This is a genomic window from Frankia sp. Cppng1_Ct_nod (genome assembly GCF_920656135.1).
Lineage (GTDB): Bacteria > Actinomycetota > Actinomycetes > Frankiales > Frankiaceae > Protofrankia > Protofrankia meridionalis.
The window spans coordinates 1-48,957 of record NZ_CAKKTK010000031.1 but is presented as its reverse complement, the minus strand read 5'-3'; the positions used below and the strand labels follow the sequence as shown (position 1 = coordinate 48,957).

The following is a 48,957-nucleotide window of genomic DNA, read 5'->3' as shown; positions in this document are numbered from 1 at the left end:
CATCCGTCCAAGATTGTCAGTTGTGGGGTCGGATCGACGGTTGTACGTCGTCGGGCCGGTTCACTCGGCCAACTCTGCATGATCGGATCCGCATGATCGGATCCTCATGATCAGATCCGCATGGTCAGGGTCTCCACCGCGGCCGCGAGGGAGGCAAGGACGTGATCCACTTCAGCCTCGGTCATGTCCGAATGGACAGGAAGGCATACATGGCGGGCGCACACGTCCTCGGCAACCGGCAGGCTGCCCCGCGCGTAGGGCTCGAAGACCGGCTGCTGGTGTAGCGGAGCCTCGTAGACCTCACCGGACAGCGACACGCCATGACGCTCCTTGAGCTCCTTCTTCAGCCGGGTCCGGTCGATTCCCGGGCGCGGCAGGACCAGGTACTTGTAGAAGTTGCTACGTCCGCCAGTTTTTACCAAAATCGGGTCAAGACCGTCAATATCGTCGAGTCCCGCGTTATAACGAGCGGCCACCCCGGACCGGACGTCGAGAAACCCGGCCAACCGCCGGAGGTGCACCAGCCCTGTGACGGCATGGAGTTCACTCAAGCGCCAGGCGTAACCCTGCTTGATATGGACGTTACCGAGGAAACCGGCCTTCCCCTGATCGCGAAATATCAGCGCCTCATCACGCAACCGCTCGTCAGCAGTGAGGATCATCCCACCCTCGCCGCTGGTCACGACCTTCGTGGGATAGAAGGAAAATGCCCCGGCCACCCCGAACGATCCCGCGTACCGGCCATCATGGCTCGAACCGTGCGCATGGGCGGCATCCTCGACAAGGAGGACGCCACGTTCGTCACACAGCGTTCGGATGTCATCGATCTCGGGAGTGATCAGACCACCGATGTGGACCAGGACAACAGCCCGGGTACGGGGGGTGAGCGCCGCGGCCACAGTAGCCGCACTGAGCGCGAACGTCTTCGAGTCCACATCCGCAAGGACAAGGTTCGCCCCGGCCCGCAACACGGCGAATCCGGTGGCCGCGAACGTGTTCGTGGGGACGACGACGTCCGAGCCCGCTACGTCCAGACCACGGAGGATGATCTCAAGAGCCGCAGTACCGCTGCTGACCGCGACGGCGAAAGGGAGTCCGTGGGCCGCGGCAAAGCTGGCCTCGAACTCCCTTGTATGCGCACCGAGCGTCAACGCTCCGCTGGCCAGGATCTCCGACGTGAGCGACGCAATCTCCGCGCGGTCGGCTTCCGGGAAGACGATCCGCGCCGCTGGAACCTGCACCTACACACCCCCTTCGGGCGCCCCACATCCTGTTCGCTACCGCCTCCGACTGGACACGACGGAAAGCGACGCTACCGGCTCACCTGCCCACAAGTGGTCGGTATCATCATGGTCTGTCCACGACATCCATGATCCTCCCCTCCAGGCGTGCGCCGGAGGGTCACCGGCCAACGTTGGAATGGCCGCCGAGGTTCCGGTTAACGTGGCGGTTGTAGTCATGATGCAACATAGCCCATTGCCACCCGGCAGCTACCGGCTGCCGCGGGGGGAGTCACCCGGCTGGCGCCACGAACCTGCATCCCGGTCACGGCCGGAATCACAATTACACAACTGCAGATCAACGCCCTGGTAGTGGGCAAGTTTCCACTCAACGTAGATCAGGCCACGTCCTCGGCGTGACGACAGCGTAAACGGTAGCTCCGCGGACACCGCCTCAGTGTGTCGGAAAGCCCCGGCAAACGCCGTGGGACCGCGGATTCGATGAGTTCGGCGTTCGGGGAACCATCCCCAGGTTCGTTGCCCGAGCCCACGCGTAGACCCTCGCTCCGAGGGCTACCCCACAGCCTGCGGGTGGGCGCCGGACCCACCGGATCGGGGCTCGCGGGCAGCCCCAGCGGCCGAACAGGCTGATTCGGCTACCAAGAAAAACCCCCTGATCAGCATAAACGTCCCGGCGGAGGGTAAACGCCATCTGACGTACGGGGGGAACGCAGATCACGCCACCACTTCGCCGGGACGCAGATCAAGGGTACCGAGAAGAGGACTGCGCGGGCAGCGGGTGCCGATGGGGACTTTAGTCCCTATCTCAAGATCGGAGATTCTATCGCACAATAGGATATAAGGGTGCCACATAGCGAGAAGGTCACACGGCGTCGCTGTGACCAGCGATCCGTGGCAGTCCGCGGTTGGCCCACGCCTCGCCGCCCACCCGCCTCGTTACACCTGACGAGGGAGTCCCACCTGGCTACGGCGAACACGGCCCGGGGATACGCCCACCCGGGGCGCCCCTCAGGAGCGGTATCGGGTCAGGCAGCAGTCCCGGAAGGAGTTGCATCGTGACACGAGACAAGATCGTCCGAGACCTTGCCGGCGTGGTGGGACTCGTCGACAGGGTGGAGCCGTTCATCGAGATCCAGGACACGGCTACCGGCGACGAAGCCGCCCACGAGATGTGCAGCGCGGGTGTCCGGTACGCACGCGTCGTCCATCTGGAGGATGACCTCATCCGCTCCTCGATCGTCACCACGGACGACCTGGACAAGGTCTCCGACCCAACCCGTCCGCTGATCGGCCAGATCGACGCCCTCCCGCCCGAGGTCTTCCTCGACTGGCGCGACTTCCTCACCGAAGCCGTCAACGAGTCGCTGCACAGCGCACCAGTAGGTATGATCATCACCGTCGAGGATGAAGGCCGGCCGCTCGGCGTCCTGGCCGCCACCACCGTCGCGGCATTCATCGACACCGCACGCGGATAAGCGGTGGCTGCCCCTGGTCAGCTACCGGCGGCAGCCAGCTACCGCAAACGGGCCGCCATCAATCCGGTCCGACCTCATGGAAGGTCAGCTCGGACGTCGTGTCGTCATACAGCACCCAGTGCGACGGTTTACCCCGAGCTGCACCGATGTTGACGAACAGACGCCGTCCACCGCGCGAAGCCACCTCGACCGGGATCGGGTGCCCAGGCGTCACCGCCCAACGCCGCGCAGCGGGGACACCGGTGGATTCCGGTTCATCCGAATCCGAATCATCCGCTCTGTCCCGGTTGAACCAGTCATGTGCGGCAATGTCTAGAAGTAGAACCTGGTGAGAATGGCCGACCATCAGCATCGGGACGTCCGGTAGCTCCTCCAGGCGTGGGTAGACCACCATCGACGGTGCACGGCGGTCCGGCCACTCCTCCCAGCCGATCTGGTGTCCGTGCATCGCGGTAGCTGCTCCGATCATCCGGGTCTCCGGTGCAGCCAGCAGGATAGTCAGATCACCAACGATCTGATCATTCTTGAGCAGATCCCGGATCCGCCATTCCTGATTACCCAGGACGAGATCGACGACCGCCAGCTCGTGCCACAGCTTCGGGTCCGGATCCACCACGTCCTCGAGGTCCCATCGCCTGGAACGATCATGGCGACGCCATGACACCTTGGCCTCGAGGTAGTCGCCGAGACAGATGACCTGGTCCGGGCGGTGACGCTCCACATCCGCCAGCACCCGCCGCCACGCCTTTCGCCTGCCATGCAGATCCGCCACGACCGCATATCGCATGGGACCACCATCCGTCACCCACCACAGACACGCCATTCTCCGGTTTCCATGCCCCACCGCGACCCGCTCCACGAATATCCGTGAGCACAAATCGGAGAAACCGACCAGAAACCTGGACTCGGACCGCTCCGACCGCCTCCATCACACCAGTCACACCAGGTGAGCACATCAAACAATCATCGCCATCAGGACCGGCCCAGCCAGCCGGACGAGGAGGTTCCGGTCAAACTGGATTACGACAGTGTCCAGGACCGCGGAACCGGAATGGCAGAGCTGACATGGCAGACAGATCATGAACGATGAAACTCCTGGTTGGTTCCGGGCCGCGCTCGAGCAGCGACCCCAGCGGCACTCGACGGAGATCGACGGATGCCGGATCAGCTACCGCTGCTGGGGCGAGCCGAACCGGCCGGGGATCATCCTCGTACATGGGGGCGCCGGGCATGCCGGTTGGTGGGACCACATCGCACCGCTGATCGACAGTGAGTACCGGGTCGTTGCCATCGACATGTCAGGACACGGCGACAGCGAACGCCGTGACGAGTACAGCCTCTCCGGCTGGGCCACGGAGATCGTCGGCGTTGCGGAGCATGCCGGCCTTACCGGAACACCGATCGTCATCGGTCACAGCATGGGCGGCTGGGCGTCCATCATGGCCGCTGCCCGATACCCGGATCTGATTGGTGGAATCGTCATCCTCGACGCTCCGGTCGCGGACGACACCCCTGAGGAACGGGCTGCCCGCGAACGTACCGCCTTCGGACCCCTACGGGTCTATCCGACCGTGACCGAAGCCCTGGCCCGGTTCCGGACCGTGCCGGACCAGCCGAACATGCTGCCCTACGTCGTCAATCACGTGGCCCGGAGCTCCATGGGCGCCGTCGAAGGAGGCTGGACCTGGAAGTTCGACCCGGCAATCTTTCGCGGACGCCGGCCGTCCGCACAGATTCTCAAGGAGGTGCGCTGCCGGGTCGCGCTGTTCCGCGCCGAGCACGGCCTGATAACCCCCGACATCGGCACCGAAATGTACGAACTGCTCGGACGGGTCGCGCCCGTTATCGAGATCCCCCTCGCCGGGCACCACCTCATGCTGGACCAGCCGCTGCTGCTCGTCACCGGCATCCGGACGCTGCTCGCCGACTGGCAGCATTCCCTGCCCCAGAGCCGTCCGACGGCACAGCTCGGCAGCGCATCAAGCTCAGCAGCGCATCAAGCTCAGTAGCGCATCAAGCTCAGTAGCGCATCAAGCTCAGCAGCGCGGACAGGCACAGCCGGTCGGGCGCCCGGGTTCCCACGGCCGGACCCGGGCTTCCTACCGAGGATGCCGCGATGGTTCGGAATCTTCGGTGACCTGCGCCGGGATCAGGCCCAATTCCTCTTCCTCCTCGACCTCCTCCAGGAGCGCGCCCACCACCGCGGGCTCACGGCGCCCGGCTCCCACCGGACTGCCTGCCCCTGCCATCACGGACGCGACCAGAGCAATCACCAGTGCCACGATCGAGAAAGCGAACACGGCGGCGAGGCCATCAGCGAACGGCCCCGAGATCAGCCTCGGGAAAAAGGCACGTCCGGTCACGTAGGCGCCTCCGTCCGGCAGAGCCGCCAGCGTCTGGTGCCCGAGCAGCTGCTGCATCGGGTTGTAACCGAGAAACGCCGAGAAAAGGACGCCGATCGGCGGGAGCATGGACACCGTCTGTGCGGTCGACGCCGGCACGCCCTGGTCCGCCAGGCCGTTGAACATGGCTGCCGGCAGGGTGCGGGACAGCCCGATCACCATCAACGTGAAGACAAGTCCGATCGAGAGCACGATGGCGGAGTTCTGAAAGGTTGCAGTCATGCCCGCGCCGACTCCCCGTTTGTTCGCCGGCAGGCCATTCATGACGTCGGCACGGTTCGGCGAGGAGAACAAACCGATACCAACACCGTTGAGAAGCAGGATCAGCGCGAACAACGGGTAGGAAAAATTGACCGGGATCGCCACGAAAAGGCCGAAACTGACGATGATGACGATGAGACCACCCACCGTGAACATACGTGCCCCGAACCGGTCGGACAGTATCCCGGACAAGGGCGCAGCCACGAGGAATCCGACGGTCAGTGGAATCATGTAGATACTCGCCCACAACGGGGTCTCGGAGAAGCTGTAACCGTGCTGCGGCAGCCAGATTCCCTGTAGCCAGATCAGCAGGACGAACTGGAGTCCACCTCGGCCGAGCGACACCAACAGGCTCGCGATGTTTCCGGCGGAGAACGAGCGAATCTGGAACAGCCCCAGGCTGAACAGTGGTTCGGCGACATTCAGTTCAATGATCACGAACGCGGCGAGCACCACCAGACCACCGATCATGGCGGTCAGCACCCAGGGGTTGGTCCAGCCCATGGTGTGGCCGCCGTAGGGCTGGATACCATAGGTGATTCCGACGAGCAGCGCGATCAGTCCACCGGCGAACGTGATATTGCCCCACCAGTCCATCGAGTTGTGCTGCCGCACCCCGTTGTCCTGAAGCCTGGTATAGGCCCAGAAGGTTCCGAACACACCGAAGGGAACCGACACCAAAAAAACGTAGTGCCAGTTGACGGGGCCGAGCAGACCACCGAGGAGAAGTCCGAAGAAAGAACCGGAAATTCCGGCGACCGAGTTGATGCCCAGCGCCAATCCGCGCTGGCGGGCCGGAAACGCGTCGGTAAGGATCGCCGTGGAGTTCGCGAACAGGAATGCCCCGCCCACACCCTGCACGACTCGCCACCCGATGAGCCACAGAGCCGCCGCGCTGCCCTGCATCCAGGTGGCTGCCAGCAGGATGGAGGATACCGTGAAGAGCGCGAATCCCATGTTGTACATACGAACGCGTCCGTAAATGTCACCGAGACGGCCGAACGTCACCACCAGAACCGCTGTGACGACGAGGAAGCCCATCATCATCCACAACAGGTAGCTGGTGTTCCCCGGGCTCAGCGGATTGATGTTGATCCCACGAAAGATATCCGGTAATGCGATCAGGACGATCGACGAGTTGATCGTGGCCATGAGGATGCCCAACGTGGTGTTGGACAGCGCGATCCACTTGTAGTGGGGGTTCGCTGCGGGAGGCTCGGCCACCGCCTTCGGCGCATCTTCCGCCTCTGGAATGCCCGAAATCTGTTGATTTACACCATCCGCACTCCGCACCCTGCACCCCTCCATGAACGCCGCCACGACACCCGACGGAAACTTGCTTAGTAAGACTAAACAAGTAACGCCGGGATGGAAGTGGCGGTAGATGTGAGATTTCCCCTCGACATCCACAAGGAGTAACCATGAGAGCAACAATGGCAACCGGATTCGCCCGGAAAGGAAAGAATGCTGGGAAGACCACTTGATAAGCGATATGTCCGGAAAGGTAAATATCTTCGGCCACAGACACGAAAACGGGCTCCCGCCGAAAATTTCGCGGAAGCCCGCCCAGTCTTTTTTCGATCTTTCGGAATTCCCTACCCCGTCAGGTCAGCCGCAGCAGCCACCACCACAACAGGCTCCGCCGGCCGGAGCGGACGCCGACGGAGCGGAAAACGCGGCTGTCGAGGAACCACCACGAGTGACGGCGACCGCGGTGAACACCCGGCTGGTGTCAGCGTGACCGCCAGGGCAAGGGGTGGTGACAGCAGCGGGTTCGGTGATCGCTCGTCGCACCTCGAAACTGGTGTCGCACGTGCGGCAACGGTATTCATAGGCAGGCACGATTCCAGCTTACGCGGATGAGCCGAACCGGACCGGTTGACCGGTCGCCTCAAGGACCGACAGCCAGAGGTCACCGGCCGGGTCAACCTGGCTGCGGTGACTGATGGCGAGCGGGATCGGGACATGGACGAACCGGCGACGCCACCGTCCGACCACCATCTCGGTACGGCCCGACATCGCCGCATGCACCGCGGCATGCGACAGGCGGATGCAGTAGACGCTGTCGTAGGGGTTGGCCGGAACGCTGCGGATGACGTAACTCGGGTCGATGTACTTGAGGTTCAGTTCCATCCCCACCGCGGCGAAGTGGTCCGTGATCCGCCTGGTGAGAAGTTGGCCGACGTCGCGGAGCTTGATATTGCCTGAGGCGTCGCTGCCCTGCGGCTGCTCGCCCTGCTGTTCCTCCGCGAGGAGCTCCTGGCCTGCGCCTTCCGCCACGACGACGACGGCATGCCCCCGCTCCTCGACCCGCCTGCGCAGAAAGTGCAGCAGCCCGCCATCGCCCTCGAGCATGAAGGGCACTTCGGGGATGAGCACCACGTCCGCATCACTGTTTGCCAGGGATGCATAGCACGCGAGGAAACCCGAGTGACGGCCCATGAGCTTCACCACCCCAATACCGTTGGGCGAGGACGTCGCCTCCACGTGCGCCGCGCGTATCGACTCGGCCGCTTTCCCGAACGCGGTCTGAAAGCCGAAGCTCTGGTCGATGTAGGGAACGTCGTTGTCAATCGTCTTCGGCACACCGACGACGGCGATCTTGGCCCCGCGTTCACCCGCGACGCGGGCAATCTCGAGCGCGCCACGCAGGGAGCCGTCACCACCGACGACGAACAGGATGGTGATACTCATCCGTTCCAGGCAGTCGACGATCTCTTCCGGATCCTGCTGCCCACGAGACGTCCCGAGGATCGTCCCTCCATTCTCGTTGATATTACCGACGAGCTCCGGGGTGAGATCCAGGACGCTGTGGCCGTACTGAGCGATGAACCCCTGATAGCCGTTACGGAAGCCGAAGATCCGGGTGACGCCGTAGTGAGAGGTGAGTTCCAGCACCAAACCACGGATGACGTCGTTCAGGCCGGGACAAAGCCCCCCACAGGTGACAATTCCGACCCGCGTCTTCGACGGATCAAAAAAGATCCTCCGCCGTGGCCCGGCAGGCTCGAATCCAGGGAGGGCATCGATCGGCATGTCTCGTTGGACGACCATCGACAACGTGTCGTCGAGAAGGACCCGGTCGTCCTCGTCGACGTAGTGCTGGGTCGTACGTTTGTCATCGATCAGCGGCGCCAACGGCGACGTGATCCGGCAGGACCCCAGCGCCCTCACTGAAAGCTCTGGAACATCGGCCATCAGTAACACGCCCTGAGACCCTCGGAGCGCCCGGTGGCGCGAGGAGAGCCGTGCTCGCGGTGCCGGAGGCCGACTGGGATGCCGGCCCGGTCACTGACCTGAAACAGAGATTTCCGGGTGGGACACACCACGATTGTCAAATCTCCCTTCTCGCCCACTCGCGTCAAAGCGTACCGGCCAGGCCACGACGACCGACGACAAAGATCGTGAACCCGTCGACGTCGGACGGCGGGCGAAACCTTTAATTAACCGGGTAGACATGCCGGGGGGTGGCATGCGATCCATCCGCCCGTGTCAGCCGGTACCGGGACGTGCAGCAAGCGGCAGGTTGCGCTCGTTGTTCCGGCCATCGGCAGACCGCGACGGCGAAGTGCCCCGCCAGTGACAGAAGTGAGATCAATCATCTGTACGCCACCGGCCGGGCCGGTGGCCGGGATGCGCCAGGCGAGGCCGGCGATGGCTACCGTGAGGATCCCTGACCCGGCGCTGGACGAACACACCGCGGATCTACTCGGCCACAAGGCCGCGATGTTCATGCCGAGTGGGACGATGGCGAGCCTCGAGGTGCTGTGTGCTGAGCAGCACGGTCGCAAGCCGCCAGCCGTTCGGCGAGAAGCAACGCGAGGTCGTCATGCAGGTTCCCACCGACGTGACCGTGCAGATGGACGACAAGGCGGTCCAGCGCGGCGTCGAGGGTGGCCGCCGCCAGATCGGCGAGATGGTCATCGAGACGGAAGAAGACCCGATTGCTGTCTCGGGCCTCGATCAGACCATCGGTGAACAGCAGTAACCGGTCGCCGGGATCCCACTGGCTGGCGGTGGCTGTGAAGTTCTCGGCAATACCCAACGGGGGGCTGGGCTCGGTGACCGCCACCGGGCGGCCGGAGCTACCGGACAGCAGAATCGGTGGCGGATGCCCCGCCGAGATCAACCGCAGCGAGCCGTCCGAACAGACATCGACGAACAGGGCCGTGACGAAGTCCTCGGCGCCGGCCTCCCTGGACACCGCCCGGGTGCAGGCACCGGCAACCCGCTCGATCTCCGGATAGCTGACAGCGGCCTCCCGAAACGCACCGAGGACGACCGTGGTCAACCGGACAGCCGGCAGCCCCTTCCCCTTCACATCCCCGATGATCATTCGGGTATTACCTGCAGTCGCCACCACCTCGTAGAGATCCCCGCCGACAAGAGTCTCAGCCGCCGCCGACAGATAGCGAGCCGCGAACGCGATCCCGTCCACTGTGCCAGGAACAACAGGCAGAAGTGCACGCTGTGCCACATCCGCAACGGCCCGGACACGGCCCAGCTCCCGCTCGCGGCGCAGTCTCACGACCGCGACATAGACGGCAACCGCGGCCTGCGCCGCGACAAGAACACAGGCGGCGGCATGCTGGCCGGAACCAAAGCGGTGGTCCCATGTCCCTGACACCACCGCCGCGACAACCGCGACAAGCCCGACCAGCACGGTCACGGCCGGAGCACCGGTTGCGGACGCGACCAGCGGGGCCAACCCGAAGAAGCCGGTCAGGCTGATCCCGGGGATGACAGCGTCAGCGACGACCAGCAGGCCGAGCAAACCCGCCGGACCCCAGTCAGCCGCCACAGCTGCGCTTCCACGTGTCCGCATTGTCCCCATCATGCCCACAACCCACAGACAAGGAAACGTCGACTTCCACGATGTGGCCACCGACAGGCCTCAACGCATGACGTATCCAACCAGAAACGCAACGCAAGCACGAGACGCGGTCGCGGGCAGGCCACCCAGCGTGATGCCAGACGGCATGGTGGACGTCATGCACGCCGTCACCTGTCAGGACCTGCGGTCGAGCTTCCATTCCGCTGGCGGGATCCGGCCAAGGTCGCCGACCTAACGACCTGGCTCTGTCAGGAGCAGCACCGTACTCTCCTCTGCCGAGAGGTTCCCCTGGAGAACTACCGATCTGCTTTCTTCTGGTGCACACTCGTATCTGCACGCGCCAGGTACCTTCAGGAAAGGAAGCAGAAGATGCCGATAAGCGCCAACCTTGACACGCAACTGGACAAGTCCTGGGAGAACAAAAGCCTCAGCGAGGTTCTCGGCGCGCCCGTGAGCGCCCTTGCCGGGGTGACGGACGAGGACGGAAAACTACTCAACCAGGCTTTTAACATCAAAACTGTATCGGACCTGGGTAAGAACAAGTACTTCCGTGCGGCCTACGCCCTGACCATGCTTTCCGACACCGGCGGGAAGTAGCCAGCCCCGCACGACGCGCCCTGGTGGACCACGCGCCCCGATCATCGGCGCGTGGTCCACGGCGCCGCCCGCGCAACCGCGGGCAGAGGCGACCGTCAGGTCCGTCCACGACCAGCCGGTAGACAGGCGGACGCCGAGCCGGGGCTGTCCAAGCTGGCCCGGCCGGTCCGGCTCTGGTCCCGGAAACCGCTGCGGTGTCAGAGGTCGAGTGCTTCGGCAACCGCACCCAGGGCGGCAAGATGCTCGTCGACGGAGGAGAACCCGGCCCCCATCGTGTTGAACGCGACATGGGTGGCACCGGCCGCATGCCATGCCGCTGTCGCCTCGAGCGTGGCGTCCACTCCCCCGGCGCCGAAGTTGATCCTGCTTTCCATCCCGATGTTCGACGGGTCGCGTCCGGCCGACCCGGCCGCCCCGTGGATGACAGCCAGTGCCTCATCCAGCTTCGGTCCGGGTTGTACCTGCGGGAACCATCCGTCGGCGAGCGCGCCTGTTCGCCGGTACGCCGGGGTCGAATGCGCGCCGAACCACAGCGGGATCGGACGCTGCACGGGCAGTGGCGCAATACCCGCACCAGTGATCGTCTCGTGTTTTCCGACGTGTGTGACGGACCGGGTCGTCCAGAGCTTGCGGAGCACCTCCACCTGCTCGGCGAGCCGGGCGCCGCGGTTGGTGAATTCCTTACCGAGTGCCTCGTATTCCACCGCGTTCCAACCGAGTCCGACACCGAGCCGTAGCCTGCCCCCGGTGAGCAGGTCCACCTCGGCCGCCTGCTTGGCGACAAGGGCGGTCTGGCGTTGCGGAAGAATAACGATTCCGGTTACCAGCTCCAGTGTGGTGAATGCCGCGAGATAACCGAAGAGCACAAAAGGTTCATGGAAAGGCGTGTCGATGTTGTAGGGACCGCGCCAACCGGTGTGCACGGACGGATCCGCTCCGAGAACATGATCATAGATCAGTAGATGATCATAACCCAACGCCTCGACCCCGGTCGCATACGAACGCACGACACCGGGATCCGGGCCGATCTCACTCTGCGGGAAGACAACACCGATGCGCATGGATCGTGTCTACCACCGCGCCCAGCCCGCGCTTCGCAGGATCCACCGTATGGGAGCAACCATCCGACCGCAAACCGCCTGGGCACCACCCGTAGCCGGGTGGGGCCCCCTACGGCCTGCGGCACCGGAGGCTCACCCGCGCCGGTCCCGGTCCCGATCCCGCACCGCGCCCGCCCTCGACCACCCCGCTCTTCACCCTACAAGGGGAAGACACCCCCAAGACATGCCCAACACAACACTAACGGTGCGCAGTAGACACAGATACATCAACTGTGCACCATCGGTGGCAATGCAGACGAAGAAGGCGAGCCCGACGGACAGGCGACGGATGCCCGCGGCGACCAGGGCGTACCCCACCACACGCACAGCGGACGATGTCTCACAGATCGTGGCCACGTCCCGGCCTGACCCGAGCCGATGACGGTCGCCGCGGCCAGCCCCGCACCCACCGTGGATGACTGTCCGGCTACCGGAACAGCGGCAGAAAAACGGTGGCCGAATCCTCAGATACGGGTGAAGATCTTGGCGTCAGCGTGGAAGCGCTCGTGCTCTTCCACGCTGATGGTCGGCCGCGATGAGCGCGCCGCCGCCAGCAGATCCTCGGTGGTCACCGGCAGCCGGTCTCCCTTGTCCACCGCGCGGTGGAACGCGGCCGCCACAGCGCGCTGCACCGTGGCGGCAAGGTCCGCCGGGGTGAAAAGTTCCGTGGCGGCCACCACCGGCTCGACGTCAACCTGCTTGTTGTCGATCCGTTCGAGGAAGCGGTCGAGCAGCAGACGGCGTCCGGCCACGTCCGGCGGCCCGACCGGGAAAACGAGGTCGAAACGACCAGGACGGATGAACGCCGGGTCCAGTGCCGAGATCGAGTTCGTCGCACAGATCAGTAGCCGGCCCGGTGCGCCGCGGAACTGTGGGATGGCCTTGAGTAGTTCGTTCACCACGGACTGGCTTTCCGGCCCGACAACTTCCCTGGACTGCGCAATCTCGTCGACCTCGTCGATGAAGACCACGACCCGCTCGACCTGCATGAGCTCGGTGATGGCGGTCCGCAGCTCGGCAGCGAGGCTGCCGCCGCCGGTCGCGACCAGTCGGGATGGCAACAGCTCCACGAACGGCCATTCGAGACGCGCGGCCACCGCCCGCGCGAACGACGTCTTTCCAGTACCCGGTGGACCGAACAGAAGCATGGTCGTCGGGGTGACCACGCCGTACGTCTCGGCCAACTCGTGCTCCTTGATGGGCAGCAACAGGCGCTGCTCCACCAACGTCTTACCCTCGGCCATACCGGCGAGGCTGTGCCATTCAGCGGCGGTGAGCAGGGTGCCACCCCAGCGTTCCACCGTCGTGACATCAACCGGCCGCAACGGTTCGTACTTCTCGTAGAGGGTGAGGCCGGTCTTGGTAAATCCCCGGTTACGGAACGCCAGTTCACCGAACTGACCTGGAGCGAGCAGTGTCGTGATGCGGCGATGACCGGCGTGAATCAGCTGGTTCTCCAGCGCTTGGAGCAGCGCGGACCCGATCCCCCGGTATCGCCACGCAGGCGAGATCGCCAGCGCGAGTACTCGAGCATATCCCCGTTCGTATTTCGCGATAGCAACACCAACGAGCTGGTCGGCTGTGACAGCGACAACCGCGGGAGTGTCCTCACGAAGCGCGAGAACCGTGTCGGTCAGATCGAAGGACGGCCCTTCCGACTCACCTCTTAGTTCCTCGAGCAGATGTACGGTCGCGGCGTGGTCGGTGGTGTCATAGGACCGCACATGCCAGTTCGTCATAGCCGGCTCCCTTCACTCGTGTCACTCGTGCGCAAGTACGGGTCAGTTACCTGTCGCAAGTCGTTTCCACTCGTGCAACCTCTCGTCGCGGCCAAAGTCGCGGCTGAAGGAGCCGTTTACCACCCCGGCTGGGTGCCGGATCGACCTGCCGGCGCGGGCCATCCATCCGCGGAGGGGAGCGCCAGATGGCCCGCGCCGGGGTCTCACCCGTGAGTTGCGACTGTTGTCAGCAACCGCCGGGGAGCTTTTTCTACCGCATGGTTCTCGGTCGGATTCCCTGAGGCTTCCGGAGCCGCGAGAAATACATGATCGAGTTTCCTTCGGCCGGCTGCCTGGTGTCATACCTCCGGCGCCGTTCCGCGGCCGAGATCGTCGACCTGCGACGCGGAGATCCACGCGGTGTTCTGTGTCCACGGTTCTCGGTCGGACTCTCGCCGGCGCGGGGGATGCCGCCAAGCCCGCTCCAGCCGAGGCCCGACCATTTCATTGCGGTAACACTTATCAGGTTCCAGCCGCGCAGGTCCGCGGCTCCGCGGCACAACCGCGTCAACGCACCAAGGCCTCGACGAAACATTCCCCGGGGTATCCAACCCCGTACTCGCGGACGGCCGACGGTCGTTGTCGCCATCCCACGAAGACTGATCATCAGGCCATGCCCTCGCGAGGCCGGGGGATCGTGTGCTCCCGTGCCAGGGGCGCGGCGGACAGCAGGTCCTGGCCAGCTCGGGCAAGTTCATCCGGCAACTCGGTCAGCCCCAGCCGACGACCGGCATCGGCGCGGACGACCATCAGATGCGCCAGGAGCGTCCGGGCCTCGTCGATCTCTCCTTGCGGTGCTCCGTCCGCTATCAACCGCGCAAGCGACGTCATGACATCGCTCTCCGAGGTCACAGCTTCGGCATATCCACGCGCGGCGTTCCACAGTCGGGCCGCCGCGTGCTGCCAGTCCGCCATCGCGCGGGCCATCGGCACCGGGAGAACAGTGCGCTGCAACGTAGGTGCGGTCACTGGGGCACCCGGGGAGCGGGCGCGATGACCAGCTGACGGCGCAGCGCGCGGCGCTCGTCCTCGTCCAGACCACCCCAGACCCCGGCATCCTGACCGGTCTCGAGCGCCCAGTTCAGACACTCCCGGATCACCAGACAGCGGCGGCAGACGGCCTTGGCCTCCTCCAACTGCCGCAGGGCCGGGCCGGTTGTACCGACCGGGAAGAACAGCTCCGGGTCCTCGTCCCGGCAGGCGCTGCGCTGGCGCCATACTTCCAAATCCTCGGCTGACTGCGGCTCCTGCGTCCGAACATGACTCCACATGTATGCGGTGTTCATGTCTTCGAACCGGCCGCGCAACTCTCCATCGGCGTCCAGTACAAGAACTCTTCTGCCCATCCGACACCGTCCCAAGGTCGCGTCGACATGAAGACTAAATCGAGCAGAAGCGTACGGCCGGCCCAAGTGGATGTCTACTCACAATGTTTCGGAACCAGGATCCTGGGAATAGCACCGACAACGGTGCGGGGCGCTCCGGAATATAGCCCGGAGGCTAACGGCGGGACGCCTTAATTCGTCCGGAGTGCTGGGAATCAGGGTTCGGAGTGACATCCGACCGGCAGTTCGACACTGCACACGATCACTGTCCGGATACTCCGCGTACGGTCAAGTCCACGTTGCCTCGAGGTTCCGGCCCGGGCGGCATACGGGTCGACGAATACCGGCGGGGGCGGAATCCGCCAAAAATCAAGGTGCCCAGCCGCGGACCGACCGGGAACAACGACTCACCACAGGTGACCGCCAGTCCTTAGACTCCAGTCGGGGGGTTGGCTACGTTCCGAGTACATGCCTTGACATGACGGCCAAATGGGAGAAGGTCAGATGCCTCCTCGAAGGGTTACCATCGGTCCGTTGCAGCATGCACGCCAGATCCGCGGCCTGTCTCTGGCGCGGGCAGCGGAGGAGATCAGGAGTCTCGCCGAGGACATCGGTAGACCATGGGAAGCACTCACGGCACAGCGTCTCTCGGAGTACGAGGGCGGTAAGCGCCCGAGCTGGGAACACTGTGATCTACTATCCCGCTATTACTGCACGAATGTCGTTGCCCTAGGTTGGGCGTGCGACTACACCGGGCCCGAAACCGGGGCTCTGGCACTCCTGTCCAATTCAGTTGACGATGGGGAGGCTCGATGGGCAGACGCCGATCTCGACCTTCTATGGAGACCTGACGGGTTGACCGTCGGGTTCGAGGAGGTGACCGCCAACATGGAACGGCGGAAGTTTCTCAGCGTGTCCGGCGTGGCGCTGACCTCGGTCGCACATCACTGGCTCATGACCGATTCAGCCGGGCTTGCCACCGCACTCGAAGGAAAGCGCGTGAGCGACTCGCTCGTCGCGGGTTTCGAGCGCCGGGTGGACACGCTTCGCCGAATGGATGACGTTCTCGGAGGAGATGACATATACGAGCTGTCCATGGCGGAGCTTCGGGTCGCCGTGCGCGTCCTGCGGACCGCCCTGTATGGCCACGCACACGAGGCGAGGCTGTACGCCGTCGCAGCCGAGCTCGCCCGGCTGGCAGGCTGGGCTGCGTTCGACAGCGGCTACCACGGCGGTGCGCAGCGCCTGTGGATGGTCGCGCTGCGGGCTGCCGGCGAAGCCGGGCAACCGGCGCTGGGAGCCAACATCCTGCGCTGCATGGCTGAACAGGCCGCGTGGTACGGCGATCCGAATGATGCCGTCACCATGCTCCGATCGGCCCAGGCCGGTGCACGCAACGCGATGACCGCCACCGAGAAAGCGGCGATCTCCGGTGCACTCGCACTCGCGTACGGTCGCGCCGGCGAAAGCACCACAGCAGCCAGAACGGCTGAGGACGCGGTTCATCTCATCAGCCAGTCCCAGCCTGCGGAGGATCCGCCGCACATTTACTGGTGTGTACCGCCCTGCATTTCCCTGTTCGCAGGTGAGGCTCTGTTGTCCAGCGGTGACGGCGCCGCGGCCATTCCTTATCTGGATGATGCCGCGGACGGTCTGGCCGGTGACTTTCCACGTGCGCGGGTGGAAGCCATGACCAGACTCGGCGTGGCCCATGTCCGCACCGGCGATGCCGATGCCGCTCTTCAGCTCGGGCATCAAGCCGTCGAACAGGCAGCTCTTCTCGACTCCGGAATGGCCGGAAGGGACGTGGCCACCCTCTGCCGTGAAGTCGAACGTACCGGGTGTGCCGGTGCCGCCGATCTTACGGACCATGCACGTGTCACTCTGACCGCAATCAGCTCGGCCTGACTGCGGCGCGCTTACCGGTCTCCGCGAGCGGAGACCGATCTCCTGCTCCAGCACGGCGACACCGTGCCACAGGCATCCGAGGCAGTCAGGGCGGTACCACCGCCCTGACTGCCTCTTTTTGATTTTTGGTGGAATGTCCGGATTGATCGGATAAAGCCGATCCCCGCCGGCTCCTGCGAACCTATGATGCTCGCCACATTATCTAATCCATCCGAGCTGGACTGGAGCGATGCACGCAGAGGGCGATCCGCGGCAGATCCCCGGAAACCGAGAGATAGATCTTCCGGGTCGATCTCTCTCGGCATCCACTTAATCACCAAAAGTAATGGGGATTACGGACAGTTAAGTTACCCGGGAACGTCTGACCAATACCGAAGGAACGGGTTCACCGCGACCACACCGTGGACCAGGCAAACGATGATGCGGAAGCCGTCGTCCCCGGCTCCCCAGAACGTCATTTCCGCGCGATACAGTCGCGAAACTGATAGCTGGGTCACGCCGCAGGGGACCGTCCCGGGTTTGTGCGGGACGCCGAGTGCCGGGGACGGACCGAGTATTCCACCGCAGCCGGGATCCGCACTCCCCGGATGCATCCACCTGTATGTACCGATTCGGCCATGCGCAGCCTTGTACGTCCGGCACGGGACCGCCATCGTGTGGACAACACGGGCAGGTGGGACCGACGCCAGAGACCATCGAGCCTTCGGCCGGCACCGTCCAGCCTTCGCCGCGGGACGCCGAGCCCGGGCCGGACCGGGCACGGCGCCGAGGCGGGCAGTAGCGTGACCGGGATGGAGCGCACGTTCCCGATCTGCCGGGCGTGCGGCGTCCAGTACGCCACCCCGAGGCTGGACTGCCCGATCTGTACCGATGAACGCCAGTTCATCGGTTGGGACGGCCAGCGGTGGACGACTCTGCCCGAGCTGCGTGCGCAGGGGTACCACGGTCGGGTCGAACCGGAAGGCGACGGGGTCATCGGCCTCGGTGTGGATCCGAAGGTCGGGATCGGACAACGGGCACTGCTGGTACGGACCCCTGGCGGCAACGTCCTGTGGGACTGCGTCGGCTATCTGGACACCGACATCGTCACGGCGGTGCGCGCTCTCGGTGGCATACACATGATCGCGATCAGCCATCCACACTTCTACGGGACGATGATCGAATGGAGTCGGGCGTTCGGCGGCGTCCCCATCTACCTGCACAGAGCCGACGCGCGCTGGGTCGGCCGGCCCGATGAAGCGGTGGTCTTCTGGTCCGGCGACACCCGTGTGATCGGTGACGCACTCACGCTGGTCAACGCCGGCGTCCACTTTGCCGGCGGCACCGTCCTGCACTGGGGGGGCGCTGACAGCGGGCAGGGCGCGCTGCTGTCCGGTGACATCCTGCAGGTCGTTATGGACCGGCGCTGGGTGAGCTTCATGTACAGCTACCCGAACTACATTCCGGAACGTCCCGCGGCCGTACGCCGCGCGGTCCAGCTCCTCGAACCCCTCGGGTTCGAGACGATCTACGGCGCCTTCTGGAACGCGGTTGTCCGCATCGACGGGCACGCCGCGATACGCCGATCCGCCGACCGCTACCTGCGTTTCGCCGCTGACCGCCCGACCGAATCATGATCACAATACTGATCGGCGGTCAGAGCGCGACCGCCAGCATGTAACGCTCGATCAACTGACCGGCCAGCTCCCGCTCACGCGTCTGACGATCTCTTTCCCGGGCCTGGACGCCGGCCCGGCGAGTCTCGGCAAGGCTCAGCATCGCGCTGGTGAAGGCGATCAGGGCTGCGGCCACGATCCCGATCCCGGTGCGGGTCGTCGCGACCGCCTCGGCTCGGCCGTCGACCGTCGCCCCGTAGAGCGCCGGCACCCAAACCCACAACGCCACGAGGATCCCCAGCGCGACCAGGCTCCCCAGCACGACCAGGCTTCCGAGCACGACCAGCCCAACCGTCAGCGGCACCGTGTCCCGCTGCCCGCCGTCATCGTGCCCACGCATGGCAGAGGTTCTACGCGACAGAGCAGCTTGGTGTCCTTCCCGTGACCGCAGGTTGACACCTGTGCGGGATCAGCCGCACTGCCGGGCTGTCGGTCGCCGGGGTGCAGCATCCGCTGGCACAGCGGCACCAAGCCGATCAAACAGTCATGTTTGACTGTTCTGTATCACGTGGATGACGATAGGCGCGGCACTCCACAGACGACGAAGGACCACGAGCAGCTCGTTCTGGCCTCGCCCGGCGGCTCCGAGGCCCTCCCGGAGGGAATTGCATGAGCAACGCTGTCATCGTCGATGTCGTACGGACCGCATCCGGACGAGGAAAACCGGGCGGAGCGTTGTCCGGGGTGCATCCGGTCGAGTTGCTCGCGGCCGTGCTGCGGACGCTACTGGAGCGTAACGACGCTCTCGACCCGGCGCGGATCGACGATGTCATCGGCGGCTGTGTCCAGCAGGTGGGCGAGCAGTCCATGAACATCACCCGGCATGCCCTGCTTTCAGCCGGGTTTCCCGAGACGGTCCCGGCCGTGAGCATCGACCGCCAGTGCGGCTCCAGCCAACAGGCCGCGCACTTCGCCGCCCAGGGCATCATTGCCGGCGCCTACGACATCGTGATCGCGTGTGGCGTCGAGTCGATGAGCCGCATCCCGATGGGCACGACCACCGTCGGCCAGGACCCCCAGGGGCCAGGAATCCACGCCCGCTACCCCGAGGGCCTGGTCAACCAGGGTGTGGCGGCCGAGCTGATCGCCGAGAAGTGGAAGTTGGACCGCGAAGCCCTCGACGCCTACTCGGCCGCATCCCACCAGCGCGCGGCGGAGGCCGCTGCCGCCGGCGCCTTCGACAACGAGATCGTCCCGGTATCGGCTCCCGCTCCGGACGGATCAACCATCACGCACCTGGTGGACCAGACGGTACGACCCGCCACCACCGCCGAGGGACTGGCCGGGCTCAGGCCCTCCTTCACCACCGAGGACATGATCACGCGGTTCCCCGACATCAACTGGAAGATCACTCCGGGAAACTCCTCCCCACTCACGGACGGGGCGTCCGCCGCTCTGATCATGAGCGAACAGGCCGCGAACGAACTCGGGCTTCGTCCCCGGGCACGCTTCCATGCGTTCTCCGTCATCGGTGACGACCCCATGCTGATGCTCACCGGTCCGATCCCGGCGACGCAGAAGGTCCTCGCGCGCGCCGGCCTGGCCATCGGCGACATCGACGCCTATGAGGTCAACGAGGCGTTCGCCCCCGTACCGCTGGCCTGGGCATACGAAGTCGGCGCGGACCCGGCGAAGCTGAACCCCCGCGGTGGCGCGATCGCTCTCGGGCACGCGCTCGGCGCGTCCGGTACCCGCCTGCTCGCGACTCTGGTGAATCATCTCGAGGCCACCGGCGGCAGATACGGCCTGCAGACCATGTGCGAAGGCGGCGGCATGGCCAACGCCACCATCATCGAACGTCTCTAGGCCGTTGGCCAAAGGAGACGCGATCATGGTTCTTCTCGCGCCTCCGGAGGCCCTGAAGGGTCTTCGGCCCTGGATCAGTTCAGCGACTCGAGTTCGTGCCAACACACCGAACGAGGAGAAACAGACGCGTGGACATCGCAGGCGGCGTTGCCGTGGTGACCGGAGGAGCATCGGGGCTCGGGCTTGCTACCGCCCGTAGGCTCGTGAACGCGGGCGCGAGCGTGGTACTGGTGGACCTGCCTACCTCGGGCGGCGAGCAGATCGCCTCCGAACTCGGCAAGTCCGCCTTCGCACCCACCGACGTCACCGACTCCGAGCAGGTGTCGGCCGCGCTCGACGTCGCAGACGGCCTCGGCGAGCTTCGCGTGGTCGTGAACTGCGCCGGAATCGGGCCAGCGGCCCGGGTACTGGGCAAGGCCGGTGTGATGCCTCTGGAGGCCTTCACCCGTACGATCATGGTCAACCTGATCGGTACCTTCAACGTGATCCGGCTGGCCGCCGAGCGGATCGTTCGGCACGAACCGATCAACGATGAACGCGGGGTTGTCGTCTGCACCGCGTCGGTCGCCGCATTCGAGGGTCAGATCGGGCAGGCCGCCTACTCCGCGTCCAAGGGCGGTGTGGTCGGTATGACCCTGCCACTTGCCCGCGACTTCGCGGACAAGCAGATCAGGGTCGTCACCATCGCGCCGGGCCTGTTCCGCACGCCGATGCTCGCGGGCCTGCCCGAGGATGCGCAGACCTCGCTCGGACGGCAGGTGCCGCACCCCAACCGGCTCGGGGACCCGGACGAGTACGGCGCGCTGGTCGAGCACATCGTCGCCAACGCCATGATCAACGGCGAGGTCATCCGGCTCGACGGCGCCATCCGCATGGCTCCGCGCTGATCGTCCGATCAGCTGGTCCTGACATCCCAGTCGGCGAGGACGTCTGCGGTGTCCGCGCCCGCGGTAGGGGGCGCGGACGGACGCCGTGGGCGGGTGCGGGAGAAACGCGGCGCAGGTCCGGGTTGGACAACCCCGTCCACACTGACGAAGGTGCCACGCGCCCGCAGCTGCGGATGCGTGAGTGCCTCGGCGAAGGTGAGCACCGGGGTGACGCAGGCGTCGGTACCGTCGAACACCGCCGCCCACTCGTCCCGGGTACGGGATGCGAAGACCTGGGTGAAGCGGGCCCGTAGCCGGGGCCAACCGACCCGGTCGTTCTGGTCGGGCAGGTCGTCGCTGTCGGCAAGTCCGAGGCCGACAAGCAGCGCGGCGTAGAACTGCGGCTCGAGGGCGCCGACGGCCACATGACGGCCGTCGGCGCACAGGTAGGTGTCGTAGAACGGGGCACCACCGTCGAGCAGGTTCGTGGCCCGCTCGTCCGACCAGGCCCCCATCGCGCGAAGAGCCCACATCATCTGGGCGAGCACGCTCGCGCCGTCGACCATGGCGGCGTCGATGACCTGGCCGCACCCCGAGCGTTCCCGCTCCCACAGTGCGGCGAGTATCCCCATGACGCAGAACACCGACCCGCCGCCGAAGTCACCGACAAGGTTCAACGGCGGCACCGGTCCGCCGTCCGCGCGCCCGATCGCGTGCAGGACGCCGGTGATGGAGATGTAGTTGATGTCGTGCCCGGCCCGCTGGGCGAGCGGTCCGTCCTGACCCCAGCCGGTCATCCGCGCGTAGACGAGCCGGGGGTTACGGGCACGGCATTCGTCCGGTCCGATGCCGAGACGTTCGGCGACCCCAGGCCGGTAGCCCTCGATCAGCACGTCCGCGCGTTCCACCAGGCGCAGTACGGTCTCCCGTGCGGCGGGGTCCTTGAGGTCTGCGGCGACCGAGCGGCGGCCTCGCAGCAGATGGTCGGGGGCACCGGTCTGGCCGATCTGCAGGCCGCCGACGGGCCTCTCGACGCGGGCGACGTCCGCGCCGAGGTCGGCCAGCAGCATCGCCGCGTGCGGGCCGGGGCCGAGGCCGGCAAGTTCCACCACCCGCAGACCTGCCAGCGGTCCCGCCGGCCGCCTTTCCCCTGCCTGCCCGTCGCCGGTAACCAGGTCGCCGGTAACCAGGTCGCCGGTCACAGGCCGAGGTCCCGACCGATGATCTCCTTCATGATCTCGTTCGTCCCACCGTAGATCTTCTGGATCCGGCCGTCGACAAACGCCCTGCTCACCGGATATTCCCGCATGTAGCCGTACCCGCCGTGAAGCTGCAGGCAGCGGTCGGCGACGCTGCACTGCAGCTCGGTGGCCCAGTACTTGGCCTTGGCCGCACGCGCCGCGGTGAGCTCGCCGTGCAGGTGCTCCACCAGACAGTCCAGAACGAAGGTGCGCGCGACATCGACCTCGGTCGCCAGTTCCGCCAGGACGAACTTGTTGTGCTGGAACGAGCCGATCGGCTGCCCGAAGGCGGTGCGCTCCTTGACGTAGATCAATGTCTGCGCCAGCACCCCCTCGGCTGCGGCCAGGCCGCTGACCGCGATGGACAGCCGCTCCTGCGGCAGGTTACGGACAAGAGCGTAGAAGCCGGCGTTCTCCTCACCGAGGAGGTTCGCGACCGGCACCCGGAGGTCGGTGAACGACAGCTCGCTGGTGTCCTGCGCGTGCAGGCCGATCTTCTCCAGGTTGCGGCCCCGCTCGAAGCCGGGCATCCCGCGTTCGATGACGAGCAGCGACAGTCCGCGGTGCGGGTCGTCAGCGGTCCGCACCGCGGTGATTACGAGGTCGGCATGCTGGCCGGAGGAGATGAACGTCTTCGCGCCGTTGACGACGTACCAGTCCCCGTCACGTACGGCGCGGGTCCGGATGGCCGCCAGGTCACTGCCGGTGCCCGGTTCCGTCATGGCCACCGCGAGTACCGTCTGCCCGCAGACGGTTCCGGGCAGCCAACGCGCCTTCTGCTCGTCGGTGGCAAGCCCGAGTAGATAGGGCAGCACGATGTCGTTCTGTAACGTCAGACCGAGACCGGCGGAGGCGACCAACGCACGGGAGAACTCCTCCCCCACGATCGCGTTGAACCGGAAGTCCTCGACCCCGGGGCCTCCGTACTTCTCCTCGACGCCGAATCCGAGCAGGCCCTGGGCACCGGCGTCGAGGTAGAACGACCGGTCGATGATGCCCGCGCGCTCCCACTCCTCGATCTTCGGGAGCACCTGCCGAGCGACAAAGACCCGCACCATGTCCCGGAAGAGCACATGCTCGCTGTCATACACCTGCGCCGCCAACGACGACGGCCGGCCTGTGACCACCACCGTGCCCACCTTCCGCGCGCTGGTCCGACGGCACCGCCGCCAGACCTGCACCATCGACAGACGTACGCCTACCACGACACTGCCGGGGCGAATCCGAACAGTCAATACTGACTGTTCGGCTCGCCGTAGGTAATCTTGTAGGAATGACCGAAAGCGGAGCACCCGTCCACCGCAGCCGGCAACAGCGGACGTCCGACAGCCGCCAACGCATCCTTGACGCGGCGATCGCATGCCTGATCGAACACGGGTACTCCGGGACGACGACATTGATGATCCAGTCTCGGGCCGATGTCTCCCGCGGCCGGCTCCTGCACCACTTCCCCTCCCGCGAGGTGCTGCTGGTCGCCGCCACCCAGCACCTGGCGACATCCCGGATGCACCAGATCGGCACGCGGGTAGCCCGGCTGTCGGAGAACCGGGACGACGGTGCCGACCGTCTGGACCTCGCCGTCGAACTGCTGTGGGAGACGTTCCACGAGCCGTACTTCTGGGCGGCGATCGAGATCTGGACGGCCGCACGTACCAACGACAACCTTGCGCGGGCTCTGCTGCCCGAGGAACGACGCCTTGGCGCCGCCATCCGCGAGACCATCGACACCATCTACGGCCCGGAGGTCAGAAACCATCCGCTCTACCCGCAGGTTCGGGAACTGCTGTTCACCAGCATGCGCGGGGTAGCCCTCACCTACGCCTTCGACCCCCGGCCGCCGGCAACCGACCCACACCTCGCCCAGTGGAAGAACATCGCCCGCCGCCTGCTGGACCTGTAGGTCCGATCAGGCGGCGGGCCGCGACGGGATCTGGATCCGACACCGTGAGGGGTCCGGGCCGGGACGCCGGCGAGACGTCAGGGCAACAGTTCCCGAACCAGCTCGACGGAGGCGACCTGTTCGGCGTGGGTATGGGCCAGGAGGGTGACGTTCAGCGTCGTCACCCCGACCGCGGCCAGGGCGTTCAGGCGTTCCCGGACGTAGCCTTTCGGCCCGATGAGGGAGGTGGCACGCAGCAGCTCCGCCGGGACAGCGGCTGCAGCCTCCTCCTTCCTGCCTTCGAGGTAGAGGTCCTGGATCAGTTTGGCCTCCCGCTCGTAGCCGTAGCGCCGGGCCAGGTCGTTGTAGAAGTTCCTGCCCCTGGCACCCATTCCGCCGATATAAAGGGCGAGCATCGGACGGGCAAGATCGTGCAGATGCTCGACGTCGTCACCGATCGCCACCGGCGTGGCCACGACGACGTCCAACGGCCCGAGAGCGGGGTCACGCCTGGCCTGGCCCGCGGCCAGGGACGGCCCCCAGACGTCCCTAGCCTTCTCCGGATGGAAGAAGATCGGCTCCCATCCCTCGGCGATCTCAGCCGCAAGCTCGACGTTCTTCGGCCCCATGGCCGCCAGGACAATCGGGATGCGGTCCCGTACCGGCTTATTAATGATCTTCAGTGGCTTACCGAGGCCGGTGCCCCGGTCTGCCGGCAGCGGGACCTGGTAGTAGCGGCCGTCATGCACAACCTGCTCACGCCGCCACACCTGGCGGCATATCTCCACGACCTCGCGGGTGCGTCCGAGTGGCGCGTCGTACGGGACTCCGTGGAACCCTTCAATGACCTGCGGGCCGGATGCCCCGATCCCAAGAGTGAACCGACCGTCGGAAACGTAGTCGAGACCGGCCGCCGTCATCGCCGTCAGCGTCGGAGTACGGCTGTACAAGGGCAGGATCCCCGACGCGATCCCCAGCCGGTTGGTGCTTGCGGCGATGTACCCCAACTGGCTCACCGCGTCGAAGGAGTACAACTCCGCCACGAAGACGATGTCGACCCCGGCGGCCTCGAAGTCACGCAGGCCGGCAACCGCCTCCTTGAATCCGCCACTGTAGGCCAAGGGTATTCCGAGCCGCATGTGCACCCTCCTCGTCACTGCCACTCCGAACCCCGCCCAGGTCGTCCTGTCCGGACCAGTTCGGTCCGGACAGGACGACCGATCAGACTGACAGTCAGGTCTGACTGTTGTACGCCACCTCGCGGACTCCGCGCAACGCCACCGAGGAGACCTACCCGAGCTGCCAGAGCTTCTTGAAGGCGTCGGCGTAGCCCGGGAACCCGACGTAGTAACCGGTCGAGTCGAGGGGGGCAATGCTTACGTTTTCCCTGGTGATGAGTTGAGTCGGCAGCAACGTCCTGTTCGCCGCGTCCAGGCTCTCCCCGTTGAAGTACCGGGCAAGCATGTCGACATCACGCCAGCCGAGGATCGCCGCGGTGAATCCCGTCCAGACCTCCTCCGTACCAGCTCGCAGCGCCTGGAGGTTGGCCTGGGTCGGGGTTTCGCCACCAATCTTGACCTTGCCCTGCAACCCGGCAGCCCGCAGTGCCTCGGGCACACCGATGGTGAGGTCACCGAGCGAGAAGATCGCCCAGTTGATGTTCGGGTCGCGTTGCAGGGTGTCGACGACGCTCTGGGGCGTGTTCTTGCCGAGATCACTGATTTGCTGATTGACGACGAGAACCTTGCAGGTCGGGCAGGCGGCCGTCAGCGCCTGCTTGAAGCTGTTGGCGAAGACGGTGAGAACCGGGTAGGCGCTGATCGTGAAGATGGCGGCGTGTGCCTTGCCGTCGCTCTTGGCTGCGACATACGAGCCGACAAGCCGGCCGTACTCGGCGACCTGGGTGGGATTGTCGAGGGATGTCGAGATGATGCCGTTCTGGACCGGGTCGGTTATGCTGTCCGCCAGCACGGGGATCTTCAACGTCTGCGCCCGCGCGAGCTGTTGGCCCAGCAGGGCGACCGGCGTAGCGCCGAAAACGACCGCATCAGGATGCAGATCCAGCGCCTGGTCCATCACTGTTGCGGTGTCCTCGGCCCCCCTGCCCACGGTGAGCAGCTGCGCCCGCCATCCGAGCGCCCGCGCCGCGTCGACGACGCCCAGGTTCTTCAGGTGCCCGGTGCCGGTCGGGGTGTCCAGAATTGCGATCAGTTTGTCCGAGGATGGCCTCCTCGACAGTGGCGCGTCAATCAGGATGCCGGTCGGGTTCTGCAACGCCTTCGACACTTCGTCCTGCGCCGCGCGAGTCCCGCCGAGGACGTCGTCGGACGCTCCCGCCGGCCTGCCCTTCGCTCCTGCGGCCGACCCCCCGCTGCATCCGGCCACGACGGCGAAGGCCACTGTGGATGCAGCGACCGCCAGCCTCATTCTTCCCCTGGTCACCGCCTCCCCCCGCACGGACAATGCGGATGTTTCCTTCTGCCGGGCGGAGCCGCGCAACGGTAAGCAGGGGCACCATAAAACGTCCCCACGCGACGTCCCCTCGGCTTTCAGGGTTCGGCCGAGTCGTAGTCCGGTGACCCATCCGGTCCAACCAGAGAGCAGGCCACGACAGTTGTTGGAGTTAAGCGGAAAAAATGTCTTCATGTTGTCCTTCAGGTGTGAGCCCGGTAGGGCTGCGGAGTCTCACCAGGCCCCCATGGGCCACAGCGGCGACACCGGGCAGGCATGGACGTACTCCGCGACCTCCCGCCTTGCCATCCAAGGTCACGAGTAGCCTTCGGCGGTCTTTCTTAAGACTAGCCTCGAGAGCGGCCACAGTAACCACCTGACAGAAGTGTCAGGAGGGCGGGGTATGCCGGTATTCGATATCGACCCGGCCGGGTTACCAACCGTAGCACCCGCTTCGGGTACGCCCGCCACCAGCAGCGCAGGGAAATTTGTAATGGATCAATGGCGGAGAGTGTCACAGCACCCCGTCTACAACTTTCTATAGATAGTTTTTCTATTCGAGATATAGATTCCGGGTCCAGCGGCGCGGGCAAGGCGGGTCCGCGGGACTGAAAGGCGGCGACCCCATCGACCCACCACTGCGTAACGTCGTCGACTCGGACCACCACTGCGTAACTTCGTCGACTCGGACAGTAGCTGCCCGGTCCGCGGACCGCACCACCGGGAAGCCTTGGAACGGACGCGAAACCGACCGACCTCGGCCGGGGTTCTCTGTTCTGGTTCACGGGCATCACCGAGAGGGACCGGCGACGAGTACCCGGCCCGGCACCCGGCTCCGGTCTCCTACAGGAAGACCTTACCGATAACAAGAAAAGAAAAGGGTTGACATATGCCATCTTCCATTTTTTCGGGTTACCGGACTATTCTGCTGGTAGGAGTCACGACGTTAGGTTTATTAGGTGGCTGTGGGGGATCGGCCAAGAACTCGACCGCCGGGAGCAAGGCCAACTGCACCGGACCGGGCGTGAGTTCCGATACGATCGATTTCGGACTCATCTACTCGGATTCCGGGTCCACGAAGACGACGCTTCTCCCCTTTCGCGCCGGCGTGGATGCCCGCCTCGGAGTAGAGAATGCGCGCGGCGGAGTTAATGGTCGTCGGCTGACCTACGCCTGGGGTGACGACCAGAATCTTCCGAAACAGAGTCTCGTCACGGCCCGCAACCTGATCACCGATAAACAGGTATTTGGAATCGTTCAGCTCACGGCCAGCGACGACGCCAGCAGCTGGCTGCAGGACGAGGGTATCCCGACGGTCGCGGCCCTGAGCACGGGCCAGTCGAGTTACGACAACGTCTTCACGGTGACCACCTATTTCCCGGAGACCAGCTGGCCCAAGTTTGTCCGTGACCATGGCGGTACCAGAGCAGCCGTGATCGGCGTCCAGTTCGACCCGGTGTCGAAGCAGCAGAAGAGTGCGGTTGTCGAGAGCCTGGTGGCATCCGGCATCGACATTACCTACACACGTGATATCTCCCCGACCAACGAGAATCTCGCGGTCGTTGCCCGCGAGATCAAACAGTCCAAGACGGACACACTCATTGTCAGCGCGACGCCTGACCTGTATGCCTCGATCCTGGATGCCGCAGGCCAGGCCGGCGTATCCCTGCGGGTACGGATCGGGCTGCTCGGTTACGACCCCAACCAGCTGAACCGGTTCGGCTCAAAGCTCGCCGGAAGTGTCATCGCTGTCAACTCCACGCCCTTCGAGCTCAACCTTCCCGCCCATCGGGTCTTTCTACAGGCGATGGTTGACTACGCGCCCCAGGTCCAGCCGCCCAACCAGCAGATGGCGCTCAACGGATGGACAGCGGCCGACATGTTCATCCGCGGTCTGGAAGCCTCCGGTTCCTGCCCGACCCGGCAGGGCTTTATTACCGGCCTCAACAAGGTCAACCGGTACACCGCCGACGACCTCCTCGCGCCCATTGATCTCTCGAGTGCGTTACGGCAGAACCCTTGCTTCTACTTTGTTCAGGTCAGTCAGGACGGTAGTCACTTCAACCCGCTGCCACCGGCACCCCAGCCGCTGTGCGGGAACTCGTCCTGATACGACTGGAACGGCCCGCCCCCGGCGGGCCGTTCCAGTCGCCCCCGGCGGAGAAGGGTTCGGCACCCGCCACGCCAGGACCACGGGTTCGGACATCGGACCTCCGCATCAGACCCACGGCGGTTGGGGGCTCTCACCGGACGGGACTGTTACCGGTTCGAACGGATGAGAGTGCCATTTCTCGCCCCGACACCGTTTTGTTCTGTCGTCCCTTCCGCAGTCGGACTACGATCTTCCTCGGTGTAGCTCCGATCGATGAGAGGTGAGGACATGGGACACCAGGCCATTGATCATCTACGACAGTGTCCGCCGGACGACCCGGCAACGCTGATTTCGCACGCTCCGACAAGGGACTGACATGTACCCCGGCTCCTTCGCGCACACCGCCGGGGACCGGCCGGCTGTCATCATGGGAAGCAGCGGCGAGGTCGTGACCTATCGTCAGCTCGAGGAGCGATCGAACCGCTTTGCCCACTACTTACGTAGCCAGGGCCTACGCCAGGGTGATGTCGTCGCCGTCCTCATGGAAAACAACGCCTTTTACCACGAAGTCGTCTGGGGAGCACGCCGGTCCGGCCTGTATTTCACGACGATCAATTCCCATCTGACTGTCGACGAGGCGGCCTACATCATCAACGACTGCGGGGCACGGGTACTGGTCTCCAGCACCGCGCTGGCGGAGATGGCCGCACAGCTGACCCTCCAGTTGATCCCTGGCGTCGAACGGCGACTGATGATCGCCGAAGATGGCGATCCTGCTTTCTTCGACCAGCTGGACGGATGGCTGCCCTATACCGGCGCGGTCGTGAACCGGCCGACCACGCCGATCGCCGACGAATCCGAGGGGGACCTCCTCCAGTATTCGTCCGGAACCACCGGCCGACCCAAGGGCATCAAACGCAAGCTGTCCGGCAGCCCGATCTCGCTCGATACCGACCCTGTTGTGCCGTTCCTGCGGGCAATCGGCTTCGGGGAAAACGACGTCTACCTCTCCCCCGCTCCCCTTTACCACTCCGCGCCGATCGTGTGGACGATGGGCGTGCACCGTCTCGGCGGCACCGCCGTTGTCATGGAACGCTTCGACCCCGCCGGATACCTCGCGCTGGTCGAGCGCTACCACGTGACGCACAGCCAGCTGGTTCCGACGATGTTCGTTCGGATGCTCAAGCTTCCACCCGAGCAGCGCGCCCGCCACGACCTGTCAAGCCTTCGTTGCGTGATACACGCCGCCGCACCCTGTCCGGTGCAGATAAAGCATCAGATGATCGAATGGTGGGGGCCGATCATCTCCGAGTTCTACTCCTCCTCCGAGGGCTCCGGGGCCACGTTCATCACCTCGCCGGAGTGGCTGGCCCATCCCGGTTCCGTGGGGCGGACGATGATCGGCAAGCCGCACATCCTCGACGACGATGGGCGGGAGCTGTCGGCCGGCGAGCCGGGGACGATCTGGTTCGCGGACGGCATCCCGTTCGAGTATCTCAATGACCTCGCGAAAACCGCCGGCGCCCGCAACGACCAGGGTTGGACGACCGTGGGCGACGTTGGTTATCTCGACGACGACGGCTATCTCTACCTCACCGACCGCCGGTCTTTCATGATTATTTCCGGTGGGGTGAACATCTACCCGCAGGAAGCGGAGAACCTGCTCATCACCCATCCCGGAGTGCTCGACGTGGCGGTGATCGGCGTTCCCAACGCCGACTTCGGTGAGGAGGTCAAGGCGGTCGTCCAACCGCTGGACTGGGCGGATGCCGGGCCGGCGCTACAGGAGGAACTGATCGCCTTCTGCCGCGAACACCTTGCCGCCTACAAATGCCCACGTTCGGTCGACTTCGAACCCGAACTACCCCGGCTCGACACCGGGAAACTGTACAAGCGCATTCTGCGTGACCGCTACTGGGCGCCCAGCGCCGTGGACTGACCCTGCCGCAGATCCGCGTTGCCCCGCACGACCTGACAGGGCCGACGTCACTGGTTCTACGAACCGATGCCGAAGTAGCTCGCGTCGAGTAGTGCGGGGTCGGCGGCAAGAGCGGCCGCGGTGCCGGTGAAGACGATCCGACCGCGGTCGAGGATGTAGGCGCGGTCCGCGGCGGCAAGGGCGAGCGAGACGTGCTGTTCGATCAGCAGGACGCCGGTGCCGTGCTCGTCCGCCAGCTGTCGCAGGACCGCCAGCAGGCTCGACGCGAGGTCGGTCGCGAGACCGGAGGAGAACTCGTCGACGAGGAGCAGCCGCGGCCGCCGGGCGACCGCGCTGGCGAGCGCCAACTGCTGACGTTCGCCTCCGGACAGCTCTCCGCCGGTCCGGTCGAGCAACGGACGCAGCGCGGGGAAGGAGGCAAGCGTTGCCTCGATCCGGTCGCCGGACCGCCGGCCCACAGCGAGACGCAGGATCTCACGCGCGGTCAGGCCCCGCAGCGGTGTTCCTCCTTCCGGCACGACCGCCAGCCCCCGGCGCGCAAGCCGGGCCGGGTTGGCCCGGCGGGAGTTTTCACACAGCGCGGTCACCGCACCGCTGAACGGCGTGAGTAGCCCGGCCACTGTGCGGATCAGGGTCGTCTTGCCGGCTCCGTTCGGCCCGAGCAACGCGACGACCTCACCGGCGTGGACGTCGAGCGAGACATCGTGCACGACAGGCAGCCGTCGGTAACCAACGGTGACATTCTGGACGGCCAGTACGTTGTCCCGGCGTGCCAACGCCGGCGGCCGCGCAGGCATGACCGGCGCGCCGCCCAGGTAGACCTCGCGGACCTCCGGGCGGTCCCTGACCTCGGCCGGTGGACCGTAGGCGACCACTCTGCCGCGGTTGAGCACGACAACGTCATCGCACGCCTCGAAGATGAGCTTGATGTCGTGGTCGACCAGCAGGATCGCATAGCCACGTTCGGCGAACCGCCGTAGCCGACCGATCAGGACGGACCTCGCGGCCGAGTCCAGGCCCGCCGCGGGTTCGTCCACGAGCAGCACCTGCCCCCCCGCGGCCAGCGCCCGGCCAAGCCCGACCGCGAGGCGCTCGTCGTGGGAAAGCGTTTCCGGAAGCCGGTCGACGAGCGCTCCGAGCTCCAGCATCCACGCGGGCTCCGATCCTGCGACCGCGAGGTTCTCGGCGACGGACAGATCCTCGAACAGTTCCAGCGACTGGAAAGTGCGGGTGAGACCGCGTCGGAACCGCTCGTCCGGACCCATCCCGTTCAGCGCCGTCCCGTCCAGAAGAACCTGGCCGGCAGTGATCCGCGTGAAACCCGTGACCGCGTCGATCAGGGTGGTCTTCCCCGCGCCGTTGGGCCCGATCAGGCCCGTCACCTTCCCTGCGGTCAGGGTGAACGACACGTCATGCAGGATCTGGACCTTGCCATAGCTGGCGCACAACGCGTCGACCTTCAGGCGGATGCTCATCGGCGGACCACCGGCAGACGGACAACGGGCAGACGGACAACGGGTGGGCGGACGCTGTAGGCAAGCCCCTCCGGCCGCCACACGACGAGCACGACCAGGGCGACGCCGCACAGCAGGTACTGGTACCTGGCGAGATCCCCGAGCCGGTCCAGCGCGGTGAACACCACGCCACCCGGTGCCAGCAGGCCACCCACCATGGCGCCGCGTACGCTCATCACCCCACCGACCGAGGCAATCGCGAGGAAGAACAGGGATGCGAAGACCCCGAAGGAGTCAAGCGACAGCCTCCCCTGGCCGTAGCCGATCAGACAACCACCGAGACCCGCGATCCCGGCGGACACCGCGGACGCGAGCAGCTTCGTCCGAGCGGCATCGACGCCGACGGACGACGCCGCCCGCTCGTTCGACCGGACCGCGAGCATCCGCAGGCCCGCTGTGGACGCCCGCAACCGGGCGACCCCGAAGCCGCATGCCGCGAACACGGCCAGGGCGAGCAGCCCATACTGCACCCTTGGAAACCCGTCTCCAGCCATGCCGAGGTCGATGCCGAACAGCGCCGGGGGCGGCACGGCCGACCCGGCAAGACCACCGGTGATCAGCGGATTGGCAAAGACTATCTCCTGGAAGGCGACGCCCGCGGTGAGTGTGACGATCGCCAGGTCGACGCCGCGTATCCGCCGGGACAACGCTCCGAGCAGAAGGCCGGCCGTGGTCGCCGCCGCGGTCGCGAGCAGCGGGGCGATCGGGAACGGCACTGCGAGGCCACCTGCCAGCCTCGCCAGCAGGAATCCGGCCACCCCGGCCAGTGACATCTGCGCGAGCGAGAGCTGCCCGGCGAATCCGGTCAGCACGACGAAGGACAGGCATACGACCGCGGCGGCCAGGCTGCGTTCCAGCCCCAACCGGTAGGGACCGGTCAGGAGCAGCAGTGCAAACACCCCGACCGGGACGAGCACGGTCAGGTCGCGCAGTGGGCGTCCGGCCGGCTCCGCCCGGGGCAACCTCCTGGCCGTCGGCGCCACGGACCCGGCCCGTCCCGGTATCAACTGACCGCGGGTGAGCGCTATGACGATGAGGAAAAGGAGCGGAAACAACGTCCGCAGGCCGGGTTGGTTCAGCCACGAGACGTCGTGCTGCAGGGGACGCAGGACCGCTTGGACCATTCCGAGCAGCAGCGCACCGACGATCGTCGCGCCGAACGAGGACAACCCGCCAAGAAGTGCCGCCGCAAGCGCCGGCACGATGAACAACGTGTTTGTGGACGGGCTGAGGTCACTGATAGGCGCCACCAGTATCCCGGCGAGGGCGCCGAGTACGGATGCCGCGACCCAGCTCGCCGCCGCGATGAATTCAGGTCGGTAGCCGAACTGCGCCGCGGCCTCGTCCGATTCGGCGACCGCGCGGGTGGCGAGCCCCAGCACGGTCCACCGGGATACCGCCCACATGAGTGCGCCGACCGCGGCCACGAGCACGGCGAGCAGCGGGCGGTCAACGGGCACAACGATCCCGAGCAGGAGGAAGGACGACCTCGGCAGGACGGAATCAATGGACCTGTTGTCGGAGCCGAACTGCAGTACCGCCAACGCCTGTATGGCAATCATGAGACCGACCGACGCGACGAGCGTAAGGACCGGCGGGGCGTCGCGGAGCGGACGGAATATGAGAAAGTAGACAAGCAGGCCGAGAAGCGCGGCCATGGCGAGTGACACCGTCAAAGCCAACGCGAAAGTAGGAGTATCGGTCAGATGAATACGAGGGGGAAGCCCGATGACGGGGAGGACGAGGTCTCCGATGTCTCGGAGCTCCGCGTACTCGTAGGCCACATACATTGCGAACGCCGCGTGCGCAACATTGACTACTCCGGACGCACGGTGTATCAACACCAGCCCAAGTCCCAGGGCCGCATACACCGCACCTGCGCCCAGCCCGAGGACCAGTGCCGCTACATACGTGGACACAGGGCTCTCCAATCGGCCAGGACAGTCTGTCCTGGGCCAAGGCAGTGTAACTTCAGTCAATATGACGCTGTCCCGTCGTGCTCTCGTCGCAGCAGCCGTAGCCCTGTCCGTCGCCCTCGTCGGGTGCACGAGCCAACGAGGTGGAGCAGCCAACAGCGCAGGTAGGCCGGGTGGTGGGTCGGCCAGCCCGCTCAGCGGGCCGCCGGTCAAGCTCGGTTTTGTGTCGATGGAGAACACACCGCTCGGGTCGTTTCCCGAGACCCGGATAGCCGCCGAGGGCGCTGTCACGTACGCGAACTCGACCCTCGGTGGCGTTCACGGCCGACCTGTCGAACTCGTCACATGTGCGACAAACGGCTCCCCCGAGTCCTCTCAGGACTGCGCCAACCGACTTATAGCCGAGAAGCCGGTGGCCGTGGTCGGCGGAGTGGACCTCAGCACCGAGGCCGCCATGCCGCTCTACGAGCACGCAGGGATTCCCTACGTCAGCGGATCGCCCCAGCTGAGTGGGGAACTCAGCTCGCCGACGTCCTTCTCGCTGACCGGCGGCACTCTCACCGACCTGCTCGGAATCACCGAGTACCTCACCGCGACCAAACATGTGAAGAAAGTCCACGCGCTGTATGCGGACCTGCCGGGACTTCTCACCGCGGCAATTCAGGGATCGCAGACGATCCTGCGGAAAAAAGACGTGACGGATATTCTACTCGTGGCGGAGAAAGTTGACACAGCCGATTTCGCCCCAGCCGTCAGCCAGGCCGCTTCCGGAAATCCGGACGCAATCGTCGTCGTCTTTCCCGCCCAGTCCTGCGCACGGATCGTCCAGGTAGCCGCCACACTCCAGGTCAAGGCACCGATGTATTTCGTCGGCTCCTGCGCGTCGCCCGCCGTCACGCGGGCCGGCGGGCGAAACCCGGGGAATCTTTTCTTCGCCTCGGCCTATCTTCCCGTCGGCCGGTCAGGCGGCGATCAGGAAACCGAAGCATTTCGTGCGCAGGTCCCGGAATCGCAGCGGTCACCGTTGTCGCAGGCGTCGTTCTCGACTGTCCTCGCCGTCCGGTCCCTGCTCGCGGAAGCACCGGATACGACGCCGAACGTCCTGCGGACAGCACTGCGGGCAACTCACGACCACCCGAACGTCATGGCCCATCCGTTCACCTGTGACGGCACCCAGATAAATGCCTTCCCGGCGGTCTGCAACACGGCGGTACGTATACTGCAGTGGTCCGACAACAGCTTCACGGATGCCACCGGCACGTGGGTGGACGGGCGCGAACTCATGAGTCTGATCAGCTGAAAACCGCCTGGCCGCGCGGGATCTCGGTGGGGAATGCTCACATGCACCGGCCCGGTCATCGCGGATGTCGATGCCGGACCGGTGCCGTGGGGTCAGTCGCCTTTCAGGATCAGCCGCCTCGCGAGATCAGTGCTCGTCCCAGTGGCCGTCGTGACCGGCGTGCCGATGCCCGTCGTGCACGTAGTCGACATGGTCGCGGTGCGGCACGGCGACATGGCCGCACCCTTCACCGTGCACATGATCATGAGATGAGTGCTCGGCATGACCCCCTGACTCACATTCGTCGAAGTGGTCACCATGAGTGCGGTGCAGATGACCTTCATGGGCGTAGTCGACGTGGTCGCCATGGGTGAACGAGACATGCCCGCAGCCATCGGTATGCCCGTGCTCGGCGATGGTGTGGTGCTGTGGATGGGTCGCGGTGGTCATGAAATCCCCTCCTGCGAGTGTGAGTGACAGCCCGCGCCCGCCACCTGCTCGCCGATTCCTGCGAGCAGGTGGCGTGAACATTACTGCCACACGAAAACATTAGCGCTACTCGCGCTTTACCGCGACTCGCAACCATTGTTTCGAAACCGGTGTTGACAACGGTTTCTATTTCACCGATATTGCATCCGATATCGACAACGATTATCGTGCACGATGGTCACCGGCCAGGCCGGCAGCGGTGAACCGCCCGTCCCTGGTCACGGCGGCCCAGCGAAGCTGGCATGCCGTCCGCGGAACACCTGAAAGCGGAGCAATTCCACTCACGTTTTATTTTGCCTGTGTTGCGCTCCGGCCAGCTGTCGCCCTCAGTTGGACGCTCCGGCGGCCCGGCGGGCGAGCAGGCCCATCCCGGGCACGACAACCATCGACAGCGCGAAGATGCCGGCGGCGGTGAGCACGATCGCCCCACCGGCCGCGACCCTCCACTGCTCGCTGACCGCGAGCCCGATGACACCGCTGGCCACTCCGACGCCCATTGCGACGGCGGTCATGGCACCGACACTGTCGCACCACAGCCGGGCTGTGGCCGCCGGCGCCACGATCAACGCGACCGACAGGATCGTTCCCACCGCCGGCACGGACGTGACGATCGTCAGCTCGATCAGCAGGAGCAGGACGAGATCGAGCCGACCGGCCGGGTAACCGACCGCGATGGTCGCGTCCCGGTCGAAGGCACCGAAGGTGAACTCCTTGCCCAGCAGTCCTAAAACCCCCAGCACCACCAGGGTGGTGATCGCGGTGGTCGCGAGGTCGCTGACCTGCACGGTCAGGATGGACCCGACCAGGTAGGCGGTGAGGTCCTTGGTGAATCCAGCCTGCGCCGAGAGCAGCAGCACCCCCAGCGCGAAACCTCCCGACAGAACCACGCCGGTGACACTAGAATTGTCACCGCGCGTGGACAACGCGGCCACCGCGAGGACCACCACAACACCGAACACCCCTGAACCGAGATAGAGGTTCAGGCCCAGGATCGCGGCCAGCACCACGCCGGGGAAGGTCGCGTGAGTCATCGCCATCGTGAAGAAACTCAGTCGGCGCAGCACCACGTGGACGCCGACCGCACCACACAACGCGCCGACGAGGACGGCTTCGCCCAGGGCACGCCGGGCGTAGGAGTCCGACAGCAGGTCAACGAAGATCACCGACCATGCTCCTCAAGCTTCAGGACATCCGGCGCGAGCCGGGCCACCAGGCGCTCACCGGCATCCACGGCGGCCGGCGCACCGGCCGCTTCCGCAGTCTCAGCAGCCTCGGTGGTACCCGGTGGCAGTCGTCCCCGCGCCCGGCTCCACAGCAGCCGGGCGAACGGCCCCACCCCCAACGCCAGCACGTAGAGCACGACAAGCGCGAGCACGACGGTGGCACCCGAAGCCAACCGGACCCCATGATGGACCGATGCTTCGTAGCTGGCCGCGAGCCCCAGCCAGCCACCGGCCATGCCGAGGGTGACAGCGACCCCGGTCATGACCGCCAACCGGTCGGACAACAGCCGGGCCGCGGCCGCCGGTACCACGAGGAGCGCGATGACCAGAAGCGTCCCGACAGCCTTGACAGCCGCCACGACCACGAGCGCGATGACCAGGTTGAGGATGAGGTCCAGCAACTCGACTCGGTAACCCATCGCCTGAGCAGCCTGCGGGTCGAAGGCTCGTAGCAGCAGCTCCTTACGCAACGCGAACAGCGCGACCGCGACCGCGCCCGCGACCGCGCCCGTCTGTGTGATCTCGGCGGAGTCGACTGTGAGCACATGACCGAACAGGAACGCGGTCAGATCAGCGGTGTAGGAACGCTGCCGTGACACGAGCACGACGCCCAGCGCGAAGAACGACGTCAGCAGGATCGCGAGCGCGGCGTCCTGGCTCACCCGCCGGTTCGCCGCGAACATCGTGAACAGCACCGCGGACAGCACCGCGAACACCAGCGCACCGGGCACGACCCCGGGCTCCTGTGCGACCAGGTATCCGATGACCACCCCGGGGAAGATCGTGTGGGTCAGCGCATCGGACAGGAACGCCAGCCGGCGCAGGACTACGAACACACCGACGACCCCGGCCAACATACCGAGCAGCAGCATCTCGACCAGTGCCCGCTGCATGAACGGAAGCGCGAACGGCTCGACGAACAACCGGTTCAGCACGGTGGATGCCTCACGGGTGGATGCCTCACGGGTGGGTGCCTCACGGGTGGGTGCCTCACGGGTGGGATGGACAGGTCATGAGTGCGCGACGATGACGCTGTCGCCCCGCAGCTCGAGCGCGGCCCCACCGTAGGCCGCCCGCAGCCGCTCCGAGGTGAGGGTGGCCCCGGTCGGCCCGAACCCGAACTGGTGCCGGTTGAGCAGACAGACGTCGTCGCAGGCCAGATGTGCCAGGGACAGGTCATGGGTGCTGACGACGACGGTCGCGCCGCCCGCGCGCAGCCCGGCGAGCGCGGACAGCAACGCCTCCTGGGACACCGCGTCCACGCCGTTGAACGGCTCGTCCAACAGCAGCAGCTTCGGCTGCTGGGTCATCGCCCGCGCGAGCAGGACGCGCTGGCGCTGCCCCCCGGACAGGGTGCCGAACCGGTCGCTGACCCGGTGCGCGAGCCCGACCGCGGCCAACGCCTCGGCGGCGATCCGCCGGTCCGCACCGCCGGGTCGACGCACCCAGCCGACCCGGCGGTACCGGCCCATCAGCACGACCTGACCGACGGAGACCGGGAACTCGGGATCGAGGGTGTCCGCCTGCGGGACATAGGCAACGTCGCGACGGGCCCGGACCGGCGTCCGGCCGAGCACCTGGATCGACCCGCGGACGACCGGGACAAGCCCAAGCATCGCTTTGATCATGGTTGACTTGCCGCCACCGTTCGGCCCGACCAGCGCGACCGTGTGCCCGGCGCGCACCACTCCGTCCACGTCCTCAAGGACGGGCACCCGTCCGTAGGCGATGCTCGCCCGGTCGAAGACCACCGCGGGGGTGTGTTCCCGGACGGCGTCCCCGCCGACATCCCCTGCGGCATCGGCATCCGCACCCGGGTTTACCGTCGGTTCCCTCATGCCAGCGCGCCGACGATCGTCTTCGTGTTGTGCTCCTCCATCTGCAGGTAGGTGGCGCCGTCCGAACCCTGCGGGCCGAGCGTGTCACCGTAAAGGGAGTCCTCGCCCGCCTCCACCTTGACACCGGCCTGCCGGCCGATCGCCTCGGCCGTCTTCGGTGGCAGCGAGGACTCGGAGAAGACCGCCTTGACCCCGGTCTCCTTGATCTTCGTGACAAGGTCGTCGATGTCCTTGCCGGACAGCTCCGCCGACGTGTCGAAACTGGGGATGATCGACCCGACGAAGGTCAGCTGGTACCGGTCCACGTAGTAGCCGAACGCGTCGTGGTTGGTCACCAGCTTGCGGTCGGCGGGAGGCAGCGAGTTGATCTGACGGGCGATGCCGGCGTCGAGGGCGTCGAGCTTCGTGTCATAGGCGGCGAGGTTGGCCTGGAAGACGGCGGCATCCGCCGGGTCCTTGGCCGCGAGCGCCTTCTCGATGTTGCCCGTCATGATCTTCGCGTTCTGCGGGTTGTGCCAGATGTGCGGGTCGCCTTGCTTCTCCTCCTCGTCACCGTTGCCAGGACGGATCTTCACGCCCTGGCTGGTGTCGACCCGGGTACCCGCGAAACCCGCCGACGAGATCGCCCCGTCGAGCCACTTCTCCAGACCGACGCCGTTCTCCACGAGCACGTTCGCCTCACGGATCGCCTTCACGTCCGCCGGTGAGGGTTCGTAGTCGTGCGGGTCGACGTTGGGCTTGAGGATCTGGGCGACCTCGACCCGGTCACCGCCGACGACGCGGGCGAAGTCCGCGACCTGGGTGGTCGTCGCGACCACCTTCAGTTTCCCGGATGCGGTGGCCGTCGCGGGCCCACCACCGTCGGAACCACAGCCAGCGAGTAGCGCAACACCGACCGCAAGGCCGGCGGCACCCGAGGCGAGACGGACCCGTGTCACACGCAAGGCAGACTCCAACGTAAAGGTAACGATTACCGTGATGAAAACGGTTTCCGGTTCGGGTGTCAAACCGGGATGCGCCCACCTCGACGCCAGGGCCTTGCCCGGCACCGATCCCCCTCGCTACCCTGCACGCAGAGTAACCGTCGCAAATCCTGCAGCCAATCGACATCACGCTTACCGGGCATCCACAGCAACCCGGCCGCGCCAGCTCCCAGGACCGTTCAGGGAGCTCACAGGCCTGCATTCGGGATCATCAACAGCGAAACAGGCCGAGCGGGCACGAGCGGGCACCAGCGGGCACCAGCGGGCACCAGCGGGCACCAGCGGGCACCAGCGGGCACCAGCGGGCACCAGCGGTCGAAGGATCGCCGAGAGGTACAAGTACCGCTCATTATGTCACTCTTCGTGTACATGTAGGTTCTTTGACATTACGCAAATGCACCGTGCAGCAAGGACGCGACACCGCAGCCTGCCCCGTCGGCTCAGGTGCCACCGCATCACCTGGGAGGTGGTAGAATGCTGGCCGGACGAGCTCCTGTCCGTGAATATTTTCCCGAACCACCCGACGACCAACAGAAGTACAGCTACTTCGGTCGGCAACATCGATGGATTTTCGGTCTTCTCTTTCTCTCCTTCGCCAGTGTGATGTTCGGGCTCGCCAGGATGGCACGTCACACCTGGTGGACCCGCACCTTCTATCTACTGATCGCCATCCAGACCGTGTGCGTGGTTGTCAGCATGACCTCCAGCACCCGCAAGCGCCGCATCAGCCTTGCCGCCCACCAACGGAAGGTGGCACGGTGGCGACCCACTCACTACCCGAGTGTGGACGTCTTCCTGCCCTCGGCGGGCGAGACCATCCCCATGCTGAAAAACACCTACCGGCATGTGGCGCAGCTTCGCTGGCCCGGACAGCTGCACGTATACGTACTGGACGATTCGGCCAGGCCGCATGTTGCCGGGCTCGCACTCGCCCATGGCTTCACCTACCTGAGCAGGCCGAACCGGGGGCACTTGAAGAAAGCGGGAAACCTGGGCTACGGCTACCGTCAATCAACAGGCGATTTCATCGTCGTCCTCGACGCCGACTTCGCTCCGCGGTCGGATTTCCTCCACGAACTGATGCCCTACATGGACGATCCCGACGTCGGGATCGTCCAGAGTCCGCAGTTCTTCGACGTCAACAGCGGGTTCAACTGGCTGCAGCGCGCCGCCGGGGCGACCCAGGAGCTGTTCTACCGGTGGATCCAACCTGCCAGGGACGGCCGGAACGCGGCAATCTGCGTCGGCACGAACGCGATCTATCGTCGGGCGGGGCTGCGTCGATCCGGCGGGTTCGCGCAGATCGGCCACTCGGAGGATGTACACACCGGCGTGAACCTCATGAAGGTCGGCTACCTGGTCCGGTACGTGCCGGTGAACGTAGCCAAGGGAGTGTGCCCCGATGCCTTCGACGGCTTCACCAACCAGCAGTACCGCTGGTGCACAGGATCGATGTCGCTGTTGGTCGATCGACAGTTCCACCAAGCTTCGTTGAAGGTCGGCCAGCGGCTGTGCTATTGGACCGGTTTTCTCTACTACATCACTACGGCCCTCATCACCTTTTCCGGCCCGCTGCCCGGTCTGACCATGCTTTGGGCGTTTCCTCGGGATGTCAACCCGGCGAACTACCTGCCGTTGGTCGGCGTGGTCGGCGTATGGGCGATCCTCATGCCGGCGATAACCCACGGCCGATGGCGGCCCGATGTGATCCGCGTCCAGATTCTGATCGGCTTCTGTCACGCGCTGGCCATCGCCGACATTCTGCGGGGCCGTACCGCCGACTGGGTACCGACCGGGGCCGCGAAGAAGACACCGGTCTACCGGAAGGTGGCTCGGTTGGTCCGCTGTTGGGGTGGGTTCTGCTTCGCCGCAACCTGGGCCGGGGCATTGTTCGACCTTGCCCAGTTCGGCTGGGAGCAGTATTGGACAACTCTGTTGTTCGCCCTGCCCAGTTTGTATTTCATGCTTCCGCTGCTGCTGCCCGGGCATGGGGTTCGCCGTGGCGTCCACGACACAACCGTGGACATTCCATACCCGCACTGCCGACCGGTGCGCGTCAGCCCGAGGACCGCAATGCTCTACCACTTCACCGTTACCGGCAGGGTTCAAGATTTTGAACCGACGATGGAGATCATTCGTCCGCTGAACGGTTACAGGGACTTCGAACCAACAATGACGATCATTCGTTCACGGGATGATTCCGCGCCGTGGACCAGCATCCTTGCGGGAGTGTGATCGGGATGGCCCGTCGGTATTCTCTACCGGCTCTGATCGTCCTGGCAGTGCTTGCCGGATGTTCGACGCTCGCCGGAGGTTCGGGCGGGTCCGCACGGCCAGCCCCCGTCCAGTCTCCACCGGCAACCACGGCCAGCCCTCCGGTAAGGGCAACGGTCGACGGCCTGTTCGGTGAGCATCCCCTGTTCGGCGTCGCCGTGCCGCAGTCCGACGATGCCGCCCTCGACCGGATCAAGCAGGCGACAATGTGCCGCCCGGTTCTGGTCGAAGTGTTCGTGTCCGTCGTCGACAGCATGGCCAACAACACCTTGGAACGCCTGCCGGTAACACCGGTGCTGACCCTGGAGCCATGGCTGCCCGGACGCGGGGAGGTACAGCCGGAGGTAGATCTCGAAACTACCCTCGGCGGAGCGCTCGATGACAAGTACCGCGCCATTGCCCGGCAGATCGCCGGCTACCGGCGTCCCGTCCTGGTCCGCCTCGCCCACGAGATGAACGGCCACTGGTACCCGTGGGCCATGGTAGGTAAGAACACCCCGGCCCAGTACGTGGAAATGTGGAAACATGTCGTCTCCCTGTTTCAGCAGGAAGGGGCGACCAACGTGCTGTGGGTGTGGTCACCGAACATCCCTCGCGGCACCGACAATCTGCCCTTGCGTAGTTTCTATCCCGGTGACGAGTGGGTGGACATCGTTGGCCTGACCGGCTACGGCGTCCGCGAGAAGACCCCGGACGACACCCTCGGAGCTGCACTGCGGCAGATCCACAATTTCACCCAGAAGCGGATTCTGCTATCCGAGACCGGCGCCGCTCCTGACGTCTACAAAACCCAGTGGGTGGCCGCTTTCGGACGGTGGCTGGTCCGGAATCCTTCGGTCGCCGGATTCATCTGGTTCGAGAAGATGCCCGGTTCGGGCGCGAAGGCGGACTGGCGGTTCGACGATACCCCGGCACGTCTCGCAGCCTTTCAGACAAGTCTTCAGGAAGGTAAAGTGAGCTGTACCTGACAATGCTATGCGGCCGAGCTCGCCGGGCCGTCGATGTACAGCTTCAGCTGTCGGACGCCGGCGTCCCCAACCGGCCAATGGCCGTATGGCCATCCACCTGACGCGGGCTCCTCGCGCCTTGCCTGCACACAGCGCGACAAACCAGCCCTCCGAGCAGCTTCGTCCCGCTCGGTGACTTCTGATCTTCACCTGGTGACGCTGGTGACGCTGGTGACGCTGGTGACGAGGGTTACCGAGCTTCTGACCATCAGTAACCACTAGACATCATCCTGTGAAACAATCAGGACTAAGATCCACTAATGCCGGGTCGGGCAACCTTGGCCGTCACGAGCCACGTCCGGCCGGATGCATGGCGAGGCGGAGAAGGCCCCGTGGGGCTTCAGAACGTCGGTGGGTGTCGCTACGGCATGGCCATGCTGGACCAGCCGCTGTTCCCCGGCGACCGGTCGCGGCCGAACCGGAAGATCCAAAATTAGATAGCAGTGATACCTTGACGCGAACCTTCCGTCTGGGCAGTGTGATACTCACGACAGTCGTCGTGCGCGGCGAGTAAAGCATTGCGTGTGGACAGTGATCCAATTTGATCCCGATGCAGATTGCACCGGTGCATGGCTGACGGATTCGTTGCAGTGTGTGATGTCAACGATCGGTTGCCGGACGACGAGGGGGTTTCGGGCGATGCGCGTGACGGTGGACCGGGATCGATGCCAGGGGCACGCTCTCTGCGTTCTGAACGCACCGGCCCTGTTCGACCTGGACGAGATCGACAGCCACGCCTATGTGCTGGCCGACCCGGTGCCCGGCGAGCTTGCCGGATCAGCCCGGTCGGCCGTGGAGAACTGTCCCGAGCAGGCCATCGCCGTAGCGGACTGACCTCCCTCCTGCCGGAACCCTCGAGTGCAAAAAGCTTAGGAGCGAACATGACCGCCGAGACTGTCACTCCGCCGCATTTCTGCGCGGCACACCTGCTGGGTTCGTGGGATGAGCACCATCCACAGCGGGCGTTCATCGAGCTGGCTGGGCAGAACGCCCCGAACCGCCCCGACGGCACGCTCGTTGTCGCCCGCCGCGAGGAGATGACGGAATTCCTCCGCCATCCAGCGGTACACGCCACCGACGGTGTGAACTACCACATGGGCGCCCAGCGGCCACTGATTCCGCTGGACCTCGACGGCGAGGCGCACCGCAAGTACCGCAAGCTACTGGACCCGTTATTCACTCCGAAGCGAGTCGCACGGCTGGAAGCGACCATTCGGGCACGGACGAACGCCCTGATCGACGTGTTCGCGGACAACGGCAAGGCCGAACTGATGTTGGGCCTGTGCGCGCCGCTACCGGCACACATCTTCATCGACCTGCTCGGCCTGCCCACCGACGACCTGCCGATCTTCCTGGAGTTCAAGGAAGCGGTCGTCCGGCCGCAGGGCGCGACCGTCGATGAGCAGCAGGCGAACATGCTCGCAGCGGGCGAGCGGACATACGACTACCTCGCAAGGGTCCTTGACGAGCGTCGCGCCGGCCCACCGCGGGACGATCTCATCGGCGGCTTTCTGACAGTCGAGATGGACGGCGGTCGACTCACCGACCAAGAGATCATCGATATCTGCTACCTACTGGTGATCGCAGGTCTGGACACGGTCACCTGCTCACTGTCGTGCATGATCGCCTGGTTCGCCGAGCACCCGGCCGAGCGCCGGCGGGTGCTGGCGGGCCCGGAGCTGCTCGGCAAGGCGATCGAGGAACTGATGCGCTACGAGTCACCGGTGCCGCTCGGGCACCGATGGGTGACCGAGGACATCGAGGTCCACGGCCGCCACTTCCCCGCCGGCTCCAAGGTCGAGGTGGTCTGGGCTGCGGCGAACGTCGACCCGGACACCTTCCCCGACCCGCTGACCGTGGATTTCGACCGGCCGCACAACGCGCACGTCGGCTTCGCGGCCGGCCCGCACCGCTGTCTCGGCTCCAATCTCGCTCGCCTCGAGCTGCGCGTGGCACTCGAGGAGTTCCACCGGCGCATTCCCGAGTACAAGATCACTCCTGGGGAGGATGTGGTGTACACGAACTACGGTGTGCGCGCCGCGATCCACCTGCCGATCACGTTTCCCGCCGGCTGAGCGTCAGCCACCCGTCTCCGCAGGCGCCGAGGTGTTCCGTCGCCGAGGTGTCCGACTGCCGGGTAGCGGCCACACCGGACTGGTTCTACCGCCACCCGGGATCTTGAGATGGCCACTTCAGCCGAGGCCATCGACACCTAATAGCGAGGAGTATACTTCGACGAAGTACAGTTCTCGCTATTGGAGTCCAGATGATCAAACCGGCTCGCATCTTTGATCGTGACTTCGAATGGCGGCATCTGGCGGCCTTTGCCGCACGTGACGGGGGACGGCCACGACTGGGCGTGGTCAGCGGGCGGCGCCGCCAGGGGAAGACGTTCCTGGTCGAGGCGTTGGCCCGTGAGACGGGGGGGATGTATTTCGGCGCCACCCAGGCGACGGAGGCGGAGTCACTCCACCTCTTCTCCGAGGCCCTCGCCGAGTACACCGAAGCGCCTGTGCCGCCGCGATTCGTCAGCTGGGACGAGGCGATCACCTATCTGTTCTCAGTGGCTGGGACCAGACCGAGACCGATCGTCATCGACGAGTTCCCATATCTGAGCGCGGCGTCGCCAGCACTCCCGTCGATTCTCCAGCGGGAGATCGATCGGGCGGTGGCGCGAGCGAACAGCATCTCACTGCTACTGTGCGGCTCAGCCATCTCGGTGATGGGTAAACTATTGGCCGGCAGCGCTCCTCTTCGCGGGCGGGCCAGTCTTGAGCTGGTGGTGCGCCCGTTCGACTACCCGCTGGCCGCTCGTTTCTGGAACATCAATGATCCCGCGCTGGCCGTTCGACACCACGCCGTTGTCGGTGGCACGCCGGCCTATCGCAGGTTCGTCAACGACGACTCCCCCGAGGGCCTGGCGGACTTCGACGACTGGGTGCTGCGGACGGTGCTCAACCCGGCCACCCCCCTTTTTCGGGAAGCCCGCTATCTTCTTGAGGAGGAGGCCGATATACGGGATACCGCCCTGTATCATTCGGTCCTCGCGGCGGTGGCCGGTGGCAATAACACCCGGGGTGGAATCGCCGGCTACATCGGGCGCAAGGCCGCGGATATCGGTCATCATCTCAACGTGCTCGAGGACTGCGGACTACTCCGTAGGGAACCCGACCTGTTCCGTCAGGGCCGTTCGGTCTACCGGATCGCCGAACCGTTGATCGTCTTTTATCAGGTGGTCATGCGCCCCAGATGGGGGCTGTTGGAGAGCGGTCGTGCGGCTACCGTCTGGCTGGATGCCAAGTCCCGGTTCTCCGCCCAGGTGGTCGGTCCGCACTTCGAACAGGTCTGCCGTGAGTTCGCGCTCGCCGCACCATCCGACACGTTCGGCGGCCTGCCGGCCGAAGTCGGCGCCGGGATTGTCGCGGACCCGGCTCGTAGGACCCAGATAGAGGTCGACATCGCCGTGCTCGCTCCCGCGGACCCGGGCGAACCTCGCCGGGTGCTTTCCCTGGGGGAGGTGAAGTGGGGTGAGGTCATGGGTATCCGGCATGTCGAACGGCTACGTCGAGCCCGCGAGCTTCTCGCGGGCAAGGGGTTCGACACCCGGAACACGGTGATCGCCTGCTACGGCGGTGCCGGTTTCGACCCAGAGCTGCGGACCTCGGCCAACGGTGACCGAGTACTGACCATCGGCCTGAAGGAACTGTACGAGCAGCGGGAATAGGTCGTTTCTGTCGTTCTCCGCGCCACCGGTTCCGTGGCGCGGCGCTGCGAATCCTCCGCCACCACAACGTGGTCTCCACCTACCGGCAGGGGAGGATCATCCTGTACGCCCTCGCCGACACCGCTCTCGCCGAACTCCTGGCAACGGTAGATCCCGCCGGGTCCACCCTCGATCACCATCATCAGCAATCCGAGCGTGACGACGCCGAGGCGGCCGTCCACCCGCTGAGCGCCGTCCACCCGCACCGTCCCGACGGAACCTCGCGGTGCCCTGAACCGACAGCGCCGCCGAGGAGGCCCCTCATGAGGACCGAAACGACATGCCTCGAGTGCGGACAGCCATCGGTAGGAATACCGTCGGTGTGCCGAGGGTTGGGGTCGGACATGACAACTGTTGGGCTGATCGGCAGTGGAAACATCGGCGGCACGGTAGCCAGGCTTGCGGTCGCGGCCGGCTACAACGTGGTCCTGAGCAATTCGCGTGGACCCGAGACGTTGAAGGAACTGGTCGACGAGCTGGGCCCGCACGCCCGCGCCGCAACCCCCGGCGAAGCCGCGGAGGCGGGTGACCTGGTCGTCGTGACGATTCCCCTGGGCGCCTACCGCAGCGTGCCCGTCGAACCGCTGGCCGGCAAGGTCGTCATCGACACCAACAACTACTACCCGCAGCGTGACGGGCAGATCCCCGAACTGGACGACGAGTCGACCACCACCAGCGAACTCCTCCAACGCCATCTGCCGACGTCCAAGGTTGTCAAGACATTCAACAACATCTACTTCAAGCATCTGTTGTCGCTGGCACGGCCGGTCGGAGCGCCCGACCGCAGCGCCCTGTCGATCGCCGGAGACGACGCGGAGGCGAAGGTGACGGTGACCGCGTTCCTGGACGCGCTCGGCTACAACACCGTCGACGCCGGTCCGCTCGCCGAGGGGTGGCGTTTCCAGCGCGACACCGCCGCGTACGCCACCTTGTACTTCGGGTCGAGCCCGGATGCCGAGCAGGCGGGGATTCCAGCGGGGGTACCGGTCGACGTCGCCACGGTGCGCGCGGCTCTGGCCGCCGCCCGCCGCTATGCCGACACCGGCGGAAACTGACCCGAGCGTGCGCCTACGGGACGAGTGGGCCGGCAGGCAGGAACTCCTCACGCCCTCGGCAAGCCACCGCTTCGCCGAGGGCGAGCCTCACCCCGTGCGTGTCCAGAACGGCTCTTTTGCGCGGAGGAACTCCCCGCCCTGCGTCGTCATGTCACCTCGTCACATCAGGTCCCGTCCGGGAGCCCACCTCGGTAGAACTGGTCGTACGGGTGCACCGGGGTGTGCTCCCGAGCGATGGGAGGGATCTTTTGAATCCGACGGCGGTAGAACCGATCAAGGTGGCGCCGTACGGCGGGTCGCAGGCCAAGTGGCCACTGGCACTCGAGGACGTGCTCGATGCGCTGGACGTCCAGCCAGAGGCTGCCCGGCCTGGCGGCTCACCCGTACCGTTGCGGAACCTACCCAGCTCGCACGGGGGGATACTTGGCGCCCAACTGGTCGGCCAACAGGTCGTCCTGGCCGAGCGCCTGCACCCGGGGAAGCGGCTCCAGTCCCTACAGACGCTGTTCGTGCGTTCCGGGACGTGGAACGAGCCGTTGGAGGCCCACGTCGAGCAGCTCCAGCAGGGACGCTCGTTCGCCTCGGTCTCCCTGACATTTCGACAGGGGCAGAATCTGATCTGCAAGGCCCAGGTGCTACTCACCGCGGACGAACCCGACCCTGCACGGGCCACCATGGCGGCCCTCCCGGGACCGGATCCGCAGGAGACGACCCCCGTCGCGGTGGCCATCCTCCCCTGGGACACGCGGCTCGCCGCTGGGGAGAC

40 protein-coding genes are annotated in these 48,957 nt (G+C 65.6%); 18 read left to right on the top strand and 22 right to left on the bottom strand.

Annotated features, from left to right (window positions below; genetic code table 11):
* Window positions 1-110: 110 nt before the first annotated feature.
* Window positions 111-1,241 carry a DegT/DnrJ/EryC1/StrS family aminotransferase gene (locus NBW77_RS11400; RefSeq protein ID WP_131744977.1) on the bottom strand — a complete coding sequence of 377 codons (1,131 nt, stop codon included), beginning with the start codon at window positions 1,239-1,241 and terminating at the stop codon, window positions 111-113.
* A gap of 1,055 nt (window positions 1,242-2,296) precedes the next feature.
* Here NBW77_RS11400 and NBW77_RS11395 point away from each other — a divergent pair.
* Window positions 2,297-2,716, top strand: a complete 420-nt coding sequence (locus tag NBW77_RS11395; protein WP_131744976.1) for a hypothetical protein — start codon at window positions 2,297-2,299, stop codon at window positions 2,714-2,716.
* Window positions 2,717-2,774: 58 nt separating this feature from the next.
* Here the strand turns inward: NBW77_RS11395 and NBW77_RS11390 are convergent, their stop codons facing one another.
* Window positions 2,775-3,503 carry a metallophosphoesterase gene (locus NBW77_RS11390; protein WP_131744975.1) on the bottom strand — a complete coding sequence of 243 codons (729 nt, stop codon included), beginning with the start codon at window positions 3,501-3,503 and terminating at the stop codon, window positions 2,775-2,777.
* Between the two features lie 292 nt (window positions 3,504-3,795).
* Between NBW77_RS11390 and NBW77_RS11385 the strand changes: the two genes are divergently transcribed.
* Window positions 3,796-4,725, top strand: coding sequence for an alpha/beta fold hydrolase (locus NBW77_RS11385; protein ID WP_250279672.1), 930 nt, complete (start codon window positions 3,796-3,798; stop codon window positions 4,723-4,725).
* Window positions 4,726-4,815: 90 nt separating this feature from the next.
* Here NBW77_RS11385 and NBW77_RS11380 read toward each other — a convergent pair whose 3' ends face one another.
* The 4 genes from NBW77_RS11380 to NBW77_RS11365 all read right to left on the bottom strand — a co-directional run bounded on the left by NBW77_RS11380 (window position 4,816) and on the right by NBW77_RS11365 (window position 10,180).
* Complete coding sequence (locus NBW77_RS11380) at window positions 4,816-6,789, bottom strand: MFS transporter (protein ID WP_242605514.1); 1,974 nt, start codon at window positions 6,787-6,789, stop codon at window positions 4,816-4,818.
* A gap of 198 nt (window positions 6,790-6,987) precedes the next feature.
* Window positions 6,988-7,221 (bottom strand): FmdB family zinc ribbon protein, encoded by a 234-nt coding sequence (locus NBW77_RS11375; RefSeq protein ID WP_131744974.1) that lies wholly within the window; start codon window positions 7,219-7,221, stop codon window positions 6,988-6,990.
* Between the two features lie 9 nt (window positions 7,222-7,230).
* Window positions 7,231-8,577, bottom strand: a complete 1,347-nt coding sequence (locus NBW77_RS11370) for an ATP-dependent 6-phosphofructokinase (RefSeq protein ID WP_131744973.1) — start codon at window positions 8,575-8,577, stop codon at window positions 7,231-7,233.
* Between the two features lie 532 nt (window positions 8,578-9,109).
* Window positions 9,110-10,180, bottom strand: coding sequence for a PP2C family protein-serine/threonine phosphatase (locus tag NBW77_RS11365; RefSeq protein WP_502799468.1), 1,071 nt, complete (start codon window positions 10,178-10,180; stop codon window positions 9,110-9,112).
* Window positions 10,181-10,582: 402 nt separating this feature from the next.
* Between NBW77_RS11365 and NBW77_RS11360 the strand changes: the two genes are divergently transcribed.
* A complete protein-coding gene (locus tag NBW77_RS11360) occupies window positions 10,583-10,810 on the top strand; it encodes a hypothetical protein (protein WP_131744972.1) in 228 nt (75 codons plus the stop codon).
* Between the two features lie 197 nt (window positions 10,811-11,007).
* Here NBW77_RS11360 and NBW77_RS11355 read toward each other — a convergent pair whose 3' ends face one another.
* From NBW77_RS11355 to NBW77_RS11340, 4 genes are all read right to left on the bottom strand, one after another.
* Window positions 11,008-11,871 (bottom strand): LLM class F420-dependent oxidoreductase, encoded by an 864-nt coding sequence (locus NBW77_RS11355; protein WP_131744971.1) that lies wholly within the window; start codon window positions 11,869-11,871, stop codon window positions 11,008-11,010.
* A gap of 503 nt (window positions 11,872-12,374) precedes the next feature.
* Entirely contained in the window at window positions 12,375-13,649 is a 1,275-nt protein-coding gene (locus tag NBW77_RS11350) for an ATP-binding protein (RefSeq protein WP_131744970.1), read from the bottom strand.
* A gap of 645 nt (window positions 13,650-14,294) precedes the next feature.
* Window positions 14,295-14,657, bottom strand: coding sequence for a hypothetical protein (locus NBW77_RS11345; protein ID WP_131744969.1), 363 nt, complete (start codon window positions 14,655-14,657; stop codon window positions 14,295-14,297).
* Window positions 14,654-15,034, bottom strand: a complete 381-nt coding sequence (locus NBW77_RS11340) for a WhiB family transcriptional regulator (protein WP_502799467.1) — start codon at window positions 15,032-15,034, stop codon at window positions 14,654-14,656. Before NBW77_RS11340 ends, NBW77_RS11345 begins: the two co-directional genes overlap by 4 nt.
* A 468-nt stretch (window positions 15,035-15,502) precedes the next feature.
* On the opposite strand from NBW77_RS11340, the gene NBW77_RS11335 reads away from it, so the two are divergent.
* A complete protein-coding gene (locus NBW77_RS11335; RefSeq protein ID WP_502799466.1) occupies window positions 15,503-16,921 on the top strand; it encodes an NsdA family TPR-like regulatory protein in 1,419 nt (472 codons plus the stop codon).
* A gap of 791 nt (window positions 16,922-17,712) precedes the next feature.
* A complete protein-coding gene (locus NBW77_RS11330) occupies window positions 17,713-18,537 on the top strand; it encodes an MBL fold metallo-hydrolase (RefSeq protein WP_131745157.1) in 825 nt (274 codons plus the stop codon).
* A 19-nt stretch (window positions 18,538-18,556) separates the two neighbouring features.
* On the opposite strand, the gene NBW77_RS11325 is transcribed toward NBW77_RS11330, so the two are convergent.
* Window positions 18,557-18,916: a hypothetical protein gene (locus tag NBW77_RS11325; protein ID WP_131744967.1), complete on the bottom strand. Its 360-nt coding sequence runs from the start codon at window positions 18,914-18,916 to the stop codon at window positions 18,557-18,559.
* 269 nt (window positions 18,917-19,185) lie between these two features.
* Between NBW77_RS11325 and NBW77_RS11320 the strand changes: the two genes are divergently transcribed.
* Window positions 19,186-20,382: a thiolase family protein gene (locus NBW77_RS11320; protein ID WP_131744966.1), complete on the top strand. Its 1,197-nt coding sequence runs from the start codon at window positions 19,186-19,188 to the stop codon at window positions 20,380-20,382.
* A 128-nt stretch (window positions 20,383-20,510) separates the two neighbouring features.
* Window positions 20,511-21,269, top strand: a complete 759-nt coding sequence (locus tag NBW77_RS11315) for a 3-hydroxyacyl-CoA dehydrogenase (protein ID WP_131744965.1) — start codon at window positions 20,511-20,513, stop codon at window positions 21,267-21,269.
* Between the two features lie 8 nt (window positions 21,270-21,277).
* On the opposite strand, the gene NBW77_RS11310 is transcribed toward NBW77_RS11315, so the two are convergent.
* Window positions 21,278-22,423 (bottom strand): CaiB/BaiF CoA transferase family protein, encoded by a 1,146-nt coding sequence (locus NBW77_RS11310; protein ID WP_207386807.1) that lies wholly within the window; start codon window positions 22,421-22,423, stop codon window positions 21,278-21,280.
* Window positions 22,424-22,446: 23 nt separating this feature from the next.
* Entirely contained in the window at window positions 22,447-23,592 is a 1,146-nt protein-coding gene (locus tag NBW77_RS11305; RefSeq protein ID WP_284346918.1) for an acyl-CoA dehydrogenase family protein, read from the bottom strand.
* 170 nt (window positions 23,593-23,762) lie between these two features.
* On the opposite strand from NBW77_RS11305, the gene NBW77_RS11300 reads away from it, so the two are divergent.
* The gene (locus NBW77_RS11300; RefSeq protein WP_131744964.1) at window positions 23,763-24,389 is read left to right on the top strand and encodes a TetR/AcrR family transcriptional regulator; all 627 of its coding nucleotides are present in this window, start codon (window positions 23,763-23,765) and stop codon (window positions 24,387-24,389) included.
* 77 nt (window positions 24,390-24,466) lie between these two features.
* On the opposite strand, the gene NBW77_RS11295 is transcribed toward NBW77_RS11300, so the two are convergent.
* Window positions 24,467-25,507 (bottom strand): LLM class F420-dependent oxidoreductase, encoded by a 1,041-nt coding sequence (locus NBW77_RS11295; protein ID WP_250279671.1) that lies wholly within the window; start codon window positions 25,505-25,507, stop codon window positions 24,467-24,469.
* Window positions 25,508-25,658: 151 nt separating this feature from the next.
* Window positions 25,659-26,810 (bottom strand): sugar ABC transporter substrate-binding protein, encoded by a 1,152-nt coding sequence (locus NBW77_RS11290; RefSeq protein WP_165485781.1) that lies wholly within the window; start codon window positions 26,808-26,810, stop codon window positions 25,659-25,661.
* A gap of 1,033 nt (window positions 26,811-27,843) precedes the next feature.
* Here NBW77_RS11290 and NBW77_RS11285 point away from each other — a divergent pair.
* Both NBW77_RS11285 and NBW77_RS11280 read left to right on the top strand, forming a co-directional pair.
* A complete protein-coding gene (locus NBW77_RS11285) occupies window positions 27,844-28,929 on the top strand; it encodes an ABC transporter substrate-binding protein (RefSeq protein ID WP_165485780.1) in 1,086 nt (361 codons plus the stop codon).
* Between the two features lie 358 nt (window positions 28,930-29,287).
* On the top strand, window positions 29,288-30,850 hold the full coding sequence (locus NBW77_RS11280; protein WP_250279670.1) for an AMP-binding protein: 1,563 nt from the start codon (window positions 29,288-29,290) through the stop codon (window positions 30,848-30,850).
* A 56-nt stretch (window positions 30,851-30,906) separates the two neighbouring features.
* On the opposite strand, the gene NBW77_RS11275 is transcribed toward NBW77_RS11280, so the two are convergent.
* Together NBW77_RS11275 and NBW77_RS11270 are read right to left on the bottom strand one after the other, a co-directional pair.
* Window positions 30,907-32,325, bottom strand: a complete 1,419-nt coding sequence (locus NBW77_RS11275; protein ID WP_250279669.1) for an ABC transporter ATP-binding protein — start codon at window positions 32,323-32,325, stop codon at window positions 30,907-30,909.
* On the bottom strand, window positions 32,322-34,283 hold the full coding sequence (locus NBW77_RS11270) for an ABC transporter permease (protein WP_250279668.1): 1,962 nt from the start codon (window positions 34,281-34,283) through the stop codon (window positions 32,322-32,324). The genes NBW77_RS11275 and NBW77_RS11270 overlap by 4 nt, the downstream gene beginning before the upstream one ends.
* Before the next feature lie 61 nt (window positions 34,284-34,344).
* Between NBW77_RS11270 and NBW77_RS11265 the strand changes: the two genes are divergently transcribed.
* The gene (locus NBW77_RS11265) at window positions 34,345-35,580 is read left to right on the top strand and encodes an ABC transporter substrate-binding protein (RefSeq protein ID WP_131744961.1); all 1,236 of its coding nucleotides are present in this window, start codon (window positions 34,345-34,347) and stop codon (window positions 35,578-35,580) included.
* 126 nt (window positions 35,581-35,706) lie between these two features.
* On the opposite strand, the gene NBW77_RS11260 is transcribed toward NBW77_RS11265, so the two are convergent.
* From NBW77_RS11260 to NBW77_RS11240, 5 genes are all read right to left on the bottom strand, one after another.
* Entirely contained in the window at window positions 35,707-36,009 is a 303-nt protein-coding gene (locus NBW77_RS11260) for a hypothetical protein (RefSeq protein WP_131744960.1), read from the bottom strand.
* 365 nt (window positions 36,010-36,374) lie between these two features.
* The gene (locus NBW77_RS11255; RefSeq protein WP_250279666.1) at window positions 36,375-37,211 is read right to left on the bottom strand and encodes a metal ABC transporter permease; all 837 of its coding nucleotides are present in this window, start codon (window positions 37,209-37,211) and stop codon (window positions 36,375-36,377) included.
* Window positions 37,208-38,206 (bottom strand): metal ABC transporter permease, encoded by a 999-nt coding sequence (locus tag NBW77_RS11250; protein WP_349816996.1) that lies wholly within the window; start codon window positions 38,204-38,206, stop codon window positions 37,208-37,210. The genes NBW77_RS11255 and NBW77_RS11250 overlap by 4 nt, the downstream gene beginning before the upstream one ends.
* Window positions 38,207-38,281: 75 nt before the next feature.
* Entirely contained in the window at window positions 38,282-39,109 is an 828-nt protein-coding gene (locus NBW77_RS11245; RefSeq protein WP_131744959.1) for a metal ABC transporter ATP-binding protein, read from the bottom strand.
* Window positions 39,106-40,053: a metal ABC transporter substrate-binding protein gene (locus NBW77_RS11240; protein WP_207386787.1), complete on the bottom strand. Its 948-nt coding sequence runs from the start codon at window positions 40,051-40,053 to the stop codon at window positions 39,106-39,108. Before NBW77_RS11240 ends, NBW77_RS11245 begins: the two co-directional genes overlap by 4 nt.
* Window positions 40,054-40,566: 513 nt before the next feature.
* On the opposite strand from NBW77_RS11240, the gene NBW77_RS11235 reads away from it, so the two are divergent.
* The 7 genes from NBW77_RS11235 to NBW77_RS11205 form a co-directional block, all read left to right on the top strand.
* Window positions 40,567-42,327, top strand: a complete 1,761-nt coding sequence (locus NBW77_RS11235; protein WP_131744958.1) for a glycosyltransferase family 2 protein — start codon at window positions 40,567-40,569, stop codon at window positions 42,325-42,327.
* A 5-nt stretch (window positions 42,328-42,332) separates the two neighbouring features.
* Window positions 42,333-43,334: a glycoside hydrolase family 26 protein gene (locus NBW77_RS11230; RefSeq protein WP_165485779.1), complete on the top strand. Its 1,002-nt coding sequence runs from the start codon at window positions 42,333-42,335 to the stop codon at window positions 43,332-43,334.
* 678 nt (window positions 43,335-44,012) lie between these two features.
* Window positions 44,013-44,207, top strand: a complete 195-nt coding sequence (locus tag NBW77_RS11225; RefSeq protein WP_131744956.1) for a ferredoxin — start codon at window positions 44,013-44,015, stop codon at window positions 44,205-44,207.
* A 47-nt stretch (window positions 44,208-44,254) separates the two neighbouring features.
* Complete coding sequence (locus tag NBW77_RS11220; protein WP_131744955.1) at window positions 44,255-45,448, top strand: cytochrome P450; 1,194 nt, start codon at window positions 44,255-44,257, stop codon at window positions 45,446-45,448.
* A 191-nt stretch (window positions 45,449-45,639) separates the two neighbouring features.
* Window positions 45,640-47,097, top strand: coding sequence for an AAA family ATPase (locus tag NBW77_RS11215; RefSeq protein ID WP_131744954.1), 1,458 nt, complete (start codon window positions 45,640-45,642; stop codon window positions 47,095-47,097).
* 383 nt (window positions 47,098-47,480) lie between these two features.
* A complete protein-coding gene (locus NBW77_RS11210) occupies window positions 47,481-48,191 on the top strand; it encodes an NADPH-dependent F420 reductase (RefSeq protein ID WP_131745136.1) in 711 nt (236 codons plus the stop codon).
* A gap of 248 nt (window positions 48,192-48,439) precedes the next feature.
* On the top strand, window positions 48,440-48,957 hold a 518-nt coding region (locus NBW77_RS11205; protein WP_250279665.1), incomplete at its 3' end, for an acyl-CoA thioesterase domain-containing protein.

Excerpts from the sequence above, each read along its gene's own strand:
- NBW77_RS11300 (WP_131744964.1), top strand. The coding sequence starts at position 23,763 with ATGACCGAAAGCGGAGCACCCGTCCACCGCAGCCGGCAACAGCGGACG.
- NBW77_RS11385 (WP_250279672.1), top strand. The coding sequence starts at position 3,796 with ATGAACGATGAAACTCCTGGTTGGTTCCGGGCCGCGCTCGAGCAGCGA.
- NBW77_RS11265 (WP_131744961.1), top strand. The coding sequence starts at position 34,345 with ATGACGCTGTCCCGTCGTGCTCTCGTCGCAGCAGCCGTAGCCCTGTCC.
- NBW77_RS11340 (WP_502799467.1), bottom strand. The coding sequence starts at position 15,034 with ATGGGCAGAAGAGTTCTTGTACTGGACGCCGATGGAGAGTTGCGCGGC.
- NBW77_RS11225 (WP_131744956.1), top strand. The coding sequence starts at position 44,013 with ATGCGCGTGACGGTGGACCGGGATCGATGCCAGGGGCACGCTCTCTGC.
- NBW77_RS11280 (WP_250279670.1), top strand. The coding sequence starts at position 29,288 with ATGTACCCCGGCTCCTTCGCGCACACCGCCGGGGACCGGCCGGCTGTC.
- NBW77_RS11335 (WP_502799466.1), top strand. The coding sequence starts at position 15,503 with ATGGGAGAAGGTCAGATGCCTCCTCGAAGGGTTACCATCGGTCCGTTG.
- NBW77_RS11330 (WP_131745157.1), top strand. The coding sequence starts at position 17,713 with ATGGAGCGCACGTTCCCGATCTGCCGGGCGTGCGGCGTCCAGTACGCC.
- NBW77_RS11325 (WP_131744967.1), bottom strand. The coding sequence starts at position 18,916 with ATGCGTGGGCACGATGACGGCGGGCAGCGGGACACGGTGCCGCTGACG.
- NBW77_RS11245 (WP_131744959.1), bottom strand. The coding sequence starts at position 39,109 with ATGAGGGAACCGACGGTAAACCCGGGTGCGGATGCCGATGCCGCAGGG.
- NBW77_RS11350 (WP_131744970.1), bottom strand. The coding sequence starts at position 13,649 with ATGACGAACTGGCATGTGCGGTCCTATGACACCACCGACCACGCCGCG.
- NBW77_RS11295 (WP_250279671.1), bottom strand. The coding sequence starts at position 25,507 with ATGCGGCTCGGAATACCCTTGGCCTACAGTGGCGGATTCAAGGAGGCG.
- NBW77_RS11220 (WP_131744955.1), top strand. The coding sequence starts at position 44,255 with ATGACCGCCGAGACTGTCACTCCGCCGCATTTCTGCGCGGCACACCTG.
- NBW77_RS11235 (WP_131744958.1), top strand. The coding sequence starts at position 40,567 with ATGCTGGCCGGACGAGCTCCTGTCCGTGAATATTTTCCCGAACCACCC.
- NBW77_RS11370 (WP_131744973.1), bottom strand. The coding sequence starts at position 8,577 with ATGGCCGATGTTCCAGAGCTTTCAGTGAGGGCGCTGGGGTCCTGCCGG.
- NBW77_RS11390 (WP_131744975.1), bottom strand. The coding sequence starts at position 3,503 with ATGCGATATGCGGTCGTGGCGGATCTGCATGGCAGGCGAAAGGCGTGG.
- NBW77_RS11215 (WP_131744954.1), top strand. The coding sequence starts at position 45,640 with ATGATCAAACCGGCTCGCATCTTTGATCGTGACTTCGAATGGCGGCAT.
- NBW77_RS11275 (WP_250279669.1), bottom strand. The coding sequence starts at position 32,325 with ATGAGCATCCGCCTGAAGGTCGACGCGTTGTGCGCCAGCTATGGCAAG.
- NBW77_RS11355 (WP_131744971.1), bottom strand. The coding sequence starts at position 11,871 with ATGCGCATCGGTGTTGTCTTCCCGCAGAGTGAGATCGGCCCGGATCCC.
- NBW77_RS11230 (WP_165485779.1), top strand. The coding sequence starts at position 42,333 with ATGGCCCGTCGGTATTCTCTACCGGCTCTGATCGTCCTGGCAGTGCTT.
- NBW77_RS11260 (WP_131744960.1), bottom strand. The coding sequence starts at position 36,009 with ATGACCACCGCGACCCATCCACAGCACCACACCATCGCCGAGCACGGG.
- NBW77_RS11210 (WP_131745136.1), top strand. The coding sequence starts at position 47,481 with ATGACAACTGTTGGGCTGATCGGCAGTGGAAACATCGGCGGCACGGTA.
- NBW77_RS11360 (WP_131744972.1), top strand. The coding sequence starts at position 10,583 with ATGCCGATAAGCGCCAACCTTGACACGCAACTGGACAAGTCCTGGGAG.
- NBW77_RS11320 (WP_131744966.1), top strand. The coding sequence starts at position 19,186 with ATGAGCAACGCTGTCATCGTCGATGTCGTACGGACCGCATCCGGACGA.